65 protein-coding genes and 1 pseudogene (1 of these 66 only partly in view) are annotated in these 55,356 nt (G+C 64.0%); 12 read left to right on the forward strand and 54 right to left on the reverse strand.

Annotated elements, in window-relative coordinates; translation table 11 throughout:
• The 6 genes and pseudogenes from K0S66_RS14235 to K0S66_RS14260 all read right to left on the reverse strand — a co-directional run.
• Positions 1–122, reverse strand: a pseudogene (locus K0S66_RS14235) (Hpt domain-containing protein); the annotation flags it as partial.
• Between the two features lie 102 nt (positions 123–224).
• The gene (der, locus tag K0S66_RS14240) at positions 225–1,577 is read right to left on the reverse strand and encodes a ribosome biogenesis GTPase Der (protein ID WP_301076135.1); all 1,353 of its coding nucleotides are present in this window, start codon (positions 1,575–1,577) and stop codon (positions 225–227) included.
• 83 nt (positions 1,578–1,660) lie between these two features.
• Positions 1,661–2,983, reverse strand: coding sequence for a PQQ-like beta-propeller repeat protein (locus tag K0S66_RS14245; protein WP_301076136.1), 1,323 nt, complete (start codon positions 2,981–2,983; stop codon positions 1,661–1,663).
• Positions 2,980–3,693: a tetratricopeptide repeat protein gene (locus K0S66_RS14250; protein WP_301076137.1), complete on the reverse strand. Its 714-nt coding sequence runs from the start codon at positions 3,691–3,693 to the stop codon at positions 2,980–2,982. Before K0S66_RS14250 ends, K0S66_RS14245 begins: the two co-directional genes overlap by 4 nt.
• Before the next feature lie 65 nt (positions 3,694–3,758).
• On the reverse strand, positions 3,759–4,619 hold the full coding sequence (gene panB / locus K0S66_RS14255; protein ID WP_301076138.1) for a 3-methyl-2-oxobutanoate hydroxymethyltransferase: 861 nt from the start codon (positions 4,617–4,619) through the stop codon (positions 3,759–3,761).
• Between the two features lie 44 nt (positions 4,620–4,663).
• On the reverse strand, positions 4,664–5,047 hold the full coding sequence (locus K0S66_RS14260) for an ArsC family reductase (protein ID WP_301076139.1): 384 nt from the start codon (positions 5,045–5,047) through the stop codon (positions 4,664–4,666).
• Between the two features lie 785 nt (positions 5,048–5,832).
• Between K0S66_RS14260 and K0S66_RS14265 the strand changes: the two genes are divergently transcribed.
• Positions 5,833–8,355 (forward strand): EAL domain-containing protein, encoded by a 2,523-nt coding sequence (locus tag K0S66_RS14265; RefSeq protein WP_301076140.1) that lies wholly within the window; start codon positions 5,833–5,835, stop codon positions 8,353–8,355.
• 87 nt (positions 8,356–8,442) lie between these two features.
• Here K0S66_RS14265 and guaA read toward each other — a convergent pair whose 3' ends face one another.
• The 37 genes from guaA to eno all read right to left on the reverse strand — a co-directional run bounded on the left by guaA (position 8,443) and on the right by eno (position 34,914).
• Complete coding sequence (gene guaA, locus K0S66_RS14270; protein ID WP_301076141.1) at positions 8,443–9,996, reverse strand: glutamine-hydrolyzing GMP synthase; 1,554 nt, start codon at positions 9,994–9,996, stop codon at positions 8,443–8,445.
• A gap of 204 nt (positions 9,997–10,200) precedes the next feature.
• Positions 10,201–10,623 (reverse strand): 50S ribosomal protein L17, encoded by a 423-nt coding sequence (gene rplQ, locus K0S66_RS14275; RefSeq protein ID WP_301076142.1) that lies wholly within the window; start codon positions 10,621–10,623, stop codon positions 10,201–10,203.
• 193 nt (positions 10,624–10,816) lie between these two features.
• Positions 10,817–11,878 carry a DNA-directed RNA polymerase subunit alpha gene (locus tag K0S66_RS14280; protein WP_301076143.1) on the reverse strand — a complete coding sequence of 354 codons (1,062 nt, stop codon included), beginning with the start codon at positions 11,876–11,878 and terminating at the stop codon, positions 10,817–10,819.
• 92 nt (positions 11,879–11,970) lie between these two features.
• Positions 11,971–12,360, reverse strand: a complete 390-nt coding sequence (rpsK, locus tag K0S66_RS14285) for a 30S ribosomal protein S11 (protein WP_019516037.1) — start codon at positions 12,358–12,360, stop codon at positions 11,971–11,973.
• 104 nt (positions 12,361–12,464) lie between these two features.
• Positions 12,465–12,833, reverse strand: a complete 369-nt coding sequence (rpsM, locus tag K0S66_RS14290; RefSeq protein ID WP_301076144.1) for a 30S ribosomal protein S13 — start codon at positions 12,831–12,833, stop codon at positions 12,465–12,467.
• 266 nt (positions 12,834–13,099) lie between these two features.
• On the reverse strand, positions 13,100–13,750 hold the full coding sequence (locus K0S66_RS14295) for an adenylate kinase (RefSeq protein WP_301076145.1): 651 nt from the start codon (positions 13,748–13,750) through the stop codon (positions 13,100–13,102).
• Positions 13,751–13,787: 37 nt separating this feature from the next.
• Positions 13,788–15,134 carry a preprotein translocase subunit SecY gene (gene secY, locus K0S66_RS14300; RefSeq protein ID WP_301076146.1) on the reverse strand — a complete coding sequence of 449 codons (1,347 nt, stop codon included), beginning with the start codon at positions 15,132–15,134 and terminating at the stop codon, positions 13,788–13,790.
• Positions 15,135–15,323: 189 nt separating this feature from the next.
• Positions 15,324–15,866, reverse strand: coding sequence for a 50S ribosomal protein L15 (rplO, locus tag K0S66_RS14305; RefSeq protein ID WP_301076147.1), 543 nt, complete (start codon positions 15,864–15,866; stop codon positions 15,324–15,326).
• Positions 15,867–15,960: 94 nt separating this feature from the next.
• Positions 15,961–16,137 carry a 50S ribosomal protein L30 gene (gene rpmD, locus K0S66_RS14310; protein WP_046408576.1) on the reverse strand — a complete coding sequence of 59 codons (177 nt, stop codon included), beginning with the start codon at positions 16,135–16,137 and terminating at the stop codon, positions 15,961–15,963.
• Between the two features lie 6 nt (positions 16,138–16,143).
• Positions 16,144–16,890 (reverse strand): 30S ribosomal protein S5, encoded by a 747-nt coding sequence (gene rpsE, locus K0S66_RS14315; protein ID WP_301076148.1) that lies wholly within the window; start codon positions 16,888–16,890, stop codon positions 16,144–16,146.
• A 3-nt stretch (positions 16,891–16,893) separates the two neighbouring features.
• Positions 16,894–17,244, reverse strand: coding sequence for a 50S ribosomal protein L18 (gene rplR, locus K0S66_RS14320; protein ID WP_301076149.1), 351 nt, complete (start codon positions 17,242–17,244; stop codon positions 16,894–16,896).
• The gene (gene rplF, locus K0S66_RS14325; RefSeq protein WP_301076150.1) at positions 17,241–17,774 is read right to left on the reverse strand and encodes a 50S ribosomal protein L6; all 534 of its coding nucleotides are present in this window, start codon (positions 17,772–17,774) and stop codon (positions 17,241–17,243) included. The genes rplR and rplF overlap by 4 nt, the downstream gene beginning before the upstream one ends.
• A complete protein-coding gene (gene rpsH / locus K0S66_RS14330) occupies positions 17,774–18,169 on the reverse strand; it encodes a 30S ribosomal protein S8 (protein ID WP_231021866.1) in 396 nt (131 codons plus the stop codon). Before rpsH ends, rplF begins: the two co-directional genes overlap by 1 nt.
• Before the next feature lie 10 nt (positions 18,170–18,179).
• Entirely contained in the window at positions 18,180–18,485 is a 306-nt protein-coding gene (rpsN, locus tag K0S66_RS14335; RefSeq protein WP_231021864.1) for a 30S ribosomal protein S14, read from the reverse strand.
• Between the two features lie 38 nt (positions 18,486–18,523).
• A complete protein-coding gene (gene rplE / locus K0S66_RS14340) occupies positions 18,524–19,108 on the reverse strand; it encodes a 50S ribosomal protein L5 (protein WP_301076151.1) in 585 nt (194 codons plus the stop codon).
• Complete coding sequence (rplX, locus tag K0S66_RS14345) at positions 19,101–19,418, reverse strand: 50S ribosomal protein L24 (protein ID WP_301076152.1); 318 nt, start codon at positions 19,416–19,418, stop codon at positions 19,101–19,103. The genes rplE and rplX overlap by 8 nt, the downstream gene beginning before the upstream one ends.
• The gene (gene rplN / locus K0S66_RS14350) at positions 19,418–19,786 is read right to left on the reverse strand and encodes a 50S ribosomal protein L14 (protein WP_017979484.1); all 369 of its coding nucleotides are present in this window, start codon (positions 19,784–19,786) and stop codon (positions 19,418–19,420) included. The genes rplX and rplN overlap by 1 nt, the downstream gene beginning before the upstream one ends.
• A 248-nt stretch (positions 19,787–20,034) precedes the next feature.
• The gene (gene rpsQ, locus K0S66_RS14355) at positions 20,035–20,319 is read right to left on the reverse strand and encodes a 30S ribosomal protein S17 (RefSeq protein ID WP_301076153.1); all 285 of its coding nucleotides are present in this window, start codon (positions 20,317–20,319) and stop codon (positions 20,035–20,037) included.
• Positions 20,320–20,332: 13 nt separating this feature from the next.
• Positions 20,333–20,536 carry a 50S ribosomal protein L29 gene (rpmC, locus tag K0S66_RS14360; protein WP_301076154.1) on the reverse strand — a complete coding sequence of 68 codons (204 nt, stop codon included), beginning with the start codon at positions 20,534–20,536 and terminating at the stop codon, positions 20,333–20,335.
• A 1-nt stretch (position 20,537) separates the two neighbouring features.
• Positions 20,538–20,972 carry a 50S ribosomal protein L16 gene (gene rplP / locus K0S66_RS14365; RefSeq protein ID WP_046408559.1) on the reverse strand — a complete coding sequence of 145 codons (435 nt, stop codon included), beginning with the start codon at positions 20,970–20,972 and terminating at the stop codon, positions 20,538–20,540.
• 12 nt (positions 20,973–20,984) lie between these two features.
• The gene (rpsC, locus tag K0S66_RS14370) at positions 20,985–21,692 is read right to left on the reverse strand and encodes a 30S ribosomal protein S3 (protein ID WP_301076155.1); all 708 of its coding nucleotides are present in this window, start codon (positions 21,690–21,692) and stop codon (positions 20,985–20,987) included.
• A complete protein-coding gene (gene rplV / locus K0S66_RS14375; protein ID WP_301076156.1) occupies positions 21,692–22,069 on the reverse strand; it encodes a 50S ribosomal protein L22 in 378 nt (125 codons plus the stop codon). The genes rpsC and rplV overlap by 1 nt, the downstream gene beginning before the upstream one ends.
• A complete protein-coding gene (rpsS, locus tag K0S66_RS14380) occupies positions 22,069–22,347 on the reverse strand; it encodes a 30S ribosomal protein S19 (protein WP_301076157.1) in 279 nt (92 codons plus the stop codon). Before rpsS ends, rplV begins: the two co-directional genes overlap by 1 nt.
• On the reverse strand, positions 22,347–23,180 hold the full coding sequence (rplB, locus tag K0S66_RS14385; protein ID WP_301076158.1) for a 50S ribosomal protein L2: 834 nt from the start codon (positions 23,178–23,180) through the stop codon (positions 22,347–22,349). Before rplB ends, rpsS begins: the two co-directional genes overlap by 1 nt.
• A gap of 1 nt (position 23,181) precedes the next feature.
• Complete coding sequence (locus K0S66_RS14390) at positions 23,182–23,496, reverse strand: 50S ribosomal protein L23 (protein WP_046408551.1); 315 nt, start codon at positions 23,494–23,496, stop codon at positions 23,182–23,184.
• Complete coding sequence (rplD, locus tag K0S66_RS14395; protein WP_301076159.1) at positions 23,489–24,103, reverse strand: 50S ribosomal protein L4; 615 nt, start codon at positions 24,101–24,103, stop codon at positions 23,489–23,491. Before rplD ends, K0S66_RS14390 begins: the two co-directional genes overlap by 8 nt.
• A 2-nt stretch (positions 24,104–24,105) precedes the next feature.
• On the reverse strand, positions 24,106–24,840 hold the full coding sequence (gene rplC, locus K0S66_RS14400; protein WP_301076206.1) for a 50S ribosomal protein L3: 735 nt from the start codon (positions 24,838–24,840) through the stop codon (positions 24,106–24,108).
• Between the two features lie 282 nt (positions 24,841–25,122).
• Positions 25,123–25,431, reverse strand: a complete 309-nt coding sequence (gene rpsJ, locus K0S66_RS14405; protein WP_066776796.1) for a 30S ribosomal protein S10 — start codon at positions 25,429–25,431, stop codon at positions 25,123–25,125.
• A gap of 171 nt (positions 25,432–25,602) precedes the next feature.
• Positions 25,603–26,799 carry an elongation factor Tu gene (gene tuf / locus K0S66_RS14410; RefSeq protein WP_301076160.1) on the reverse strand — a complete coding sequence of 399 codons (1,197 nt, stop codon included), beginning with the start codon at positions 26,797–26,799 and terminating at the stop codon, positions 25,603–25,605.
• A gap of 132 nt (positions 26,800–26,931) precedes the next feature.
• Positions 26,932–29,025, reverse strand: coding sequence for an elongation factor G (gene fusA / locus K0S66_RS14415; RefSeq protein WP_301076161.1), 2,094 nt, complete (start codon positions 29,023–29,025; stop codon positions 26,932–26,934).
• A 98-nt stretch (positions 29,026–29,123) separates the two neighbouring features.
• On the reverse strand, positions 29,124–29,594 hold the full coding sequence (rpsG, locus tag K0S66_RS14420) for a 30S ribosomal protein S7 (protein ID WP_301076162.1): 471 nt from the start codon (positions 29,592–29,594) through the stop codon (positions 29,124–29,126).
• Between the two features lie 51 nt (positions 29,595–29,645).
• On the reverse strand, positions 29,646–30,017 hold the full coding sequence (gene rpsL / locus K0S66_RS14425) for a 30S ribosomal protein S12 (protein ID WP_029936467.1): 372 nt from the start codon (positions 30,015–30,017) through the stop codon (positions 29,646–29,648).
• Between the two features lie 250 nt (positions 30,018–30,267).
• Positions 30,268–31,236 (reverse strand): alpha/beta hydrolase, encoded by a 969-nt coding sequence (locus tag K0S66_RS14430; RefSeq protein ID WP_301076163.1) that lies wholly within the window; start codon positions 31,234–31,236, stop codon positions 30,268–30,270.
• A 199-nt stretch (positions 31,237–31,435) separates the two neighbouring features.
• The gene (locus K0S66_RS14435) at positions 31,436–32,677 is read right to left on the reverse strand and encodes an amidohydrolase family protein (RefSeq protein ID WP_301076164.1); all 1,242 of its coding nucleotides are present in this window, start codon (positions 32,675–32,677) and stop codon (positions 31,436–31,438) included.
• A gap of 8 nt (positions 32,678–32,685) precedes the next feature.
• On the reverse strand, positions 32,686–33,156 hold the full coding sequence (locus K0S66_RS14440) for an MAPEG family protein (protein ID WP_301076165.1): 471 nt from the start codon (positions 33,154–33,156) through the stop codon (positions 32,686–32,688).
• Between the two features lie 118 nt (positions 33,157–33,274).
• Entirely contained in the window at positions 33,275–33,595 is a 321-nt protein-coding gene (locus tag K0S66_RS14445) for a septum formation initiator family protein (RefSeq protein WP_301076166.1), read from the reverse strand.
• A 38-nt stretch (positions 33,596–33,633) separates the two neighbouring features.
• Positions 33,634–34,914: a phosphopyruvate hydratase gene (gene eno, locus K0S66_RS14450; protein WP_301076167.1), complete on the reverse strand. Its 1,281-nt coding sequence runs from the start codon at positions 34,912–34,914 to the stop codon at positions 33,634–33,636.
• Positions 34,915–35,046: 132 nt separating this feature from the next.
• On the opposite strand from eno, the gene K0S66_RS14455 reads away from it, so the two are divergent.
• Genes K0S66_RS14455 through K0S66_RS14475 form a run of 5 tightly spaced genes read left to right on the forward strand, consistent with a single transcriptional unit; the run spans position 35,047 to position 37,052 of the window.
• Positions 35,047–35,589, forward strand: a complete 543-nt coding sequence (locus K0S66_RS14455; protein ID WP_301076168.1) for a hypothetical protein — start codon at positions 35,047–35,049, stop codon at positions 35,587–35,589.
• 5 nt (positions 35,590–35,594) lie between these two features.
• Positions 35,595–35,933: a phage holin family protein gene (locus tag K0S66_RS14460; protein ID WP_301076207.1), complete on the forward strand. Its 339-nt coding sequence runs from the start codon at positions 35,595–35,597 to the stop codon at positions 35,931–35,933.
• Complete coding sequence (locus tag K0S66_RS14465) at positions 35,930–36,304, forward strand: DUF3618 domain-containing protein (RefSeq protein ID WP_301076169.1); 375 nt, start codon at positions 35,930–35,932, stop codon at positions 36,302–36,304. Before K0S66_RS14460 ends, K0S66_RS14465 begins: the two co-directional genes overlap by 4 nt.
• Positions 36,301–36,783 carry a hypothetical protein gene (locus K0S66_RS14470; protein ID WP_301076170.1) on the forward strand — a complete coding sequence of 161 codons (483 nt, stop codon included), beginning with the start codon at positions 36,301–36,303 and terminating at the stop codon, positions 36,781–36,783. The genes K0S66_RS14465 and K0S66_RS14470 overlap by 4 nt, the downstream gene beginning before the upstream one ends.
• 41 nt (positions 36,784–36,824) lie before the next feature.
• Positions 36,825–37,052 (forward strand): DUF4170 domain-containing protein, encoded by a 228-nt coding sequence (locus tag K0S66_RS14475; RefSeq protein ID WP_301076171.1) that lies wholly within the window; start codon positions 36,825–36,827, stop codon positions 37,050–37,052.
• A 183-nt stretch (positions 37,053–37,235) separates the two neighbouring features.
• Here K0S66_RS14475 and greA read toward each other — a convergent pair whose 3' ends face one another.
• From greA to carA, 4 genes are all read right to left on the reverse strand, one after another.
• A complete protein-coding gene (gene greA, locus K0S66_RS14480; protein ID WP_301076172.1) occupies positions 37,236–37,712 on the reverse strand; it encodes a transcription elongation factor GreA in 477 nt (158 codons plus the stop codon).
• A 79-nt stretch (positions 37,713–37,791) separates the two neighbouring features.
• On the reverse strand, positions 37,792–41,121 hold the full coding sequence (carB, locus tag K0S66_RS14485; RefSeq protein ID WP_301076173.1) for a carbamoyl-phosphate synthase large subunit: 3,330 nt from the start codon (positions 41,119–41,121) through the stop codon (positions 37,792–37,794).
• A 16-nt stretch (positions 41,122–41,137) separates the two neighbouring features.
• Positions 41,138–41,437 carry a hypothetical protein gene (locus K0S66_RS14490; protein ID WP_301076174.1) on the reverse strand — a complete coding sequence of 100 codons (300 nt, stop codon included), beginning with the start codon at positions 41,435–41,437 and terminating at the stop codon, positions 41,138–41,140.
• Positions 41,434–42,612 (reverse strand): glutamine-hydrolyzing carbamoyl-phosphate synthase small subunit, encoded by a 1,179-nt coding sequence (gene carA, locus K0S66_RS14495; protein WP_301076175.1) that lies wholly within the window; start codon positions 42,610–42,612, stop codon positions 41,434–41,436. The genes K0S66_RS14490 and carA overlap by 4 nt, the downstream gene beginning before the upstream one ends.
• 95 nt (positions 42,613–42,707) lie before the next feature.
• Here carA and K0S66_RS14500 point away from each other — a divergent pair, with 95 nt between their 5' ends.
• The 6 genes from K0S66_RS14500 (at position 42,708) to K0S66_RS14525 (ending at position 50,345) form a co-directional block, all read left to right on the forward strand.
• Positions 42,708–43,160 (forward strand): GatB/YqeY domain-containing protein, encoded by a 453-nt coding sequence (locus tag K0S66_RS14500; RefSeq protein WP_301076176.1) that lies wholly within the window; start codon positions 42,708–42,710, stop codon positions 43,158–43,160.
• A 62-nt stretch (positions 43,161–43,222) separates the two neighbouring features.
• Complete coding sequence (dnaG, locus tag K0S66_RS14505) at positions 43,223–45,115, forward strand: DNA primase (RefSeq protein ID WP_301076177.1); 1,893 nt, start codon at positions 43,223–43,225, stop codon at positions 45,113–45,115.
• The gene (gene rpoD / locus K0S66_RS14510) at positions 45,115–47,136 is read left to right on the forward strand and encodes an RNA polymerase sigma factor RpoD (protein ID WP_301076178.1); all 2,022 of its coding nucleotides are present in this window, start codon (positions 45,115–45,117) and stop codon (positions 47,134–47,136) included. The genes dnaG and rpoD overlap by 1 nt, the downstream gene beginning before the upstream one ends.
• 285 nt (positions 47,137–47,421) lie before the next feature.
• The gene (locus K0S66_RS14515; protein WP_301076179.1) at positions 47,422–48,075 is read left to right on the forward strand and encodes a hypothetical protein; all 654 of its coding nucleotides are present in this window, start codon (positions 47,422–47,424) and stop codon (positions 48,073–48,075) included.
• 84 nt (positions 48,076–48,159) lie between these two features.
• The gene (locus tag K0S66_RS14520; protein WP_301076180.1) at positions 48,160–49,014 is read left to right on the forward strand and encodes a MoxR family ATPase; all 855 of its coding nucleotides are present in this window, start codon (positions 48,160–48,162) and stop codon (positions 49,012–49,014) included.
• A gap of 167 nt (positions 49,015–49,181) precedes the next feature.
• On the forward strand, positions 49,182–50,345 hold the full coding sequence (locus tag K0S66_RS14525) for an aspartyl protease family protein (RefSeq protein WP_301076181.1): 1,164 nt from the start codon (positions 49,182–49,184) through the stop codon (positions 50,343–50,345).
• 10 nt (positions 50,346–50,355) lie between these two features.
• On the opposite strand, the gene K0S66_RS14530 is transcribed toward K0S66_RS14525, so the two are convergent.
• The 7 genes from K0S66_RS14530 to K0S66_RS14560 all read right to left on the reverse strand — a co-directional run.
• The gene (locus tag K0S66_RS14530) at positions 50,356–50,694 is read right to left on the reverse strand and encodes an HlyD family secretion protein (RefSeq protein WP_301076182.1); all 339 of its coding nucleotides are present in this window, start codon (positions 50,692–50,694) and stop codon (positions 50,356–50,358) included.
• A gap of 84 nt (positions 50,695–50,778) precedes the next feature.
• Positions 50,779–51,462, reverse strand: a complete 684-nt coding sequence (locus K0S66_RS14535) for a DJ-1/PfpI family protein (protein ID WP_301076183.1) — start codon at positions 51,460–51,462, stop codon at positions 50,779–50,781.
• Between the two features lie 160 nt (positions 51,463–51,622).
• The gene (locus K0S66_RS14540; protein ID WP_301076184.1) at positions 51,623–52,147 is read right to left on the reverse strand and encodes a hypothetical protein; all 525 of its coding nucleotides are present in this window, start codon (positions 52,145–52,147) and stop codon (positions 51,623–51,625) included.
• A gap of 15 nt (positions 52,148–52,162) precedes the next feature.
• Entirely contained in the window at positions 52,163–52,696 is a 534-nt protein-coding gene (locus tag K0S66_RS14545; RefSeq protein WP_301076185.1) for a demethoxyubiquinone hydroxylase family protein, read from the reverse strand.
• Entirely contained in the window at positions 52,693–53,175 is a 483-nt protein-coding gene (locus K0S66_RS14550) for a disulfide bond formation protein B (protein WP_301076186.1), read from the reverse strand. Before K0S66_RS14550 ends, K0S66_RS14545 begins: the two co-directional genes overlap by 4 nt.
• Positions 53,172–54,521 carry a S41 family peptidase gene (locus tag K0S66_RS14555; RefSeq protein ID WP_301076187.1) on the reverse strand — a complete coding sequence of 450 codons (1,350 nt, stop codon included), beginning with the start codon at positions 54,519–54,521 and terminating at the stop codon, positions 53,172–53,174. The genes K0S66_RS14550 and K0S66_RS14555 overlap by 4 nt, the downstream gene beginning before the upstream one ends.
• Before the next feature lie 133 nt (positions 54,522–54,654).
• Positions 54,655–55,356: the 3' portion of a peptidoglycan DD-metalloendopeptidase family protein gene (locus K0S66_RS14560; protein ID WP_301076188.1), read on the reverse strand. It continues 432 nt past the right edge of the window; 702 of the gene's 1,134 nt are visible here — the last part of the coding sequence; the start codon falls outside the window, past its right edge — the gene reads right to left on this strand; its stop codon occupies positions 54,655–54,657.

Here is a 55,356-nt window from a genome sequence, read left to right on the forward strand (position 1 = left end):
CGCATCGCCGCTTCGATCGCCGCCACCGATTTGATCCCGTCTTCGCGGAAATAGCCCAGGATGCGCTGGAATCCGGACCCAAGCTCCGCCTTCGCCTTGGCAAAGGCGTCCCCGTCCACCAGGATCCCAGGCTCGACTGACACTGCTTATTCCCCTTTGCCGCATCGGCTGCGATCGTTCTTCGCAACCGCAGCTACGGCTTCAGGGTAAACACTAGGTAAGCGTCACTTTCCGAACGGGTTTTTGGGCGCGCGAAGCGTCAGTCGGATCGGCACCGCGCCAAAGTTCAGGTCGCGCCGAAGCGAGTTTACCAGATATCGTTCGTAGCTGGCGGGCAACTGATCCACGCGGGTGCCAAAAATGACGAAGCTCGGCGGGCGGCTCTTCACCTGGGTGACGTACCGCATCTTGATCCGCTTGCCGCCCGGCGCTGGGGGCGGGTTGGCCTCGATCGCCCGTTCGAACCAGCGGTTGAGCTCACCCGTGGGCACGCGCCGCGACCACGCCTCACGCGTCTCGAACGCTGCGGCCAGCAGTTGGTCGATCCCTCGCCCGGTCATGGCGGACACGGTGATCAACGGCACGCCCTTCACCTGGCTGAGGCCATCGCCCAGCGCCGCCTTCACGCCATTGAACAGCGATGAGGGATTGTCCGCCACGTCCCATTTGTTCAGCGCGATGATCAGCGCGCGCCCTTCCTCGAGCACGCGGTCAGCGATCCGCAGATCCTGCGACTCCAGTCCCAGCGTCGCATCGAGCAGCAGGACGACCACTTCGGCAAAGTCCACCGCGTGCAGCGCGTCGGCGACCGACAGCTTCTCCAGCTTGTCCTGCACCTTGGCGCGCTTGCGCATGCCCGCAGTGTCGATCAGCCGCACCGGGCGGCCCTGCCACTCCCAGTCGATCGCGATCGAATCGCGTGTGATCCCGGCCTCCGGGCCAGTAATCATGCGATCCTCGCCCAGCATCCGATTGACCAATGTCGATTTGCCGGCGTTCGGCCGCCCGACAATCGCCAGCTTCAGCGGCGCGGCGGGATCGTCCTCATCTTCCTCGACGGCAATCTCGTCCTCATCGCGCTCCAGATGGGGAAGCAGCGCCTCGAAAAGGTCAGCGATGCCCTCGCCATGTTCGGCGGACAATTGCACCGGGTCGCCAAAGCCAAGCGCCATGGCTTCCAGCACGCCCTGATCGCCCGACCGGCCCTCAGCCTTGTTCGCGACCAGCACGATCGGGGTTGTCGATCCGCGCAGCCAGCGACCGATCTCTTCGTCGAGCGGTACGATGCCGGCACGCGAATCGACCATGAACAACGCCACGTCGGCCTGAGCGACCGCCGCTTCGGTCTGGAGCCGCATCCGCCCCGGCAGCGATTGGGCGTCATGATCTTCATAGCCGGCGGTATCGACGACGCGAAAATCCAGCCCCAGCAGATGGGCTTCGCCTTCGCGCCGATCCCGCGTCACGCCGGGCCGGTCATCGACCAGCGCCAATTTCTTGCCAACCAGCCGGTTGAACAGGGTCGACTTGCCGACGTTAGGTCGGCCAACAATCGCAACAGTGGGAAGACGTGCCATCACGTGCCCCTACAGCGCCCCGCATCACAGCGGAAGCCGCAGCGTGTCGCAATAGATGTGCCGGCCTCGCAGCCGGCACATGATCACCGATAGGCGGACAGCCGCCCCTTCTGGTCGAGCACGTAAAGCGTCTGGTTCGCGACGACCGGCGCCAGCGTGAACGGCGTGCCGTTGTCGATCGTCACCTGCACGCTGCCATCAGCGGGAGAGGTACCGACCAATTGCCCGCGCGAATTGCTCAGCCACAACCGGTCGCCGGCCAGCACCGGGCCGAACCAGGTATAAGCGTTCTTGCGCTTCTCGACGCTGCGATAGGCTTGGAGCTGGCTGATCCAGCGAACCTTGCCATTGGCGCGTGACAGGCAGACGAGCCGCGCATCATCGGTGATGATGAACAGCCATTCGCCCGCCAGCCAGGGCGTCGCGATGCTCGCGAAGTTCTGCTCCCACAAACGCTGGCCGGTCGCGATCTCCACCGCCACCATGCGGCCGCCCTGCCCAACCGCGTAAACGCGGCCGTCGGCAATTACCGGGTCGGCATCGATGTCCGCCAGGCTCGACACGGAGGTCGAGGCGCTGGTCCGCGACAGAGCGTCCTGCCACAGCGTGCGGCCGTTCTCGTAGCGATAGGCGTTGAGCTCACCCGACGAGAAGCCGGCAACTACCGTACCAGCGGCGGCAGCCGGCGCCGCGACGCCGAACACGCCCTGCGTCTCGACGCTGGCGGTCGCCGTCCAGACAACCTTGCCGTCGTTCTGGTCGAGCGCGAACAGCTGATTGTCCTGGCTCAGGACATAGACCTGGCCGTTGGCGACCGTCGGGGCGCCGCGCAGCGGGCCGCCCGGCTTGGAACGCCATACCACCGTGCCGTCGGTCGCATTCAGCGCGACGACATCGCCCAGCCCATCGGTCGCGTACACCCGGCCGCTGTCGAAGCTCGCGCCGCCGCCGAACAATGCCGACTTGTTGGCGTCGCCATTCGACAGATCGGTCGACCACTGGCTCGCGCCCGTATCGGCGGCGAAGGAATGCACCCGCGCCTCGACGTCGACGACGAACACGCGCCCCTCGGCGATCACCGGCGCCGCGCCCAGCCGCTGCCGGTTCGATCCGCCATTGATGGAGGCGCTCCACAGCCGCGATGGCGATCCGCTCAGCGCCAGATGGCCCATCGACTTGGAGGCATTGCCGCCGGACTGCGCCCATTCGGTATTGACCACCGCAGGGGGCAACAGCACCTGAACCCCGGCCAGCGACGGATCGACCTCCGCGGCGCTTTCCGACACCAGGATCGGAACGCGGTTACCGACGGTAGGCGTCTTCTTGGGTCCGCCCTTGAACACGCCGCAGGCGCTCAGCCCCATCAGCGCCGCGAGGGCGATGGGCGCGGCAATCGATCTTTTCATTGCTTCGTCACGTCCTCTTTCGTGCCTGCCTCGGCCGGCACGGCATCGACGCCCAATACGCCCGCCATCTGAACTGCGCGTTGACGGATGGAGGCCGGCACCTGCTCTGCCTGCGCGATCTGCCCGAACAATCGTCCCGCCAGGTCACGCCGGTTCTGCTTCAGATACGCCATGGCCACCAGTTCGCCGGCGCTTCCGAAATACGGATTTTCCGGCACCGCGATCGCGCGCAACCGCTCGACCACCTGTTCCGGTTTGATCGAATCATATTCCGCGCTCGTCTGGCGGATCAGCGCCAGCTGGCGGAACGGCTCCGCCAGCGAGGTGTCGGCGGCAATTGCCCCGAACTTCGCCGCAGCGCCCTTCAGGTCTTCCTTCTGCAGCAGCAGGTCGGCCTCGGTGAACAGCGCCACCGCGCGGTAGCCCGGCGCGCCGGATCCAGCCAGCTTGGCCAGTTCAGGCGACGCCTTTGCGGCGTTGTTCGCCGCCAGCTCATCCCAGACCAGCTGAAGCTGTTCGCCCTCGCGACCGGCAGCTTCATTCTGCTGGTGGCGCCAGAACAAATAGCCGGCAAAGACCGCCAAGCCCACGACCAGGAGAATGGCAATGGCCAGCCCCCAGCGCTTCGCCAGAGCGGCCGCCTGCTCCTTGCGGAGTTCCTCGTCTACTTCACGCAGAAAGGCTTCGTTATTTTGCGGCGTCAGCGCCACGGCTTACTCCAACTTGTCGGGAAGGCGGCGGACGATACGCTCGCCGCTGAAAAAACAAAAGCGGCTCAGGATTTCGGAACGTAGATCTGATCGGCGCCCGGAAATGTCCGTTGCCGCACCTCATCGGCGTAGCTGGCGGCGCGCTCACCGATGTAGCCCGCCATGTCGCCATAACGCTTCACGAACTTGGGTACGCGGTCGAACATGCCCAGCATGTCCTCGGTGACAAGAACCTGTCCGTCGCAAATGGCAGAGGCGCCGATGCCGATGGTAGGGACCGCGACCGATTGCGTGATCTCCACGGCGATCGGCTCCATCACGCCCTCGATGACGATCGAAAAGGCGCCGGCGTCCGCGACTGCCTGCGCATCGCCCACGATCTTGCGGGCTTCGGCTTCGGAACGGCCGCGCGCGCCATAGCCGCCCAGCGCATTCACCGCCTGCGGCGTCAGCCCGACATGCGCCATCACCGGGATGCCGCGCTCCGACAGGAACGCGATGGTCGATGCCATGGCTGCCCCGCCCTCCAGCTTCACCGCCGCCGCGCCAGTCTGCTTCAGCAGCCAGGCCGCGCTTTCGAATGCCTTTTCGGGGCTCGCCTCATAGCTGCCGAACGGCATGTCCACGATGACCATCGCATGATAGCTGCCGCGCACCACGGCCGCGCCATGCGCCGCCATCATGTCCAGCGTGACCGGCACGGTCGATGGCAGGCCGTAGATCACCTGCCCCAGGCTGTCGCCGACCAGCAGCATGTCGCAATGCGGATCCAGGATCTGGGCCGTGCGCACGGTGTACGCGGTCAGCATGACCAGCGGCTCCTTGCCCTTGCGCTGGCGAACGGCAGGCACGGTCACCCGCTTCATCGGTGCCGCCACCGGGGTAGCCCGGCTGGTGGAACTATCGATCGTGAAGGTCGTGGACATAGGGGCCGCTTAGCCGGTTCGCGTGGGGCAATCCAGCCGAGACCTCAGGCTGGTGAAACAGCGCTGTCCCGCCCCGATGCGTTGTTCAACACTTGCGCGTACGCCTCGGGGGAAAAGCCAACCTCGATCGTGTCGCCTGCGACCAGGATCGGCCGTTTGATCGTCGATGGATGGTCATGCATGATCCGCATCGCGCGCGCTGCGTCCAGCGACTCCCGCTCCGCCTCGGGCAATTTGCGGAACGTCGTTCCCTGGCGATTGAGCACCCGCTCCCAGCCGTGCCGCGCAATCGCGCGCTGAAGCACCTCCCCGTCGACCCCGGCCTTCTTCCAGTCGTGGAAGCGATAGGCGACGTCGTGGCTCTCCAACCAGCCGCGCGCCTTCTTCACCGTGTCACAGTTGGGGATGCCATATACAGTAATCGTCATCATCGCCCTCGTCGTGTTCCGGACCCCCGATAGCGGATGGAGGACGCGAAAACAGGCCGTCTGCTTTCGTCCCAACTGCTGCCATTACGAACCGCTCGGAAACTTAAACACGCCGCAGTCGCGGTCTTCGCGTCGTCGCCGACGAGGTTACCTGATACACACCAGCTTTGGGATCATGGTCATGCTGCCGTCACTGGACATTGGCCGCATTTCTGTGCGCGTCTTAGTGCAGGGGCGTCCATTCTTATCGACAGGTGGCGCAGCATGTCTGGCACGTATCGCGGCCCTCGCTTGCGGACATGCGCTTGTCCGGATCCATTCTTCGGCGACGGCTTTGCCCTTAGTACGGACGCGAAACCTGTAGCGCGACCCGTATCGCTTCTGGTCCGCTGCCGATAACATCGCGAAGGAAGAGCATTGGGGCTGATCGGGTAAAAAAGCCGACGTCGCAAGTAGCACGGCTGCGAGGTTGATAATCATCGTCGCTCCCCAGGATCATGTTTATGCCAGGGTAGAACGCTTGGAAGATGAAGCGGCTGCTCACCACCCCGAAGCGGACAGGAGCGAACCGCACCGCATTGCGCCGCGCGCCACAACGGGTCGAAGTGCAGGATGTCGTATAAAGCCACCGTCATGGCGGTTTTTCGATGTAACAGACGTTAGCGGCATACGCCGGTTCGTCAGTTGCCTCTTGTTAGGAACTCGCCGCTAGAGGATGTGTGGGGTCAAGGGCGAGAACGGGGCAATAGGGGCAGGTGGCAGACGTCAGGGCAATCTGGTGCGCGATGCTGCTGCTCTTCGCCTGTGCGTTCCCACAGGGCGCCAATGCGACCAAGATCGACCTTCTGCACAACGCCTGCGTCGCCAACGTACCCGATGGCGCCTCCCCTTCGGCCATCGCCAACGCCGCCTACGCCTGCGGCGACGCCACCCCCGAGCGTCATCACGAATGGCTGTGGCTACGCCTCGATCATGATCGACTGAATGGCCTGGCTCCCGGCTGGCATCTCCTCGTTGATCAGACCCGTTTCGACAAAATCTCGGTCCTGGTGGTCGACGGCCAGGGCACGCACCGGTCAACTTGGTCGGCCAATGACCTCGGCGACAATTGGGCGCCGGGCGGGTTGCTCAGCTTCCCCGTGGCAAGCGCCGGCTCCGACACGCGCGCCCTCTACCTCGGCTTTCGCAAGCTCGATACGCTGTCGCTGATGCGCAAGGTCCTGGCGGTCTCGCCGGCGACCGCCGTTCGCGACGACTCGCGCTGGCTGATCCTGATGGGCCTGTTCACCGGCGCGCTGCTGTCGGCGCTACTATACAATGCCGTCATCCACGCCGGACAGCGCTATGCCTTCCAGCGCTGGTACCTTTTGTGGATCACGGCAGCGCTCGCTTATGGCCTGACGTGGACCAACATGGCGGCCTTCGTCATCCCCGGGATGGTCGGCCCGACGGCGGTCAGGCTCGACTTCACTCTCGTCGGGCTGATGGTGGCGGCCGGTAACATGTTCTTCTTCGCGGTGATCGAACGCGGCATGTTGCCGCGGCCGATGATCATCGCCGGACGAATGCTGGCGCTGACCGGTGCCATCCTTGGCCCGATGGCAGCGGCTGAAATGTGGTTCCCGCCGCTCCTTACCGACCGCATGCTGAATTATTCGATCGCTGCAACCGGCGTTACCGTCGCTTTGTCCTGCTGGATCGCGGTGCGCCGCGGCAGCCGCGTTGTCTGGTTCTACATGATCGGCTGGGGGCCGGTCATTTGCGTGTTCCTGGCCCGCCTCGCGCGTAATCTGGGTTTTGCGCCGCAGAACGACTTTGTCGACATGGCTACCTTCGCCGCGCTCGCGTTCGAAGGGCTCATCCTATCGCTCGCCATCGCTGACCGCTTCCGGCTGCTGCGGCAGGAACTGGAGCTTTCCCGCCAGCGGCGCGAGATCGTTCAGGCAGAGGCGAACGCCTTGCGGGTCGCCGCGCGGACGGATTTCCTGACCGGCCTCAGCAATCGTGCCGCCTTCAAGGACGAGGCGCAGGAACTGATCTTTGCCCGCACCCCCTTCACGCTGTTCCTGGTCGATGTCGATTATCTGAAGCACACCAACGATCGCGTCGGTCACGCCGGCGGTGACCGGCTGCTGAGCGAGATCGCCCGGCTGCTCTCCGCCATCATCGCGCGCATTCCCAGAGGCCACGTGGCGCGTATCGGCGGCGACGAATTCGTGATCCTCTGCCCCGGCGGCGAGGCGTGCGAGACCGTGCTCGCGCGGGAGATCGCGCAGATGCAGGGCGCGTCTTGGCAGTTCCTGGGGCAGGAACGCACCATCTCGCTCAGCGTCGGTTCAGCGCGCTTCCCGGAAGATGCGACGACGCTCGACCTCCTCTACCAGAACGCCGATCTCGCGCTTTACAATGCCAAGCGGCTCGGCCGGATGCGCTATTATCGTTACGATCCGCTGCAGCGTGCGCTGCGCGATCTGCAGGTCGAATTCAGCAACGACGCGCGCGTCGCGCTGGATCGCGGCGAATTCGCGCTCCACATGCAGCCGCTGGTGACGCTCTCCTCCGGCGCGATCTGCGGCTATGAGGCGCTGCTGCGATGGGACCACCCCGAGCACGGCATGATCACGCCCGAGCGGTTCGGCGATGTCCTGGTGGCCGAGAAGATCGGGCTTCAGATCCAGGAGCGCGTGCTCGACCTCGCGCTCGCGTGGATCAACCGGCATGGCCCCGCGATCGGCACGTTGAGCGTCAATTTCACCGCGGCGCAACTCGTCGGGCGTCAGGCGGCAGACCGCGTGATCGAACGCCTGCGTCACCACAAGGTGCCCCCCTCGTTGCTCTGTATCGAGGTGACCGAGGGCGTGATGCTGGATCGCGGCGCCGATTCGATCCTGGCCAACCTGCGCACGCTTCACGACGCCGGCATTGCCATCGCGCTGGATGATTTCGGGACCGGCTATGCCTCGCTGGTCCATTTGCGCCGCATGCCGGTGGATCGGATCAAGATCGACCGCTCCTTCATCGCCAGCATCGATGAACGCGATGGCGGGACGCTCGCGATCGTCCGCGCGATCATCGGAATGGGTCGCGGCCTGGGCAAGGTCGTGGTGGCGGAGGGGATCGAGACCGAGGCACAGGCGCATCGGCTTCGCCTGCTCGGCTGCCACGTCGGCCAGGGCTTTTATTACGCCCGCCCCGCGCCCGATCCGGTGGTTCAGCAGGAACCAGCACCGGCCCCGGCAGCCCCGAAGCTGATCGCGGAGCCCGCCGACGCGCGGCAGCTACGTCGTATGATCATCGCTGACCGCTAAGCGGCGAACGGCCCGCTACGCTGCCCTGCCCGCCCGTACACTCCCGACATGGCACAGGCGCCTGTCAGCGCGTCGATCAGCGGCCGATCACTCCCATTCGATCGTGCCCGGCGGCTTCGACGTATAATCGTACGTCACCCGGTTGATGCCCTTCACCTCATTGACGATCCGGGTCGCGACTCGCGGCAGGAACCCACCCGGGAACTCGAACGCCTGCGCAGTCATCCCATCGGTCGAGGTCACAGCGCGCAGTGCAAGAACGCTTTCGTACGTCCGCCCGTCGCCCATCACCCCAACCGACCGAACCGGCAAGAGCACCGCGAACGCCTGCCAGATCGCATCATAGAGCCCCGCGTTGCGGATCTCTTCCAGATAGATCGCATCCGCCTTGCGCAGGATGTCGCACCGCTCCTTGCTCACTTCGCCGGGGATGCGGATCGCAAGGCCGGGCCCGGGGAACGGGTGGCGACCCACAAAGATGTCGGGCAGGCCCAGCTCTCGGCCAAGCTCGCGCACTTCGTCCTTGAACAGCTCACGAAGCGGCTCGACCAGCTTCATGTTCATCCGCTCGGGCAGACCGCCGACATTGTGGTGGCTCTTGATCGTGACCGACGGCCCACCAGTGAAGCTGACGCTTTCGATCACGTCGGGGTACAGCGTTCCCTGCGCCAGGAACTCCGCCCCGCCGATCTTCTTCGCCTCGCTTTCAAACACTTCGATGAAGGTCTTGCCGATGAACTTGCGCTTGGCCTCGGGGTCGGTCACCCCGGCCAGCCCGTTCATGAACAGCGCCTCGGCGTTCACATGGACCAGCGGAATATTGTAATGCCCGCGGAACAGGCTGACGACCTGATCCGCCTCGCCGGCGCGCAGCAATCCATGGTCAACGAACACGCAGGTCAGCTGCTCACCGATCGCCTCATGGATCAGCACCGCCGCAACCGCGGAATCGACGCCGCCCGACAGGCCGCAGATCACCTTCTTCTGGCCGACCTGCGCGCGGATCTCGGCGATCTTGGTCTCGCGGAACTCAGCCATCGTCCAGTCGCCGGCCATGCCGCACACGTGCCGGGCGAAATTCTTGATCAGCCGCGCGCCGTCGGGCGTGTGCACCACTTCGGGGTGGAACTGCATGCCGTAGAATTGACGCTTTTCGTCGGCGATGATCGCAAACGGCGCGCCAGGCGACGTCGCGACGGGAACGAAGCCGGGTGCCAGCTCGCTCACATGGTCGCCGTGGCTCATCCACACCTGATGGCGCTCGCCTTCACGCCACAGCCCGTCGAACAGGCCGCAACCGCTCTCCACCTCGACGAATGCCTCGCCGAACTCGCCAGCGTATCCCTTCTCGACTCGCCCGCCGAGCTGGATATTCATCACCTGCTGGCCGTAACAGATGCCCAGCACCGGCACCCCGCTGTCGAACACCGCCTGCGGTGCACGGGGGCTCGCCTCGTCGACGACAGACGCCGGGCCGCCCGACAGGATCACGCCGCGCGGCTTCATCCGGGCAAAGGCTTCGGCGGCTGACTGGAACGGGGCGATCTCGCTGTACACACCCGCCTCGCGGACGCGGCGCGCGATGAGCTGCGTCACTTGGCTGCCGAAGTCGATGATGAGTATGCTGTCGAGCTGTTCCATGGCGGGCCTGTAGCGATCCCGCGCGCCCGACGAAAGAGGGGCAGCACCACAAGGCGTGGAACCAGCGGCTATGTCCTTTCCGCAGTTCAGGCGCCCCAACCGCTTGCGGCTTCATCAGTCCGCTCGCGCCCCCAGCGGCGCAACGAAAAAGGGGCGCTCTGGAAACCAGAACGCCCCTCTTTAGGGATCAGTCGATCGGCGCGATTAAGCGGCCTGATCGAAATCCTCGTCGGTCATCACGGGACCCGAATCCTGGCCCTTGGCCGAGACGTCGCGGTCGACGAACTCGATGATCGCCATCGGCGATGCGTCCGACGCGCGGATGCCGGCCTTGATGACGCGGGTGTAACCGCCGTTACGATCGGCGTAGCGCGGGGCCAGCACGTCGAACAGCTTCACCAGCTGCGCGTCATCGAGCAACCGGGCGTGGGCCAGACGACGGTTCGACAGGCCGCCCTTCTTGCCCAGCGTGATCAGCTTTTCGATGTACGGGCGAAGCTCCTTCGCCTTGGCGAGCGTGGTGGTGATCTGCTCGTGCTTGATCAGCGCTGCCGACATGTTGCGGAACAGGGCAATGCGGTGGGCCGAGGTCCGCTGAAGCTTACGACCGCCTACACGATGGCGCATGGTATATCCTTCTCGTTCGTCAGGGGGCCGTTTGACGGAACCCCGGGACAGGTGGGACGACAGGGCCACCCGATGTACGTCACCCCGGCATCATGCCGGGGTCCCGGTAACTTTGTGCCAGCAGCGGCGTGGCTGGGCCACGCCGTCCGGGCTTGCCCTTGCTCCGACGCAGCCAGGCTGCGCCGGTGCAGGATCAGCCCATGATTTCCTGCTCGAGCTTCTTGGCCATCTCTTCGATGTTCTCAGGCGGCCAGCCCGGGATTTCCATGCCGAGGCGCAGGCCCATCGACGACAGCACTTCCTTGATCTCGTTCAAGGACTTGCGGCCGAAGTTCGGCGTGCGCAGCATTTCCGCCTCGGTCTTGCCGACCAGATCACCGATATAGATGATGTTGTCGTTCTTGAGGCAGTTGGCCGAGCGAACCGACAGTTCGAGCTCGTCGACCTTCTTGAGCAGGTACCGGTTGATCTGCTGCGTGTCGCTGACCGGCTCCGCACCAGCGGCCGGTGCCGCGACGCCGACCGGTGCCGAACGGGTAACCGCCGAATCGTCGAAGTGAACGAACAGCGCCAGCTGGTCCTGGAGAATACGGCCGGCATAGCCCAGCGCATCTTCCGGGGTGACCGTGCCGTCAGTCTCGACGCTCAGCGTCAGCTTGTCATAGTCTAGGTCCTGACCGACGCGGGTCGGGTCGACCTTGTAGCTGACCTGGCGGACGGGCGAATACAGCGCGTCGACCGGGATCAGGCCGATCGGGGCATCAGCCGGACGATTGACGGTGGCAGGCACATAGCCCTTACCGGTGTCGGCGGTCAGCTCCATGTTGAAGGTCGCGCCTTCGTCCAGGTGACAGATCACCAGTTCCGGGTTCATCACTTCGATGTCGCCGGACACTGCGATGTCGCCAGCCTTCACCTCGGCCGGGCCAGTCGCGGACAGCTGCAGACGCTTCGGGCCTTCACCCTGCATCTTCAGTGCGATCTGCTTCACGTTGAGGACGATGTCGGTAACGTCCTCGCGCACGCCAGCCAGGCTCGAGAATTCGTGCAGAACGTTCTCGATCTTGATCGACGTGACGGCGGCGCCCTGCAGGCTCGACAGCAATACGCGCCGCAGCGCGTTGCCGAGCGTCAGGCCAAAGCCACGCTCCAGCGGCTCGGCCACGAAGGTCGCCTTGCGCTTGCCATCGCCGCCCTTCTTCTCGAGCGCGTTGGGCTTCTTAAGTTCCTGCCAGTTCTTTGCGTTGACGGACAAGGCTCGTGTCCCCTGATGTTGGGCCAGTCGTGGGGCGCGACCAGCCTGGAAATAAAAGGGCACCCCGACTCGTCAGCCGGGGGCCAGAACCATCAGACGCGGCGACGCTTCGACGGACGCACACCATTGTGCGGGATCGAGGTCACGTCACGAATCGACGTGATCTGAAAACCGACCGCCTGCAGCGCGCGAAGCGCCGACTCGCGGCCCGAACCCGGACCCTTCACCTCAACCTCGAGCGTGCGCACGCCGTGCTCGGCGGCCTTCTTGCCCGCGTCTTCGGCAGCAACCTGTGCGGCATAGGGGGTCGACTTACGCGAACCCTTGAAGCCCATCATACCGGCCGAAGACCAGCTGATCGCATTGCCCTGCGCATCGGTGATGGTGATCATGGTGTTGTTGAAGCTGGCGTTGACGTGCGCCACGCCGGCGGTGATGTTCTTGCGCTCGCGACGGCGAATACGCTGCGGTGCCTGTGCCATTTGGTAACCCTGACCTTACTTTGCAATGCGGTGGCGGGAGGCACGCGCCTCAGACCAGCCACCGACGGAGAAGAAATGTGATGCTGTTCTTTCGAACAGCGCCCTTACTTCTTCTTGCCTGCGATCGGCTTCGCCTTGCCCTTGCGCGTACGCGCATTGGTGTGCGTGCGCTGGCCGCGGACCGGAAGGCCCTTACGGTGACGCAGGCCGCGATAGCAGGCCAGGTCCATCAGACGCTTGATGTTCATGGCGGTCTCGCGACGCAGATCGCCTTCCACGGTGTAACCGGCGTCAATCGCTTCGCGGATCTGGAGAACCTCCTGATCGCTCAGGTCCTGCACACGGCGCTCCGGTGCGATCTCGAGCTTCTGGGTGATTTCCTTGGCCTTCGAGGGGCCAATGCCGTGGATGTACTGGAGCGCGATCAGAACGCGCTTGTTGGTCGGGATGTTAACACCCGCGATACGTGCCATGAAATTCTATCTCCTCATGCTCCACGGGACGCGGCATGGATCACGCGCCCCATCTCTTCGCAGGACCTTCCGCCACGCAGAAATGCGGCAAGCGCGTTTCGCACTGCCGGAAATCAGGTGTTGGAAGGGCGGTGAATTAGGCGCGCGCAAACGCCATGTCAAGCAATGGGTTCCGCTGCCGGCCGGTGGGGCCCGTTACGAGGCCGAAACCAGGCCGGCGGCAGGCCGGCAGATGACTACGCAAGGCCAAATGCCGCCAGCGGCGATTACCCGCGGTCGAGGATTTCCTCGATCGAGCGCGTGACATCGGCAATGTCAGCCATGCCGTCCACTCGCCGCACCAGCCCGCGCCCATCGTAGATCGGCAGGATCGGCGCGGTCTTCGCCCGGTATTCCGCCATCCGCGTGCGGACCGTTTCCTCATTGTCGTCCGGGCGCCGCTTGAACTCATGCGCCCCGCAAACATCGCAGGTATCCGCCACTTTCGGCTGCTTGAACCGGTCGTGATAGCCCGCGCCACAGTTGGAACAGGTGAAGCGCCCGACGATGCGCTCGACCAGCGCGTCCTCGTTCACCTCAAGCTCAATCACATGATCGAGTGTACGCCCACGCTCTTCAAGCAGCAGATCAAGTGCATCCGCCTGTGCGGCCGTCCGGGGATACCCGTCAAAGATCGCGCCTTGACCGTCCGACAGCCGATCAAGGTTCTCCCCGATCAGCGCCGACACGATCGCGTCGGAGACGAGCTCGCCCGCGTCCATCACCGCCTTGGCCTGGAGCCCGACCGGCGTGCCGGCCTTCACCGCAGCCCGCAGCATGTCCCCGGTGGACAGCTGCACCATGCCGCGCTCCGCGACGAGTCGCTCCGACTGCGTGCCCTTGCCCGCGCCCGGAGGCCCAAGAAGAATGATGTTCACGAAAAAACGTCCTCCCCTTTCGATCCGCCCGCGCGTGTCAGCGCAGACGACCGCCCTTCAGCTTCGCCTTCTTGATGAGGTCGCCATATTGATGCGCCAGCAAGTGTGACTGGATCTGCGTCACCGTGTCCATCGTTACGTTCACGACGATCAACAGGCTCGTTCCCCCGAGATAGAAGGGGATCGACAAAGCAGATACCAGGTATTCCGGCACCAGGCAGATGAACGCCAGATAGGCGGCACCGATCACGGTGATACGCGTCAGCACATAGTCGAAATACTGCTCGGTGTTCTTGCCCGGGCGGATGCCGGGAATGAAGCCGCCGTAGCGCTTCAGGTTCTCCGCCGTCTCCTCGGGGTTGAACACAACCGCGGTGTAGAAGAACGAGAAGAAGATGATGCCGGCCCCGTACAGCAGCATGTACAACGGGCTGCCGTGCTGCAGATACTGGTTCAGGCTGATGATCACATCGCCCCACCAGCTTTCACCCGAGACGCTCTGGCCGGCAAACTGCGTGACCGTCAGCGGCAGCAGCAGAAGCGACGAAGCGAAGATCGGAGGGATCACGCCTGCCGTGTTGATCTTCAGCGGCAAGTGGCTGCGATCAGCCTGCACGCCGCGCGCAGTCTGACGCTTGGGATACTGGATCAGGATGCGGCGCTGAGCACGCTCCATGAAGCAGATGAAGAGCACAAGGCCAGCGACCGCGAGAATGATCGCAATGACGATCGCCGGGCTCATCGAACCCGTGCGGCCGCCCTCGAGCAGGTTGACGATCGTCGTCGGCAGATGGGCAACAATGCCCGCCATGATGATCAGCGAAATACCATTGCCGATGCCGCGGCTGGTGATCTGCTCACCGATCCACATCAGGAACATAGTTCCGCCGATCAGCGAGATCACTGCGGCAACTCGGAACAGCATGCCCGGCTCCACGACGGCACCACCAGCCTCCAGGCCAGTCGCGATGACATATCCCTGGATCGCGGTGAGCAGGACCGTGCCGTAGCGCGTATACTGGTTGAGTTTCTTGCGACCGCTCTCACCTTCCTTCTTGATCGCTGCGAGCTGCGGCGAAAGCGAAGTGGCAAGCTGAACGACGATCGACGCCGTGATGTACGGCATCACGCCGAGCGCGATCAGCGAGGCGCGCTCGAGAGCGCCGCCAGAGAAAGTGTTGAAGAAATCCAGCACGCCGCCCTTGGTCTGCTGAGCGAGTGCAGCGAGACCCGTCGGATCGATGCCCGGCAGGGGCACGTAACTGAGCAGGCGGAAAACGATCAGCGCACCGATCGTGAACCACAACCTCTTCTTGAGGTCGGTCGCCTGCGCGAACTTCGCCAGGCTGATGCTTTGCGCCATTTGGTCGGCTGCGGATGCCATCGTACGTCGGTGCCTTCGGAAACGAAAAACGGCGGAGCGGGTGATAATGCCCTGCCCCGCCGCTCATATAGGCCTGCTCGAAGGCTTGTCTAACCTAGCGAGCAGATTCTGCCCCGGCGAATACCGGAAATCAGATCGCAAAGCGGATCCAGGCGGTGCTCTGACTGTACTTCAGAGCACCGGGCCTAGTCAGTTGCCGGACTTTGCCGCCTTGCTGGCGAGACGCGCCTCGCGTGCCTTGCCCTTCTTGGCAGCAGCCTTGTCAGCCGCAGCGACAACGTCGATCACGTTGACCGAACCGCCGGCCTTCTCGATCGCTTCGCGCGCGGACGCCGAAACGCCTGCAACGGTGAAGTTCAGCTTTGCGCTGATCTCGCCCTTGGCCAGCAGACGCACACCGTCCTTGCCGCCACGCGCCAGGCCAGCGGCCTTGAGAGCCGCGTGATCGACGTCGGTGCCGGTCAGCTTGCCTGCGTCGACCGCCTTCTGGACCGCGCCAAGGTTCACCTCAGCATAATCCTTGGCGAAGATGTTGTTGAAGCCACGCTTCGGCAGACGCATGTGGAGCGGCATCTGACCGCCCTCGAAGCCGGCGATCGAAACGCCTTCACGGCTTTTCTGGCCCTTCTGGCCACGACCGCCGGTCTTGCCCTTGCCCGAGCCGATACCGCGACCAACCCGCATCCTGCGGTGACGGGCGCCTTCGTTGTCGCGCAGTTCGTTCAGTTTCATGTGTGCACTCGCTTTCGCTTTTGTCGCGCTGATAAAAAGGAAGGGGGCCGCTTAGCCCCCTTCCCGGTATTTGTCACTAGTCAGGTCGGAAGGGTCAGTCCTGAACCTCGACCATGTGCTGCACCTTGCGGATCATGCCGCGGACCTCGGGGCTGTCCTCCAGCTCCGAGACACGGTGCATCTTGTTGAGGCCAAGACCGATCAGCGTCGCGCGCTGATCCTTGGTGCGACGGATCGGCGATCCGGTCTGCTTCACCTTGATGGTTGCCATGTCGGCTTACTCCGTGATGGCCGCAGCGTCCGCCTCGGCGGTCTGCGAACCACCGCGGCCGAGCAGATCGGCGATCTTCTTGCCACGACGCTGGGCAACCGCCTTCGGCGAGGTCTGGTTGTTCAGCGCCTCGAACGTGGCGCGGATCATGTTGTACGGGTTCGACGTACCGACCGACTTGGTCACCACGTCAGCAACGCCGAGCGACTCGAAGATGGCGCGCATCGGACCACCGGCGATGATGCCGGTACCCTGCGGGGCCGAGCGGACCGTGACGCGGCCGGCACCAAAGTGACCGTTCACGTCGTGGTGCAGCGTGCGGCCTTCCTTCAGCGGAACGCGAACCATTGCCTTCTTGGCAGCGGCAGTAGCCTTCGAGATTGCCTCCGGCACCTCGCGAGCCTTGCCGTGGCCGAAGCCGACGCGGCCCTTGCCGTCACCAACGACGACCAGTGCAGCGAAGCCGAAGCGCTTACCGCCCTTAACCGTCTTGGACACGCGGTTGATGTGGACGAGCTTCTCGATCAGCTCCTCGCCACCCTCATCGCGGTTGCGATCGTCGCGACGTCCGCGGTTGCCGTCACGGCCGCCACGATTGCCGCCAGGACCACCGCGGCCACGACCGCCACCCGGGCCGCCGCGTCCACGTCCACCACCGCCGCCACCGGCGTAACCGCCGCTCTGCGGCGCGTCATTGGTGGCGGGAGCTGCGTCCTGCTGCACCGCTTCCGGCGCGTTGTTTTCGTCAGCCATGTCTTAGAACTCCAGTCCGGCTTCGCGCGCAGCTTCCGCCAGCGCCTTCACCCGTCCGTGAAAGAGGAAGCCGCCACGGTCGAACACGACCTGCGTGACGCCGGCAGCCTTGGCCGCCTCAGCGATGCGCTTGCCAACGGCAGTCGCAGCATCGACGTTCGACGTCGCACCTTCGTGGCCCTGGAGCGTCGAAGCAGCAGCGACCGTACGGCCCTGTGCGTCGTCGATTACCTGAGCGTAGATGTGCTTGCCCGAACGATGCACGGACAGGCGCGGACGAGTACCGCTGCGCGCACGAAGCGCCGTACGGTTGCGGCGACGCCGCTTCTCGAAAAGCGAAAGGCCCTTGGTCACTTCTTCTTTCCTTCCTTACGGAAGATGAACTCGCCGTCGTACTTGATGCCCTTGCCCTTGTACGGCTCGGGCTTGCGCCAGCGGCGGATCTCGGCGGCCAGCTGGCCGACCTTCTGCTTGTCAGCGCCCGAGATTTCGACCGTGGTCTGATCGGGAGTTTTCACCTCGATGCCTTCCGGCACGTCAATGTCCACATCATGGCTGTAGCCGAGCTGCAGCTTGAGCTTGCGGCCCTGTGCCGAGGCGCGATAGCCGACGCCGGTGATCAGCAGCTTCTTGGTGAAACCGTCGGTCACGCCAGTGACCAGGTTCTGCACCATCGTCCGCTGCATGCCCCAGAACGCACGCGCTTGCTTGGAGTCGTTGGCCGGCTGCACCGAAATGCCGCCATCCTCAACCGTGTACTTGATCTCGTCGCGCAGTGCGAGGTTCAGAGAGCCCTTGGGCCCCTTCACCGTCATCTGCTTGCCCTCGATCGTGGCAGTAACGCCGGCCGGAACCGTGACTGCCTTCTTGCCGATGCGGCTCATCAGAACACCTCCGCCAGCACTTCGCCACCGACGTTCTGCTCGCGTGCCTCGGCATCCGAGAGTACGCCGCGCGGCGTCGAGACGATCGTGATACCAAGGCCGTTCATCACACGCGGCAGGCTCTGCGAGCCGCTGTAGATGCGACGACCTGGCTTCGAGACCCGGGCGACATGCTTAATCGCCGGCTGGCCCTCGAAATACTTGAGCTCGATGCGGACGCCCTTCACGGGGCCCAGATCTTCCTCGCTATAGCCACGGATATAGCCTTCGCGCTGAAGCACGTCGAGCACGCGGGTCCGCAGCTTCGAGGCCGGCGAAACAACGCTGTCCTTGCGCGCACGCTGGCCGTTGCGGATGCGGGTGAGCAGGTCACCCAGGGGATCGGTCACTGCCATCTTGGTGTCCTTACCAGCTCGACTTCGTCAGACCGGGGATCAGGCCCTTGTTGGCCAGATCGCGCAGCATGACGCGGGCAAGACGGAACTTGCGGTAATAAGCGCGCGGCCGGCCGGTGATCTCGCAGCGGTTGCGGACGCGGGTCGGATTCGAATTGCGCGGCAGTTCGGCCATCTTCAGGCGCGCGATGAGACGCTCGGTCTCGTCGAGCGACTTATCGTTCGCCGTTGCCTTCAGCTTCGCCCACTTCGGGGCATATTGCTTCACGAGCTTCTTGCGACGCTCGTTCTTGTTCACGGAACTCAGTTTCGCCATGGACTTAAGCTCTCTCGTTCAGTTCGTTGCCAAGGGGCTCACGCCGCCTTCTTCTCTTCTTCCGCCTCATCCCGCGGGAACGGGAACCCGAACAGGCGAAGCAGCTCGCGCGCCTCGTCGTCGGTCTTGGCGGTGGTGGTGACGATCACGTCCATGCCGCGCACCTTGTCGATGCGGTCATAGTTGATCTCCGGGAACACGATCTGCTCCTTCAGGCCGCAGGCGTAGTTGCCACGTCCATCGAAGCTCTTCGGGTTCAGACCGCGGAAGTCGCGGACGCGCGGAAGTGCGATCGTGATGAAGCGATCGAGGAATTCGTACATGCGCTCGCGACGCAGCGTGACCTTCACGCCGATCGGCATGCCTTCACGCAGCTTGAACTGCGCGATCGACTTCTTCGCCTTTGTGATCACCGGCTTCTGACCAGCGATCAGCTCCATCTCGGAGGCGGCCTGCTCGACGCGCTTCTTGTCCTGGGTCGCTTCACCGACGCCCATGTTGAGCACGATCTTCTCGATCCGCGGAACTTCGAGTGCGTTCTTGTAGCCGAACTTCTCGATCATCGCCTTTGCGATGGTCTCGTCGTACAGCTTGCGCAGGCGGGGCGTGTAGCCATCAGCCATCGATCTTCTCCCCGGTCTTGACCGCAACACGGACCTTCTTGCCGTCCTGCATTTCGAAACGGACGCGCGTCGGCTTACCCTCTGCGGTCACGTGAGCGACCTTCGAGATGTGCAGCGGCGCTTCGAAGCGGTTCAGGCCACCCTGCGGGTTCGTCTGCGACGGCTTGGTGTGGCGCGTTGCCACGTTCACGCCGGCGACGACAACCTTGCTGTCCTTCGGCATGGAAGCGGTGACGGTACCGGTCTTGCCCTTGTCCTTGCCGGACAGAACGATGACCTGGTCGCCCTTCTTGATCTTGGCGGCGGCCATTACAAAACCTCCGGAGCCAGCGAGATGATCTTCATGTGCTTCTTGCCACGAAGTTCACGCACGACCGGGCCAAAGATACGGGTGCCGATGGGCTCCTCGTTCTTGTTGACCAGCACCGCGGCATTGCCGTCGAAACGGATGGTCGAACCGTCCGCCCGGTGAATGTCCTTGGCGGTGCGCACGATGACGGCGCGATGCACGTCACCCTTCTTCACCTTGCCACGCGGCTGAGCTTCCTTGATCGACACGACAATGATGTCGCCGACGCTGGCCGTGCGGCGCTTGGAACCACCAAGCACCTTGATGCACTGCACCCGCTTCGCGCCGCTGTTGTCAGCGACGTCGAGATTGGACTGCATCTGGATCATTGATCCGCTTCCTTCTCTCTACTGGGGTGGATACCGACCCAACCCCGCCTTAAAAAAACGACCCCGGGCGCGGCGACCGCGTCCAGGGGGAGCGGCCCGGTAGCCGCTCCACAGACAAAAGGCAATGCCCCGCGGGGCCGCACCCTTGCCTGCTCTCGATCGCCCTGCCCCTCGACTGGTCTCCGGAGTGATCCGGACCCTGGCCGATACTGGCAGAAGCGCCCTGGTCTTCGACCCGGGCCTGCGGCTTACGCCGAGGCCGGCTCGTCGATGTCGACCCGCTCGGGCGCCGCGTGGGTGTTCACCCGATCGACGACCTTCCAGGTCTTCAGCTTGGAGATCGGTGCGGTCTCTTCGATCCGCACAGTCTCGCCCTGCTTGTACTCATTCGCCTCATCATGGGCGTGGTACTTCTTCGAACGACGGATGATCTTCCCGTAGAGCGGGTGCTTCACCTTACGCTCTACGTTCACCACCACCGTCTTGTCCCCCTTGTCGGAGACGATCAGCCCGGTCAGCACGCGCTTCGGCATGGCTGTGGTCCTCTTACTTGCCGGCGGCAGCGGTGCGCTGCGCCTGCAGGGTCTTGATGCGGGCGATATCCTTGCGGATCTCGCGCACGCGGCTCGGCTTCTCGAGCTGGTTGGTCGCTGCCTGGAAGCGCAGGTTGAACTGCTCGCGCTTCAGGTTGCCCAACGCCTCGACGAGCTGGTCGTCGCTCTGGCCGTTGAAGTCACTCTTATTCGCCATCTTACTCGCCTCCGAGGTGTGACGTGTCGCCGAGACGCGCCACGACCTTGGTCTTGATGGGGAGCTTCATCGCTGCACGCTCGAAAGCCTCGGCAGCAAGCGGACCGGGAACGCCGTCCAGTTCAAACAGGATACGACCTGGCTTGACGCGGGCTGCCCAATATTCCGGCGAGCCCTTACCCGAGCCCATGCGGACTTCGGCCGGCTTGCCCGACACGGGCACGTCCGGGAACACGCGGATCCAGAGACGACCCTGACGCTTGATGTGACGCGTGATCGCGCGGCGAGCCGCCTCGATCTGGCGTGCGGTGATACGCTCCGGCTCCATTGCCTTCAGGCCATACGACCCGAAGTTGAGCGCGGTACCGCCCTTGGCGTCGCCGCTGATGCGGCCCTTGAACGCCTTGCGGAACTTGGTGCGCTTTGGTTGCAGCACTTCTTCTACTCCTTAGCGGCGGTCATCGCGCGCAGGGCGCACGCCGGAGGTCTGAGCCTCCATCATCAACCGGTCGGTAGCCATCGGATCGTGACCAAGGATTTCGCCCTTGAAGATCCAAACCTTGACGCCGCACACGCCGTAAGCGGTGTGCGCCTGAGCCTCGGCATAGTCCATGTTCGCGCGCAGCGTGTGCAGCGGAACGCGGCCTTCGCGATAGCTCTCCGAACGGGCGATCTCGGCACCGCCGAGACGGCCGCCGCAAGCGACGCGGATGCCGTCGGCACCCAGGCGCATCGCCGACTGAACCGCACGCTTCATGGCGCGGCGGAAAGCGATACGACGCTCGAGCTGATCGGCGATACCCTGTGCGACGAGCTTCGCGTCGACTTCCGGCTTGCGGATCTCGACAATGTTCAGCGACACGTCCGAGCTGGTCATCGCGCCGAGCGTCTTGCGCAGCTTCTCGATGTCCGAGCCCTTCTTGCCGATGATCACGCCGGGACGTGCAGCGAAGATGGAAATGCGGCACAGCTTGGCCGGACGCTCGATCACCACCTTGGAGATCGCCGCCTGCGGCAGCGTCTTCATGATGTACTGGCGGATCTTGAGATCCTCCAGCAGCAGACGACCGTAGTCGGCACCGTCGGCGTACCAGCGGCTGTCCCAGGTGCGGTTGATCTGCAGGCGCAGACCGATCGGGTTGCTCTTATGGCCCATTAGGCTTCTTCCTGCTCGCGCACGACGATCCGCAGCCGCGAGAACGGCTTGAGGATGCGGGTGGACTTGCCGCGGCCGCGAGTTGCGAACCGCTTCATGGTGATCGACTTGCCGACCGAAGCCTCGGCGACAACAAGCGCATCGACATCGAGGTTGTGGTTGTTCTCGGCGTTGGCGATCGCCGAAGCGAGCACCTTGCGCGCGTCAACCGCCATACCCTTCTTGGAGAAGGCCAGGATGTTCATCGCGTCAGCCGCCGAACGGCCACGGATCAGCGCCGCGACCAGGCCCAGCTTCTGCGCCGAACCACGGATCTGCGTGCCGACCGAGAGGGCTTCCTTCTCGCCGACCTTACGCGGGGACTTAGGCTTGCTCATCAGCGCTTGCCCTTCTTATCAGCGGCGTGACCCGGGAAGTAGCGCGTCGGCGCAAACTCACCCAGCTTCATGCCAACCATGTCCTCGTTCACCGACACCGGCACGAACTTGCGGCCATTGTACACGTTGAACGTCAGACCGACGAACTGCGGCAGGATGGTCGAACGACGCGACCAGGTCTTGATCGGACCCGTGCGGCCATTCTGGTCCTGCGCCACCTCTGCCTTCTTCAGCAGGTGAAGGTCCACGAACGGACCCTTCCAGACGGAGCGAGCCATTACTTCTTCCTCGCGTGACGGCTGCGGATGATCATCTTGTCCGTCGCCTTGTTGTGGCGGGTGCGCGCACCCTTCGTCGGCTTGCCCCACGGGGTGACCGGGTGACGGCCGCCCGAGGTGCGGCCTTCACCGCCGCCGTGCGGGTGGTCGACCGGGTTCTTCGCGACGCCACGGGTAAGCGGACGCTTGCCCATCCAGCGGGTACGACCCGCCTTGCCGAAGTTCTGGTTCTGGTTGTCGGGGTTCGACACCGCGCCAACCGTCGCCATGCACTCGCTACGGATGTAGCGCTGCTCGCCCGAGTTCAGGCGAACGATCACCATCCCGCGGTCACGACCCACGACCTGCACATAGGTGCCTGCCGAACGAGCGATCTGACCGCCCTTGCCCGGCTTCATCTCCACGTTGTGGACGATGGTACCAACCGGCACCTGGCCCAGCTCCATGGCGTTGCCCGGCTTCACGTCGGTCTTCTTGGCAGCCACCACCTTGTCACCAGCAGCAAGACGCTGCGGTGCGATGATGTAGGCCTGCTCGCCGTCGGCGTAGCTGACCAGCGCGATGAACGCGGTGCGGTTGGGGTCATACTCGAGCCGCTCAACCGTGCCCTCGGCGTCCCACTTGCGACGCTTGAAGTCGATGTAGCGATACTTCTGCTTGTGGCCGCCCGCGATGCCGCGGCTGGTCACGTGACCCTTGTTGTTGCGGCCGCCACTCTTGCGCTTGCCTTCGGTCAGCGCCTTGACGGGCGCGCCCTTGTGGAGCGTCGAGCGATCGATCAGGACCAGGCCACGGCGAGCCGGGCTGGTCGGGTTATAATGCTTGAGCGCCATCTCAGTTGGCCCCCTCGGTGACGTCGATCGACTGCCCGTCCTTGAGCGTGACGATCGCCTTCTTCATGTCCTGGCGGAAGTACGGAGCGCCCTTCCAGCGCTTCGTCTTGCCCTTCTGGACGATGGTGTTCACGCCAACGACGCTAACGTCGAAGATCGCTTCAACCGCCGCCTTGATCTCCGGCTTGGAGGCCTTCTTGGCCACCTTGAACACCACGGCGTTCTGCTCGGAGAGAAGGGTCGACTTCTCGGTGATGTGCGGCGCGACAATCACGTCATAGTGACGCGGGTCGATCGCCTTCTGCTGCTTAGCCATTGAAGCGCGCCTCCAGCTTCTCGACCGCCGCGCGGGTCAGCACCAGCGTATCGGCCTTGATGATGTCATAGACGTTCGCGCCGACTGCCGGGAGCAGATCCACGCCCGGCAGGTTGTAGCCGGCGCGGAAGCTCTCTGCAGTCTCGCCGTCGATCACAAGCGTACGCTTGCCAACGTTGAGCGTCGCGAAGTGCCCCTTGAGTTCCTTGGTCTTCTCGACCTCGAAACCATCCAGAACGATCAGCGAACCAGCCTTGGCATGGCTCGACAGCGCCATCTTCAGGCCGAGTGCACGGACCTTCTTGTTCAGACCCGGATTGAAGTCACGAACACGGGCACCGTGCGCCTTACCACCGCCGATGAAGACGGGAGCCCGGCGATCGCCGTGACGAGCCACACCGCCGCCCTTTTGGCGACCGAGCTTCTTGCCCGTGCGAGCGACGTCCGAACGCTCGCGCGTTCCGCGGGCGGTGCCGCGACGCTTCTCGAGCTGCCAGGTGACGACGCGGTGCAGGATGTCAGCGCGCGGCTCGAGGCCGAAGACCTCGTCCGACAGCTCGACGTCTGCCACTTCGTTCCCGGCGAAGGAGGAAACCTTGACCTTCACGTTCAGCCCTCCTGGCCGTCGGTCGCTTCGGGTGCCGGAGCATCCGCTGCGTTGTTGCTATTGGCAGCCTTCAGGCCGGCCGGACGCGGTGCGTCGGCGTGCGGCTTCAGCTTGACGGCGTCCTTGACGAACAACCAGCCGCCCTTCGAGCCAGGGACGGAGCCCTTGACGAAGATGAGGCCGCGCTCGACGTCGGTGCCGACGATCTCGAGGTTCTGCTGCGTGCGGTTACGGTCGCCCATGTGGCCCGCCATCTTCTTGTTCTTGAAGACGCGACCCGGATCCTGACGGTTACCGGTCGAACCATGCGAACGGTGCGAGACCGAAACGCCGTGCGTCGCGCGCAGACCGCCGAAGTTCCAGCGCTTCATGGCGCCGGCGAAACCCTTACCCTGGGTACGACCCTGGATATCGACGAACTGACCAGCAACGAAGTGATCAGCCGAGATTTCAGCGCCGACGTCGAGGAGATTGTCCTCGCTGACGCGGAATTCGTGGACGACCGCCTTGGGCTCGACTTCGGCCTTGCCGAAGTGGCCGCGCTGCGGCTTGGCGACATTCTTGGACTTGGCGACACCTGCACCAAGCTGGACAGCCGTATAGCCGTCACGTTCCGTTTCGCGACGAGAGATGACCTGAAGCCCTTCCAGCTGCAGGACGGTGACCGGCACGTGGCGGCCGTCGTCCTGGAACAGGCGGGTCATGCCCATCTTCTTCGCGATCACGCCGGTACGCATGATCCGTAGCTCCTCAACAGAGGCACCCATGGGCCCATCCCACAGGTGCTTGTGACGCCCCCTTGAAGGAGGCATCGCAATTCCAACCCGGTACAAGCGAAGCGCGCCCCCGTCCCGGGCTGGGCGCCCCTCGCAAGCGAGAGGCAGACGGGAGACGCTGTCCCAACCGCATGCGGCTGGCGGTATCTCTAGCTCCAGGTGCCCTTCACGGGTCCCACGCGTTTCCGAATCCGCGGAAACGACAAACCCGCGGGACTCACGTCAACCGCGGGAGGCAGGCCATTACGCCAGCTTGATCTCAACGTCAACGCCTGCAGCCAGGTCGAGCTTCATGAGCGCGTCCACAGTCTGCGGGGTCGGCTGCACGATGTCGAGCATACGCTTGTAGGTGCGCACCTCGAACTGCTCGCGGCTCTTCTTGTCGACGTGAGGGCCACGGTTGACCGTGAACTTCTCGATACGCGTCGGGAGCGGGATCGGACCACGAATAAGGGCACCGGTACGTCGGGCGGTGTCGGCGATGTCGCCGGTCGCCTGGTCGAGCACGCGATGATCGAACGCCTTCAGGCGAATGCGGATGTTGCTGTCCATAATCCCTACCGATGCGAAAGAGCGGGCCACGTGAACGCGGCTCTTGCTGTTCATGAAACTGTTGAAGGCGCGGCCAATAGCCCTGCCCTCATAAAAAGGCAACCGCCCGGCGCACCTTTCGGTACACCGGGCGGCAGCTTTGCGGCGAACCACTAGATCCGGTGAAGGATCTTACTTGGCGATCGCGCTGACGACGCCTGCACCAACGGTGCGGCCGCCTTCACGGATCGTGAAGCGCTGGCCCACGTCCATGGCGATCGGAGCGATCAGCTTGATGCCCAGAGCGACGTTGTCGCCCGGCATCACCATCTCGGTGCCCTCAGGCAGCTCGACGGTGCCGGTCACGTCCGTCGTACGGAAGTAGAACTGCGGACGATAGTTGGCGAAGAACGGCGTGTGACGGCCACCCTCTTCCTTCGACAGCACGTACACTTCCGACGAGAAGTCGGTGTGCGGCTTGATCGAGCCCGGCTTGCAGAGCACCTGGCCACGCTCGACTTCGTCGCGAGCGACGCCACGGATCAGCGCGCCGACGTTGTCGCCAGCCTGGCCCTGATCGAGCAGCTTGCGGAACATTTCCACGCCGGTAACGGTCGTCTTGCGGACTTCCGGGTGGATGCCGACAATCTCGACTTCCTCACCAACCTTGATGATGCCGGTCTCGACGCGGCCGGTCACCACGGTGCCACGACCCGAGATCGAGAACACGTCCTCGATCGGCATCATGAACGGCTTGTCCAGCGGACGCTCCGGCTGCGGGATGTACTCGTCAACAGCCTTCATCAGCTCCATGACGGCGTCGGTGCCGAGCTTCTGGTCCGAACCCGAAAGGGCGCAGGTAGCCGAGCCCTTGATGATCGGAATGTCGTCGCCCGGGAATTCGTACGAGCTAAGCAGCTCGCGAACTTCCAGCTCGACCAGCTCAAGGATTTCCTCGTCGTCGACCAGGTCGACCTTGTTGAGGAACACGACCATTGCCGGCACGCCGACCTGACGAGCGAGCAGGATGTGCTCACGAGTCTGCGGCATCGGGCCGTCGGTGGCCGAGACGACCAGGATCGCGCCGTCCATCTGGGCAGCACCAGTGATCATGTTCTTCACGTAGTCGGCGTGACCCGGGCAGTCGACGTGCGCATAGTGACGGTTGGCCGTCTCATACTCGACGTGCGCGGTCGAGATGGTGATGCCGCGCTCACGCTCTTCCGGAGCCTTGTCGATGTTCGCGAAGTCGACGGCTGCGTTACCAGCGACGTTCTCTGCGAGAACCTTGGTGATCGCTGCGGTCAGCGAGGTCTTGCCATGGTCGACGTGACCGATGGTGCCGATGTTCAGGTGCGGCTTGGTCCGCTCAAACTTAGCCTTAGCCATTGTTATCCTACCTTCTGGATTTCCACTTGAGCCGCACGAGGACTCGCCGTGAAGGCGGCCCCATAGCGGCTGAATTGTCGTTGCGCAAACCCTCTCCCGTCACCCGGGCCGGCCGGATGACGGGAAGAGCGATTACGCGAGCTTCGCCTTGACCTCGTCCGCGACGTTCTGCGGCACTTCGTCATAATGCGAGAACTGCATCGAGTAGCTGGCGCGTCCCTGGGTGAACGAGCGCAGCGAGTTCACGTAGCCGAACATGTTCGCCAGCGGCACCATTGCAGTCACCGCCTGCGCGTTGCCGCGCGTGTCGGTACCCTGAATCTGGCCACGACGCGAGTTCATGTCGCCGATCACGTCGCCGAGGTAATCCTCCGGCGTCACGACCTCAACCTTCATCACCGGCTCGAGCAGCGTAATGCCCGACTTCTGCGCCGCTTCGCGCATCGCGCCACGGGCGGTGATTTCGAACGCCAGAGCCGACGAGTCGACGTCGTGGTACGCGCCGTCATACAGCACGATCTCGAAGTCGATGATCGGGAAGCCAACCAGCGAACCGGTTGCTGCCGTCTCACGGAAGCCCTTTTCGATCGCGGGGATATATTCCTTCGGAATGTTACCGCCCTTGATCTCGTCCTTGAAGATGATGCCAGCGCCACGCTCGCCCGGCGTCAGCTTCACCTTGACGCGACCGAACTGACCCGTGCCGCCCGACTGCTTCTTGTGGGTGTAGTCGATGTCGACCGGCTTCTTCAGGTACTCGCGATACGCCACCTGCGGCGCACCGACGTTCGCCTCGACCTTGAACTCGCGCTTCATGCGGTCGACGAGGATCTCGAGGTGAAGTTCGCCCATCCCCTTGATGATCGTCTGACCCGATTCGTGATCGGTCGACACGCGGAACGAGGGATCCTCGGCTGCCAGGCGGTTGAGGGCGACGCCCATCTTCTCCTGGTCGGCCTTGGTCTTCGGCTCCACGCTGAGCTCGATAACGGGCTCAGGGAATTCCATCCGCTCGAGGATGATCGGGTTCGCCGGATCGCACAACGTGTCGCCGGTCGTCGTTTCCTTCAGACCTGCGATCGCGACGATGTCGCCAGCGCGCGCCTCTTCGATGTCCTCACGCGAGTTCGCGTGCATGAGGAGCATACGACCGATCTTTTCCTTCTTGTCCTTCACCGAGTTCAGGTAGGTGCCCTTGGCCAGCTTACCCGAATAGATGCGCGCGAAGGTGAGCGAGCCGACGAACGGATCGTTCATGATCTTGAAGGCGAGCAGCGACATCGGCGCGTCATCCGACGGCGGACGCGAATCGACCGTCTCGCCGTCAAGCTTCACGCCCTGAACGTCAGGGATGTCGAGCGGGCTGGGGAGATAATCCACCACCGCGTCGAGCAGCGGCTGAACACCCTTGTTCTTGAACGACGAGCCGCACAGCACCGGCACGAAATCGAACGCCAGCGTGCCCTTGCGGATCAGGCGCTTCAGCGTCGCCGTGTCAGGCTCGTTGCCCTCCAGGTACGCGTCCATCGCTGCATCGTCCTGCTCGACGGCGATCTCGATCAGCTCGGAACGGGCAGCAGCAGCCGCGTCCTTCATGTCGTCCGGGATATCGCGATATTCGAACTTCGCGCCCAGCGATTCGTCGAGCCACACGATCGCGCGGTTCTCGACCAGGTCAACCAGACCGACGAACTGGCTCTCGATACCGATCGGCAGGTACAGCACGGCCGTACGGGCGCCCAGGCGATCCTTGATCATCTGAACGCAGCGGTCGAAGCTTGCGCCAGTACGGTCGAGCTTGTTGACGTAGCACAGACGCGGAACGCGATACTTGTCCGCCTGGCGCCACACCGTCTCCGACTGCGGCTCAACGCCGGCAACGCCGTCGAAGCAGGTTACCGCACCGTCCAGCACGCGCAGCGAACGCTCGACCTCGATGGTGAAGTCGACGTGGCCCGGCGTATCGATGATGTTGATCAGGTGCTCATCACCCTTACCTTCCTCAGCGCGCCACTTGCACGTGGTCGCCGCGGAGGTGATGGTGATGCCGCGCTCCTGCTCCTGCTCCATCCAGTCCATCGTCGCGGTGCCTTCGTGCACTTCGCCGATCTTGTAGGACTTACCGGTGTAGTAAAGGATGCGCTCGGTCGTCGTCGTCTTGCCGGCGTCGATGTGCGCCATGATGCCGATGTTACGGTACTTCTCGAGCGGATGGCTGCGGGCCATGGTCGGGCTTTCCTTAGAGATGTGGGGAGCAGGCCCATGGCCAGCTCCCCACGATATAGTTTACGTGCGAGACGCTTCCAAGACGGAAGCCGCAACCATTACCAGCGATAGTGGCTGAAGGCGCGGTTCGCTTCCGCCATGCGGTGCGTGTCTTCGCGCTTCTTCACCGCGTTGCCGCGGTTATTCGCCGCGTCGAGCAGCTCACCCGACAGACGCGCATCCATCGTGTTTTCGCTGCGACCGCGCGCGGCGGTGATCAGCCAGCGGATCGCCAGCGCCTGTGCGCGCTCAGGACGAACCTCGACCGGCACCTGGTACGTGGCACCACCAACGCGGCGCGAACGGACTTCGATGCCCGGCTTGATGTTGTTCAGCGCTTCATGGAACACGCCAAGCGGCTCACGCTTCGCGCGGGCTTCGACGGTGGTCAGCGCGGAATAGACGATGCCCTCCGCGACGGACTTCTTTCCGTCCATCATGACGGAGTTCATGAACTTCGACAGAACCTCATCCCCGTAAACGGGATCAGGCAGGATTTCCCGCTTCTCGGGACGACGACGACGAGCCATCTGGTATCTTCCTTCTAAACTTCAGCCTTGTTGATCGAATACTCGATCGGCTTACTTCGGACGCTTGGCGCCGTACTTGGAACGGGACTGACGGCGGTCCTTGACACCCTGTGTGTCGAGCACGCCGCGCAGCACGTGATAGCGCACGCCCGGAAGGTCGCGCACACGGCCGCCGCGGATGAGCACAACCGAGTGCTCTTGCAGGTTGTGGCCTTCGCCCGGGATGTAGCTGATGACTTCGCGCTGGTTGGTCAGGCGAACCTTGGCCACCTTGCGCAATGCCGAGTTCGGCTTCTTCGGGGTCGTGGTGTACACACGGGTGCAAACGCCGCGCTTCTGCGGGTTCTGCTCCATCGCAGGGACCTTGCTCTTGGCCTTCTGCGGTTCGCGGCCCTTGCGGACCAGCTGGTTGATCGTCGGCATTGAAGCCTTCACCTTTCGTATAGGTTACTTTGCTGGAGCCCTGACAGCACTTGGAATACGAAAAGGACCATGGGGCGGCCGCATACAGCCTCCCGGGTCCTCTAAGCATCCAGCAATGTTCAAGCTTGCCCGGAGCAGGTCAGACCCACCACGAACGGGCGCGGCTATACGCATCAGGGGCGATACGGTCAATGGTAGCGCCGGAGCCCAGCTCGACCCATGCGGGGCGGCACATCACGGCGCCTGCCGTTCAGTCGATCGTTGCTAGCAACGCCTTTTCGAAGCGGGCGGGATTCTCCACCTGCGGCGAATGGCCGAGGCCCTCGAGCGCTAACAGCCGTCCCTTCGGCATTCGGCGCACAGCATCGGCGGCGACTTGCGGAATCGCCTTCAGGAACTGCCGCAGTGATGCCGGTGCCTGAGCACGCCCGAACGCCGTCTTGTCCAGCGTGCCGACCATGACGGTGGTCGGCGCCGTGACGCGATGCAGCTCATGCGCGATCGGTTGGGTGCGTATCATCTCGCTGGTCTTGGCCTGCGCAAGCGCCACGCTGTCGCGCGCGGAACCAGCGTACATGCCGGCCTGCATTCCGACCCACCGATCGTAGGCAGGCTGCCAGCTGCCATGATAATAGTTCGCCAGCTGATAAGCCTTGATCGATGCGTAGCTCGTCTTCTTCTCGGCCGCCCAGAGGGTGTCGAGATCGACATACGGGACGCCATCTTCAGACCGGTCGACCAGCCCAAGCGGATTGACGAGCACCAGGCGCTCGACCGCCTCAGGGAACATGATGGCGTAACGGGTCGCCAGCATGCCGCCCATCGAGTGACCCACGACCGTCGCCTTCGTCACCCCTCGTGACGCGAGCAAGCGATGTGTGTGGTGAGCGAGCATGGCGAAGCTGTATTGCGCGGCGCGCGGCTTGGCCGACTTGCAGAAGCCGATCTGGTCGGGGACGATCACACGATAGCCGGACGCGCTGAGCGCCCTGGCGGTCGACTCCCAGGGCGCTCCGCAGAAATTCTTGCCGTGCATCAGCACGACCGTCCGGCCGTTCGGACGCGCCGGCGCCACATCCATGAACGCCATCGTCGCCGGCTCCCCCACGACGTCGACAGTGATCGTCTGAACGGGCCATGGGTAGGGAAAGCGCTCAAGATTGGGACCATAATCAGGGACCGCAGGTGCCGCCCCCATCAGAATCAAAGCACCTGCCATCACGCCGATCGTCCGCATCACATGTCCCTGAAGCCAGTTATTCAGCTGCCGTGCCCCTTCGCTCTTCCGCACCGCGCATCTACCCGCGCCAATCCTTACCCGAAGCCAAGTAAGGGAGCAGCGAAGAGGAACAGGCCATCTCACGTACAAGGCCCGCACTCTTCCCTGCACCACCGGTAAGCGGCCGGGCAGCCGGAGCTTACTCCACCAGTGTGCCACCCTTAATCACGGCAGCGGGCGTCTCCAGCACCGTCACGTCCTCCAGCGGATTGCCGGTGACTGCCACGATATCGCCAAAGCGCCCGACAGAGATGGCGCCGACGTCTCGGGTGCGCCCCAGGGCTTCGGCAGCGGTCAGCGTCGCCGCGCGGATCGCCTGCAGCGGCGTCATGCCATATTGCACCATGATGCGGAACTGCTTGCCCGCGTCCTTGTGTGGCATCACGCCGGCGTCGGTCCCGAACACGATCTTTGCGCCTGCCGCATTGGCCTTGCGGAAATTGTCGCGCTGGATCTGCGCAATCTCGCGGTCCTTGCGCAGGTTATCCTCAAGGACGCCGTTCTTCTTGCCTTCGGCCTGGGTATATTCGGTGTTGTAGATATCCATCGACAGATAGGTGCCGCGTTCCTTCGCAAGCCGAATGCCCTCGTCGTCGATCAGGCTGGCATGTTCGATCGTATCGATCCCAGCGCGGATCGCGGCCTTGATACCGGCAGCGCCATGCGCGTGCGCTGCGGTCTTCAGCCCCCATTGATGCGCCTCGTCGGCGATCGCGCGGAGTTCGCCTTCCGACAATTGCTGCTGCCCCGGTTCGGTATTGCGGCTGAAGACGCCTCCCGTCGCGCACACCTTGATCACCTCGGCACCATATTTGCGCTGTTCGCGAACCCGGGTGCGCAACTCGTCCGGCGTATCTCCCACTGCCTTGCCGCGCTGGTTGAAGCTGGGCGGGAAAAAGGTGCTGTCGCAATGGCCCCCGGTTGCGCCGAGCGCATAGGCGGCCGGCACGATCCGTGGGCCGACCATCAGCCCCTCGTCTATCGCCTGCTTATAGGCGACGTCGTTGTAATTCTCGGAGCCCACATTGCGCACGGTTGTAAATCCCGCGCGCAGCATGGTGCCTGCATTGCCGACGCCCTGAACGCCCCAGAAGCTGTCGGTGAATTGGAGGCCGTTGTAGCCCCCATATAGCGGCGTGCTGTCGAGATGGACGTGCATGTCGATCAAGCCGGGCACGAGCGTCACGTCGCCCAGGTCAATCCGCTTCGCACCGGCGGGCCCCGCCCCGCCAATCGCCACGATCCGCCCATCCGTGATCGTGATCACTGGGCGCGCAACGAGCGTACCTTTTTCGACATCAAGCATCCGCGCCGCCGTCACCACCACCGTGTCAGCGGCGGCAGGAGAAGCAGCGGCTACCAGAACGGCAGCCGCGATCATCACTGACTTCAAGAAACACCCCCCATTGCTTGCACAGCGCGATGGTAAGCCCCCGCCACGGAGGCGATATCGACAAAGAAACCGACCCACATGGCAAGCAGGATCGCTACCGAGACGAGATAGGCCAGGAAGCGTGCGGACACCTTCTTCGGGCCGATATGAATGTAGCTGTGCACCGCCCGCGCGATAACGAACAGCCACGCCAGTGTCACTTGGATGCTGTTCGCCTGCCCCGACATGATCAGCAGCGGGACCAGTGCAAAAAACAGCACCGGCATCTCGAACAGATTAGCCAGATTGTTGGCCGGCATCTCGACTGGCCGGAAGTAGCGCAACGCCGCTTCGCCATTGGCGAAATCCTCCTGCCGGGGCGGCGTGTTCTTCATGTGGCGAATGCGACGGAAGAACAGAGTGAACCAGACGATGAAGATCAATGCGACCAGCGCAAAGGTCGGCCACAGGATGTTCAATGCCGGCATTCGGGGCCCCCACCGCAAAAAAGCGCAGCATGGGACCAATCGAGGGAAGTGAAAAGAGGCGTCGCCGCGACCTTCAGTTCAACGCCGCGCTGCGATGGCAAGGACGGCAGGCCAGCAATCAATTGAGCGGTACGATAACCTCGTCAGGATGCGCGACGTTCAATTCCCGCCGCACCAGTTCGTCCACCATGTCGGGATTGGCATGGCGCGGATCGAGCAGCGCAACTCGGTTGCGCAGCACTTCGCGTCGATGGTCGAGCGCGACATAATAGCGTTCGCGCTTGGCCACCTGACGCTTGTATTCGCCAAAGGCGAAGATGCCGTTCGAACCAAGAACGGCATAGCCGCCAAAGAACGCCATCACCATCACCGCAGCAGCGGGCCAGGCGGCACGCTTGAGCACAGCGCGAAAGGTGGAGGGCTTACGGCGTTTCACCATCGGATTTTCGCCGAAAGCCCCCCTTTATTCAAGCTGTTTCAGCGGGTGCGAAGCACGTCCCGGCCAGCATAAGCTGCAACGGTGCCCAGCTCCTCCTCAATGCGGATCAGCTGGTTGTACTTGGCGAGCCGGTCCGATCGCGCGAGGCTGCCAGTCTTGATCTGGCCGCAGTTGGTGGCGACCGCCAGATCCGCGATCGTCGAATCCTCGGTTTCGCCGGACCGATGGCTCATCACCGCGGTGTAGCCGGCGCGCTCGGCAATACGGATCGCCTCCAGCGTTTCGGACAGCGTCCCGATCTGATTGACCTTCACCAGCAGCGAATTCGCAAGCCCACGACCAATTCCGTCACGCAGCCGCGCCGGGTTCGTCACGAACAGGTCGTCACCGACCAGCTGAACCTTGTTGCCGATCTTGTCCGTCAGCGCCTTCCACCCGTCGAAATCGTCCTCTGCCATGCCGTCCTCGATCGACAGGATCGGATAGCGCGCGACCAGATCAGCGAGATAATCGGCCATCGCCCCCGGCTCGAGCGTAAGCCCCTCGCCGGAGATGACGTACTTGCCATCCTTGAAGAATTCGGTCGCCGCACAGTCAAGTGCCAGCATCACGTCCTCACCGGGCGTGTATCCAGCCTTTTCGATCGACTGCATGATGAAGTCGAGCGCGTCAGTCGTGCTGGCGAGGTTGGGCGCAAAGCCGCCCTCGTCGCCAACAGCGGTTGCCATACCTTTGTCGTGCAGGCCCTTCTTCAGCGTGTGGAAGATCTCCGAGCCGCAGCGCACCGCCTCCAGGATATTTTCCGCCCCCACCGGCATGATCATGAATTCCTGGAAATCGATCGGGTTGTCAGCGTGTTCGCCGCCGTTGATGATGTTCATCATCGGCACCGGCAGGACGTGAGCGCCCACGCCACCCACATACCGATAAAGCGGCAGGCCACGGGAATCCGCCGCCGCCTTCGCCACCGCCAGGCTGACGCCCAGAATAGCGTTCGCACCGAGGCGCCCCTTGTTCTCGGTACCGTCGAGTTCGATCAGCGCGGTGTCGATCTCCAGCTGATCCTCAGCCTCCAGACCGCGGATCGTATCTGCGATTTCGCCATTGACGGCCTCCACCGCGCCCTCGACGCCCTTGCCAAGCCAGCGCGCCTTGTCGCCATCGCGCCGCTCGACGGCCTCGTGCGCGCCCGTTGACGCCCCCGACGGCACCGCCGCCCTTCCGAAACTGCCATCTTCGAGGAACACGTCGACCTCCACCGTGGGATTGCCACGGCTGTCGATAATCTGGCGGCCCTGCAGGTCGATGATTGCGGTCACGTAACGATCCTTCTACGGTGGCGAGGACGGGTTTGCGGCGTCCGATACCGTGACGCGCGCCCTGCGGCAATTCGCGATGGAACCACCCTCGCCGCGGCGGGGTTGTCAGTTCCGATCAAGGAAGGATTCCCCATGGCCGACGACACCTTAAAGCCGATGACCGATCAAGATGTCGCGCCCGCGATCGCTAATCCGGCCGGCGCGACCGACGATTTCCAGCCCAGCGATCCGTTGAAGAGCACCGATCAGGGCGCATCCGACTTTTCGTCGGGAGGCGAGACGAACAATGGCGCGTCGGCGAGCCCGCGACAGCTCATCAATGACAATGTAGTCAAGCTGAAGAGCGAAGCGGGAGACCGCGCTCGTACCCTCGCCGATCAGGGCAAGGTAAAGGCGACCGACGCGCTTGAGCAGTTGGTCACCATGCTGAACGATGCTGCCCAGCAGGTCGATGAGAAGCTGGGTTCGCAATATGGTCAATATGCGCGCTCAGCGGCCGATCAGGTGCAAGGCCTGTCATCCAAGCTGAACGACCGCAGCGTCGACGAATTGCTCGATGACGCGCGCGACCTCGTACGCAAGAGCCCGGCCGCCGCAATCGGCGTGGCCGCTGCAGTAGGCTTCGTCGCTGCACGCCTTCTGTCCGCGGGGCTAGACCAGCGCGACCAGGCGTGACCTTGATGATGGGGGAACGGACGGACGAGGATGCCGGCATCGGTCAGCTGATGTCTCAGCTGGCAGCGGATGCCAAGGAGGCTGCACAGGCCGAGGTCGCGCTGGCGAAAGCCCGCGCGGCCTTTGCCGCGACCCGGTACAAATGGGCGGCGGTCTACTTCAGCATCGCCGGCGTGCTCGCCCTTGCCGCGCTGATTGCCCTGCTGGTGGGGCTGATCCTCACCCTGGCGACGGTGATTGGCCCCGGCTGGGCCACGGCAGCGGTAGTTGTCGGCGTGTTGGCCATCGCCACGATCCTGGGGCTGATGGGCAAGGCGCAGCTGTCGAAGAAGGTGGTCTCTTGAGCTCCGATCCCCAAGCGTTGACGGTAACGCTCGCCGAGGAGCGAGCCGCCGCTGCGCGCCAGCGCCTGACCCAAACGGCGGGTACCCTTCAGGCGCGTCTGAACCCTAAGGTGGTGGCGCGCGACGCCGTCGAGAATTTGCAGGTCTCGGGCGAGCGCGCGCTGCGCAGCGGCGTTGCGTCAGCACGGGCCAATCCGGAGGCGCTGGTGTGGGCGGTTACGCTTGCCACAGCGTGGCTGGCACGACGGCAGATTGCAGCGGCGCTCTTTGGCCGCAAACGCAAGCTCCCGCACGATCGCGAAACTCCCGCGCAACTAGCGCGTTCGATCCCCGGTGACTGGCCGGAGACGGCCGAGAGGAAAAACATATGACCGACGCCAACACGCAGACCAACAAGCAGGGCAACAGCGCCGATCACAGCGACTCGCTGCGCGACCGCGCGACTCACGCTTATGAAAGCGCCGTAACACGCGCTGGCGAGACGGTAGAGACGTCGAAGGAAAGCGCCCGCGACGCGGCCCACAAGGCCAATGACTTCATCGAGGGCAATCCACTCGGCGCGCTCGCCGGGGGTCTCGCCCTGGGCGCGGTGGTAGGCGCACTGCTACCGCGTAGCGAGCGCGAGAAGAAGGTGCTGGCGCCCGTCGGCAAGACCGTCAGCGCAGCGGCACTGGCCGCGGTCGCGGCCGCCAAGGAAGCCGGGCGCAGCGAGCTTGAAGAGCTGGGCCTGACCAAGGATGCCGCGCGGGTGCAGGCTAAGTCGCTGTTCCAAGGCGTCGTGAAAGCAGCCTCCCACGCGGGCACCGCCGCCGCCGAGGCGGGGCGCGAACAGATCAAGCCGGCGCACTGAAAGGGTTCAAACCTGGCCGTCTAGGGGGTAAGGGAGCCGCCATGAGCAAGCTTCACCTCGTTTTCGGCGGCCGGGTTTCCGACCCGCGCACGCTGGACTTCGCCGACCTCAAGTCCATCGACATCGTCGGCGTGTTCCCCGACTACGCTTCGGCGGAAAAGGCCTGGCGGGCCGCCGCGCAGCGGACGGTCGATGATGCCGAAATGAAGTATGTGGTGGTGCACCTGCACCGGCTGCTGGAACCTGAGCTGCTCAAGCCTGCAGGCTGATCGCAGCTTAGGGACCTCGCCCCTCTTCAACCTCATAGGCTGCGCACGCTTCGGCGTTCGCAGCCTTTTTATTGATGATGGTTGGAGAGGGGAGTTTTCGCGGGTGCTGGCGCGCCGTCGGGCGCCGATGCCGCTCCTGAGCGCCGAGTCGTCAGCGTGCGCTCAGGGCAGCGATCGCACGGGTCAGATGAATTCGATCTTCGACACGACGTAGTAACGGTCGCCGGCGGGAACTGACACCTCGACCTCATCGTCGACACTGCGCCCGATCAACGCGCGTCCGATTGGCGAATTGTAGCTGATCCGCCCAGACTTCGCGTCCGCCTCGGTCTGGCCGACGATCTGGTATTTGATCGGCTTGTCATCCTCATCGAGGAGCGTGACCGTCGCGCCAAAAACCACCTTGTCGCCCGACAGGTCGCGCGGATCGATGATCTGCGCGCGCGACAGCTTGTCCTCGATGTCAGCGATCGTCGCCTCGATCTGGCCCTGCCGCTCCTTTGCAGCATGATATTCGGCGTTTTCCGACAGATCGCCATGGGCACGCGCTTCCTCGATCGCATCCACGATCTGCGGCCGTTCGATCTTCAACCGTTTCAGCTCCGAAGTCAGCTTGTCGTAGCCTTCCTGGAGCATCGGCATCTTCTCGACGGTCGCCATTTGCGCGTCACCCTTCAATAAACACGTCCCCGAGCGACTTCCTCTTAGCCGCTTCGCACCTCAAACAAATTGTCGGGGATTAGTTGTGCGACTGCGAATAATAGGCCTGCAGCGGACGTACTTCAAGGTTCTGTGACACCGTCGTGATCGCCTTCGCCGCCTGGATGCTTGCCTGGGCAGTGGTGAAGTAGGGGATTTTCTGATTCACCGCCGAGGCGCGGATCGGCTGCGAATCCTTCAGGCTCTGCCAGCCTTCGGTCGTGTTGAAGATCAGCGCGATGTCGCCATCCTTGATCCGATCCACGATATGCGGACGGCCCTGCGCAACCTTGTTCACGAGTTCGATCGGCAGGCCAGCACGCTGCAAGTGATCGGCGGTGCCTCCGGTTGCAACGATGGTGAAGCCAGCCTCAACAAGCTCGCGGATCGCCGGGACGATCGCCGCCTTGTCACTGTCCTTCACGCTGACGAACACCCTGCCCCCACTCGGCAGCACGTTGCCCGCGGCGAGCTGCGACTTGGCGAAGGCAGTGGTGAAATCGCGATCGATCCCCATCACTTCGCCGGTGGACTTCATCTCGGGTGACAGGACGGGGTCGATCCCAGGGAAGCGGTTGAACGGGAAGACCGCCTCCTTCACCGCGACATAATCGATGTCGCGATCGATCTTCGGCAAGTCCTTCAGCTTCTCACCCGCCATCACGCGCGCAGCGATCTTGGCGATCGGCGCACCGATCGCCTTGGCGACGAACGGCACGGTGCGGCTGGCGCGAGGGTTCACCTCGATGAGGTAAACCTTGCCGTCCTTCACGGCGAACTGGATGTTCATCAGACCGCGAACACCCAGACCGCAAGCCAACGCCTCGGTCTGCCGTTCGATCTCTGCGATGATTTCGGGCGGAAGCGAGTATGGCGGGATCGAGCAGGCGCTGTCGCCCGAGTGGACGCCAGCCTCCTCGATATGCTGCAGCACACCCGCAACGACGACATCGTCGCCGTCGCAGATCGCGTCCACGTCCACCTCGACGGCGTCGCGCAGATACTGATCGATCAGGACCGGGGCGTCGCCAGACACCTGGACCGCGGTCTGGATATAATCCTCCAGCTGCTGCGGCCCGTCCACGATCTCCATCGCGCGGCCGCCCAGTACGAAGCTGGGGCGCATCAACACGGGATAGCCAACGCGCTCAGCGACGATCAGCGCTTCGTCACGACTCCTAGCGATGCCGTTGTTGGGCTGAAGCAGGCGCAGCTTGTCGACCAGCGCCGCGAACTGCTCGCGGTCCTCGGCCAGATCAATCGCCGATGGCGAGGTGCCGAGGATGGGAATACCCGCCGCCTCGATCGCACGAGCGAGGTTCAGCGGAGTCTGGCCCCCGAACTGGACGATCACACCGACGAGTTCGCCCTTCGACTGCTCGACATGCAGAATTTCCAGCACGTCCTCCGCGGTGAGCGGCTCGAAATACAGACGGTCGGACGTGTCATAGTCGGTCGACACCGTCTCCGGGTTGCAATTGACCATGATCGTCTCGAATCCGGCATCCGCCAGCGCGAAACATGCGTGGCAGCAGCAGTAATCGAACTCGATGCCCTGCCCGATCCGGTTAGGTCCGCCCCCCAGGATCACGATCTTGCGACGGTCCGACGGCATGGCCTCATTCTCGGGCTCACCAAAGGTCGGCGCCTCATAGGTCGAGTACATGTATGGCGTCTTGGCGTCGAACTCGGCCGCGCAGGTGTCGATGCGCTTGAACACCGGGCGAACGCGAAGCTTGTGGCGATGCTCGCGCACTTCCTGCTCGGTAACGCCGCCAGTCATCGCCTTGACAGCCTCATGGATCAGGCCCGAGCCCTGCGCGATCCCGCGACGCATGCCGCGGAGGTTGGCGGACTGAAGCGCGAGCCAAGCGAGGCGCTTGTCGCTGAAGCCCATGGCCTTCAGCCGGCGCATGCCGGCAGCATCGATCGGCAGGCCGTTGCGGCACACTTCCTCTTCGGCGCGGACGATCTCCTCGATCCGCGCCAGGAACCACGGGTCGTACTTGGCGATCGCGTTGACCTCGGCGACCGTGAAGCCCTCACGCAGCGCCTGGGCGGCGACGAGGAGCCGATCCGGCGAGGCGACGGCGAGCGCCGCCTCGATCTCCGCGCGTGGCGCACCGACCAGCCGCTCGACCCTGTCGAAGCCGCTGAGGCCAGTCTCGAGGCCGCGCAGCGCCTTCTGCATCGACTCATGGATGTTGCGCCCGATCGCCATGACCTCGCCGACGCTCTTCATCGCAGTCGACAGCACGGCCTCGGCGCCCTTGAACTTTTCAAAGGCGAAGCGCGGGATCTTGGTGACGACGTAATCGATCGTCGGCTCGAAGCTGGCCGGCGTTGCGCCAGTGATGTCGTTCTCGATCTCGTCCAGCGTGTAGCCAACCGCCAGCTTCGCTGCGACCTTGGCGATCGGGAAGCCGGTGGCCTTGGAGGCAAGCGCCGACGAACGCGACACACGCGGGTTCATCTCGATGACAATCAGGCGGCCGTCCTTCGGATTGACTGCGAACTGAACGTTTGAACCGCCTGTTTCCACGCCAATTTCGCGCAGCACCGCAATGCTGGCGTTGCGCATGATCTGATATTCCTTGTCGGTCAGCGTCAGTGCTGGCGCGACGGTGATCGAATCGCCCGTGTGGACGCCCATCGGATCGATATTCTCGATCGAGCAGATGATAATGCAATTGTCCGCACGGTCGCGGACCACCTCCATCTCATATTCCTTCCAGCCGAGCAGCGATTCCTCGATCAGCACCTCGGTGGTCGGCGAGGCATCGAGGCCCTTACGGACGATCTCGAGGAACTCCTCCCGATTGTAGGCAACGCCGCCGCCGGTTCCCCCCAGCGTGAAGCTGGGGCGAATGATTGCCGGCAACCCGGTCGTCTCCAGCGCCTCCAGCGCCTCCGCCTCGGTATGCGCGACGGCCGAGCGGGCGCTTTCGAGTCCGATCTTGTCCATCGCATTGCGGAATTTCTGCCGGTCCTCGGCCTTGTCGATCGCCTCGGCATCGGCACCGATCATGGTGACTCCGTACTTCTCCAGCGTGCCGTCATGGAAAAGCGCCAGCGCGGTGTTGAGCGCGGTCTGCCCACCCATCGTCGGGAGCACTGCGTCGGGCCGCTCCTTCTCGATGATCTTCGCCACGATCTCCGGCGTGATCGGCTCGACATAGGTGGCGTCAGCCAGCTCGGGATCGGTCATGATCGTCGCCGGGTTCGAATTGACCAGGACGATGCGATAGCCCTCTTCCTTGAGCGCCTTGATCGCCTGCGTGCCTGAGTAATCGAACTCGCACGCCTGGCCGATCACGATCGGCCCGGCGCCAATGACGAGGATGGAGGAGATGTCGGTGCGCTTGGGCATTGTGTCTCTCTTGGTCCTATTCGGCGGCGCCAGCTTCGGCGCCGATCGGCGTGAGGCTGGCTCCCGAAATCTTCTTCACTTCGGCGGCGATGCACGCGGTGGCCTGTTCAGCCGCAGCCGCTGGCATGTCGCCCGGCAATTCCATCGTCACGTTCGAGGCCGACGTCGCCTTCAGTCGCGCCTTCGTCGCCCCGCACTTGTTCGGGATCGGGGAAAGTCGCGCCTGCAATTGGTGCTGGTTCGCCGGGGCAGCCTGCGAACAGGCAGCCGCGGCGAGGAGCAGCACAGGGGCGGCAAGCCAGCCCCGTGCGATCACCGCAGCGAGCCTACGAAACGCTCGAACAGGTAGAAGCTGTCCTGCGGCCCGGGGCTTGCCTCGGGATGATATTGCACGCTGAACGCTGGCTTGTCCGTCAGCTCCAACCCGGCATTGCTGCCGTCGAAGAGCGAGACATGGGTCTCGCGCGCGTTCGCCGGCAGGCTTTCGCGCTTCACCGCGAAGCCGTGGTTCATGCTGGTGATCTCGACAGCGCCGTCGGCGAGACGCTTCACCGGATGGTTCGCACCGCGATGACCCTGGAACATCTTGGTTGTTTGCGCACCGACGGCGAGGCCGAGCAGCTGGTGGCCCAGGCAGATGCCGAACAGCGGCTTGCCGGTGTCCAACACCTGCTGGATCACCGGGACGGCATATTCGCCCGTCGCAGCGGGATCGCCGGGGCCGTTCGACAGGAAGATGCCGTCGGGGTTAAGCGACATGATCGTGTCGAAATCAGTCTCCGCCGGCACCACCGACACCTTCGCACCCGCCTGAACAAGATTGCGGAAGATGTTGTGCTTACTGCCGTAATCGATCGCTACGACGTGCGGGCGATCTTGGCCTTCCACACCATCATAGCCGAAGCCAAGCCGCCAGATTCCGCCGGCACGATCCTGACCCCAGGTACCGTGCGTTTCTCGGGTGACTTCTTTAGCGAGGTCCATGCCCTCGAGGCCTGGCCATTCGCGCGCCATCTTCAGCAATAGACCGAGGTCAAATTGGCCATCTGCAGCATGGGCAACGACACCATTCGGGGCCCCCCCGGCCCGAATGCGCCGAGTCAGTGCGCGCGTGTCGATCCCCGCGAGGCCGATGCGCGCGTGGCGTTTCATCCAGCCTTCGAGGTTTTCCACCGCACGGAAGTTCGATGGTGCGGTCGGATCCTCGCGCACGATCATGCCGAGCGCGTGCGGCTCGTCAGCCTCGACGTCGTCCGGGTTCGCGCCGACGTTTCCGATGTGCGGAAAAGTGAAGGTGATGATCTGCCCGGCGAAGCTCGGGTCAGTCATGATCTCCTGATAGCCGGTCATGGCGGTGTGGAAACACACCTCGCCAACGGCCTGTCCTTCCGCGCCGAACCCACGCCCCCACAGCACATCACCCGTTGCCAGAACGAGAACACCTGTGGCTCCATCGGGCCGAGGCGCGTGCGAGGGTATTGCGTCTGCCATGGTGGCGGGCACTCCTGGTAAGCGGCGATGTACGTTAAGTGGGGCGCGCTAAACTCGCCCCTCCGCCGCGTCAATCTGATATGGCCTCACAGATCATGATTCGAGACGATATCAAGCAAGCCCAGCTCGCTGCCATGAAGGCCGGCGACAAGGAGACCCGCGCTGCGATCAGCCTGATTCAGGCGGCGATCAAAAATCGCGACATCGAAGCACGCACCCAGTCCAACGCACCGGAGGACGATGCGCTGGTGGTCGAGGTGCTGCAAAAGATGAAGAAGCAGCGTACCGAGTCGATCCAGATGTTTCGCAGCGGCGGACGCGAGGAACTGGCCAAGGCCGAAGAGGCGGAGGTCGCGGTAATCGATCGGTTTCTGCCCAAGCAGATGGACGAAGCCGAAACCACTGCCGCGATCGAAACGATCAAGGCAGACATCGGCGCTGCCGGGATGAAGGACATGGGCCGGGTGATGGCCGAGCTGAAGGCGCGTCACGCGAGCGTGCTCGACATGTCCAAGGCAAGCGCGCTGGTGAAAGCCGCACTAGCCTGAACCAAACACGCCTCCCGCTTGCGGGAGGCGCTAGGGACGCGAATGTCTTCACGAACACCATCATGTCGCTGACCCCCACCTTTCTCGACGAGCTGCGTGCGCGCACGTCGCTGTCCACGCTGATCAGCAAGACCACCAAGCTCACCAAGGCCGGGCGCGAATATAAGGGCTGCTGCCCGTTCCATAACGAGAAGACGCCCAGCTTCTACGTCAACGACGACAAGGGCTTCTATCACTGCTTCGGCTGCTCGGCGCACGGCGACGCGATTCGCTGGATGACCGATCAGCGTGGCTTGCCCTTCATCGATGCGGTCAAGGAGCTGGCCCAGGCCGCCGGCATGGACATGCCGGCGCCCGACAAACGCGCCGCGGAGCGGGCAGAAAAGGCGAATTCGCTTCATGATGTTATGGCCGCAGCGGCGGAGTGGTTTCGTCAGCAGCTCGACGGCATTGAGGGTGGCCCCGCCCGCGCGCTGCTGGACAAGCGGGGCATCTCGGACGCGACGCGGCGAACCTTCGGCTTTGGCTTCGCCCCCGACGCTCGCGGCAAGCTGCGATCGGCGCTGAAGCAGTTCGGCGATGCCATGCTGATCGAGGCAGGGCTGCTGATCAGCGTCGAGGGCAAGGAGCCCTATGATCGTTTCCGTGGGCGCCTGATGATCCCGATTCGCGACGCACGCGGCCGGGTGATCGCCTTCGGCGGCCGGATCATCGGCGACGGCGAACCGAAGTACCTGAACTCACCCGACACGCCGCTCTTCGACAAGGGACGCACGCTCTACAACCTCGATCGCGCCCTGCCTGCCGCGCGAAAGGCAGACCGCGTGCTGGTGGTCGAGGGGTATATGGATGCGATTGCGCTTGCCCAGGCGGGGATCGGCGAAGTGGTGGCGCCGCTGGGCACCGCGTTGACCGAGCATCAGCTGGAGCGGCTGTGGCGTATTGTCGACGTGCCAACGCTTTGCCTGGACGGGGACAATGCTGGGCAGAAGGCCGCCATCCGCGCCGCGCATCGTGCAATGCCACTGCTCGCGCCCGGCCGCAGCCTCCAGTTCGTCACTCTGCCCGAAGGACAGGATCCGGACGATCTGGTCCGCGCAAAGGGCGCCGGCGCATTCGAAGCGCTTGTGGGCGAGGCCACACCGCTGGTCGACCGGCTTTGGAGCCATGAGGTGGCAGCTGAGCCGCTCACTACGCCGGAACAACGCGCCGGCTTTCGCGCGCGAATGGCGGAGCTCGCCAAGACGATCGGCGATCCGGTGGTGCGATCGGAATATCAGGCCGAATTTCGTCGCCGCTATGACGAGCAGTTTGGCCAGACGCGCCGCCCGTTCGAGCGCGGGCGCAGCTTTGAGCCGCGCCAGCCGTTCACTCCGCGGCGGCCGGGCCAGAAATGGACACCCCCGCCCCTGCCGGTCACCGATGATGCCAAGGCCTTTCGCGCGGCGGGCATCGATAGGGTGTTGGCAAAGGCGGTGCTGGCCGGACTGATCCGCCATCCGGCCGAGATCGCCCGCCATATGGAGGTGCTGGGCTCGCTCCGCATGGCCGATGGTGCGCTCGGACGGCTGTTCGAAGCAGTGGTCGATGTCGCGCTTGAGGATCGGGAGCTTGATAGCGCCCGCCTCGTTACCATATTGCGGAACAGTGGTTTCGAAGCGGTCGCCCGTGACCTGCTGAGAGCAGATACGATGCCTTATTCCTTTACGCAGCCGATGGGGGATGCGTCGCGCGCCCGGGAAGACCTGGACGAGGCGATTGCTATCCTTGTGACGCAGCCGGAAGTGGATGCGGCACTGGCTGATGCGACGTCCGCCATGCAGGCGCGCTTCACTGATGAAGCGTTTCAGCGACAGGTGGCGTTGGTGAAAGAAAAACAGGCGCTGGAGCTTCGGCTTGCAAATCTCGTTCAGTCGAACGAAGACGCCCGCGCTTTTGATTCCGAGGACGATTGATGGCGAAGGTTAACGGTAGCGGTGCAGAAGACGGCGTAGAATTGGCCGATGCCCCGCTGATCGACCTGAACGATGCGGACATCAAAAAGCTGATCGCCCGTGCGAAGAAGCGTGGCTACATCACTTACGACGAACTGAACGCCGCGCTGCCGCAGGACCAGATGTCCAGCGACCAGCTCGAAGACGTCATGTCCGCGCTCAACGAAATGGGCGTTAACATCGTCGAGAACGAAGAAGCCGGCGAAGACGGCGAGGAGCAGGAGCAGCCCGAGGACGAGGTCGAGTCGGTCGACGCGGATCAGGGCACGGCGCCGGCCGTCGAGAAGAAGAAGGAAACGGTCGACCGCACCGATGACCCGGTGCGCATGTACCTGCGCGAGATGGGCGCCGTCGAGCTGCTCAGCCGCGAGGGTGAGATCGCGATCGCCAAGCGCATCGAAGCCGGTCGCGACACGATGATCATGGGCCTGTGCGAATCGCCCATCACCTTCAACGCCATCATCGACTGGTCGACCCAGCTGAACGAAGGCACGATGCAGCTGCGCGAGATCATCGATCTCGACGCAATGCTCTCCAAGGGCCCGTCTGCCGAGCAGGTCGAGGGCGCGGAGGAAGATAACGGCGAGATCAGCGAGAAGACCGCGGGCACGACCTTCAAGGAAGAAGACGAGCCGGAGGAAGCCTCGGCTGACGACGACGATGACATGACCGAGCGCCGCACGCCGCGGCCTTCGGACGAAGAGGAGGAGGACAATACCCTCAGCCTCGCGCAGATGGAGGAGACGCTCAAGCCGATGGCGCTTGAGAAGTTCGCCAACATCACGTCGATCTACAAGAAATTCTCCAAGATGCAGCAGGGTCGGCTCGACGCCATGGGCGGCGGTACCGAGCTGACGGCGGCGGAAGAGCGCAAGTATCAGAAGCTGCGCGAGGAGCTGACGGCCGAGGTCGAGAGCGTCCAGTTCCACAACGCCAAGATCGAGTATCTGGTCGATCAGCTGTACAGCTACAATCGGCGCCTGACCGCGCTGGGCGGGCAGATGCTGCGCCTGGCCGAGCGCCACAAGGTGAGCCGCAAGGACTTCCTTGATCGCTACATGGGCCATGAGCTCGACGATACGTTCCTGGCGACCGTGAATGGCCTCGACAAGAAGTGGACCGCCTTCGCGACGAACGAGTCGGGCGCGGTAGAGCGCATCCGCAGCGAGATCGCCGAGATTTCGCAGCAGACCGGCATGGCGCTCGGCGAGTTCCGCCGCATCGTCAACATGGTGCAGAAGGGCGAGCGCGAGGCGCGTATCGCCAAGAAGGAGATGGTCGAGGCGAACCTGCGGCTCGTGATCTCGATCGCCAAGAAGTACACCAATCGCGGCCTTCAGTTCCTGGATCTCATCCAGGAGGGCAACATCGGCCTGATGAAGGCGGTGGACAAGTTTGAGTATCGCCGTGGCTACAAGTTCTCCACCTACGCCACGTGGTGGATCCGACAGGCGATCACTCGCTCGATTGCGGACCAGGCGCGGACGATCCGTATCCCAGTCCACATGATCGAGACGATCAACAAGCTGGTCCGCACCAGTCGCCAGTTCCTGCACGAGCAGGGCCGCGAGCCGACGCCGGAGGAGATGGCCGAGCGCCTTTCCATGCCGCTGGAGAAGGTGCGCAAGGTGATGAAGATCGCCAAGGAGCCGATCAGCCTCGAAACGCCGATCGGCGACGAGGAAGACAGCCACCTGGGTGATTTCATCGAGGACAAGAACGCGGTCATCCCGGTGGACGCCGCAATCCAGGCGAACCTCAAGGAAACGGTCACCCGCGTCCTTGCCAGCCTTACCCCGCGCGAGGAGCGCGTGCTGCGCATGCGCTTCGGGATCGGCATGAACACCGATCACACGCTGGAGGAAGTCGGCCAGCAGTTCAGCGTGACGCGTGAGCGCATCCGCCAGATCGAGGCGAAGGCGCTCCGCAAGCTGAAGCACCCGAGCCGCAGTCGAAAGATGCGCAGCTTCCTCGACCAGTGAGGGTCAAAACGGGCGGGAGGAGCGATCCTCCCGCCCGTTTTGTTTTGGCACGTGGCGCATTCCCGGCGCTTTCCCTTCACGTCCGCCGACCAGCCTTCGCGCCAGCCTGGCGACACTCTGCCGCATAGTTGTGGCCAACTTTCCGCCGCCTCTTCGAACGGTGAACAGCGCCAACCACGGGCGACCCCCCTCACCGTGCTTCCGCACCGCCTGATCCCGCGCGCTTAACCGCCCCTTTACCTTGTTTGCCTATGTACGGACGCGATCTGTCGGAAGGTAGCCTTGGTGACCCCCACCGCGGGACATGCATCGATCCGTCACTCCTTCGACACAATTGTCGTCGCTGAGGGTACGATCGGCTGCGCCCATGCAGCGGCGTTAATCGGCGGAGATGGCGCCGTTCGTGACCTGGCCGATGCGGTACATGCCTTCTGCGCCTTGCACGGTAGCACACCGAACATCGTCGAACGCGCGATCGCAGCCAATGGCGCGGCGCCGATCCAGGGCTGGCTGCGTGACGCAGCGATGGGCTTCGACGAGGAACGGCAGCTTCTTGCGACCTTGACTGCGGCGATTGGACCGCGCCCTTCTACCCCGCGCGCCGCCCAGGCCGAAGCCGCGATGACGGCGCAGCAGCATGCGCTGGCCACGCTCGCCTCCTCCGAACGTGCCGGTTGCGCCGTCGGCGCGGCGCTGGCGCTCCTGCTGGATTGGCATGTCGTTCGGGACGTGCTCGGCGTTGCGGCTTATTGTGCGGGAGTGGTCCTGTTGCCGCCCAGCATACCCTTGCGCGAAGAGATCATCTCGGTCGCCTCCACAATTTCGGCCAACCCGGCGCATGCCCGCGCGCTGAGCTTTGGCGCGCAGCAACTGGCGCTTCAACATCGCGGGCTCTGGCAGCTACTTGCCTCACGGATGGATGCGCGCAACGCGCTTTGAACCAGCCGAACGCCAAGCGTCTTGCACCCGTCCGAAAATTCCCGCATCGCCATACCCGATAGTCGAACAAGACGGGATGAGGGCATGAAGCGCTTCGAGGGCACGCAGAGCTACGTCGCAACCGATGATTTGAAGGTTGCGGTCAACGCCGCAGTGGCGCTTCGCCGGCCGTTGCTCGTCAAGGGCGAGCCTGGCACAGGCAAGACTGTCCTCGCCTATGAGATCGCGAAAGCAACCGGCGCCCCGCTCATCGAATGGAACGTGAAATCCACGACCAAGGCGCAGCAGGGCCTGTACGAATATGATGCCGTCGCCCGCCTGCGCGATGGCCAGCTCGGCGACGAGCGCGTCCACGACATCTCCAACTACATCCGCAAGGGCAAGCTGTGGGAAGCGTTCACCGCACCGGAGCTGCCCGTGCTGCTGATCGACGAGATCGACAAGGCCGACATCGAGTTTCCGAACGACCTTCTGCAAGAACTCGATCGCATGGAGTTCCACGTCTATGAGACGAAGGAGACGGTCCGCGCGGTCGAACGGCCGATCGTCGTAATCACGTCGAACAACGAGAAGGAACTGCCCGACGCGTTCCTGCGCCGTTGCTTCTTCCACTACATCAAATTCCCCGACCGCGAGACGATGCAGGCGATCATCGATGTCCACTTCCCCGGCATCCAGCGGATGCTGGTGTCGAAGGCGCTCGACATCTTCTACGACGTTCGTGACGTCCCCGGCTTGAAGAAGAAGCCGTCGACCAGCGAATTGCTCGACTGGCTGAAGCTGCTGCTGCACGAAGACATGCCGCTTGAGGTTCTTCAGAACCGCGACCCGACGAAAGCGATCCCGCCGCTGCACGGCGCGCTGCTGAAGAACGAGCAGGATGTCATGTTGTTCGAACGCCTTGCCTTCATGGCGAAGCGTCAGGCGAACAAGGGCTGATCGCGTCAGCCCCGCCGCGGCGGGGCTCACCCCCGCCCCCCGGTTCGTCGTCTGCAGTTCGAGATAGGCACCCGCTAAGCGTGTCGCTAAGCCAGCCTGTGTCCCTGATCCTTTCGATCGCCTCCATCGCCACCGCATCCGCCCTTTCCGCGGGGCCTACCGCGGCTATGTCGGCGCCTTCCACATATTCCTCGGCCGTATCCCCGTCCGCGAAGCCGCCCGGCATCTCGGTGCTGGCGCCTGATGCCGAAAGCCGCTGGATCTCCTTTGATCTGACGCCCGGTAATCAGCTGCGCTTCGCGCTGACGATCGACGGGCGCCCCGCGACGGCAATCCTCGATACCGGTGTCAGCTATTCTGTCTTGTCGCGTCGCTTTGCAGACGCTGCCGGGCTCAAAGTAGCGCCCGGAGGTAACGCCACTGCGATCGGCGGGATCGTGCCGATCGGATGGGTAGCAACCGGCTCAGTCAGCTTTGGCGCGATGACCCGGCGCGGCGGCGGGCTAACGGTCGCGACATTGCCTGCGCTGGCGACGGGAAGTGCGGAACCGGTCGACTTGCTGGTCGGACGTGACCTCACCGGAAAATACGCACTCGATATCGACTTCGAAGCCCGCCGATTCAGGCTGCTGCCGAGTGGACGGATGCCGTTTCGTGGTAAAACCGCACCTCTTTCCATCTCGCGAGACAGCCTAGTTTATGTAAGCCAGATCACGCTGGGCGCCGCGCAGCTGCGGCCCATGATTGTCGACACCGGCGATGGTTCATCGGTAACCGTGACGTCGGCAGGATGGCAGGCCGCCGGCGTTGCCAACGTTAGGACCACAACAACGATTTCTTTCGGCCTTGCCGGGACCGTCACCAGCACGATCGGCATTATTCCGAGGCTAAGCACCGGCGAACTGGTGGCGCGCAACGTTGAGGTGCGAATCGAACCGCCAGGGGGGTTCTCGGAATCGATCTCCGCCGCCGGACGTATCGGCACCGGCTTTCTACAGAACTACCGCGTTCTGCTGGATCCGAGCGCCAACCGCATGATCCTAGCGCCAGGTCGTAAGGCGGATACACTACCGCTGCGCTCCACCAGTGGATTGCTGTTCGGGATCGATCGCGACCGCCTCCGCGTGCTCCACGTCATGCGCGGCAGCCCGGCAGAGGCAACGGGATGGAAAGAGGGTGACATGATCTGCGGCATCGACGGTCAGCCAATCCCGCGCGACTATGGCACCCTTCCCCTCGCCACGTGGTCCGCTGGCGAACCCGGACGTACGGTTGCCTTACGGCTGTGCAACGGCGCCGAGCGAAAGCTGACTCTGAGGCAGTTCTACTGAGCCTTGCGGCTCACTGTCGAAACGCGCGGTTGAACTGATCGACCAGCGGTTTGAGGAGATAGGACAGCAATGAGCGTCGCCCCGTCTGCATATAGGCTTCAACCGGCATCCCGACCTTCAGCTTGAGATCACCCAGCTTGCGCACCTCGGCCTCCGGCACGCGCAACCGCGCCTCAAAGAAGGTGGCGCCGGTCCGCTCGTCACTTTTACGATCGGCACCGATGTAGAACAGCTCGCCCGACAATTCCGGCGTCGTCTGCGCGCTGAACGCCGAGAGACGAATGACGGCCGCTTGCCCGAGATGAAGCTGATCGATGTCGGCGGGGCTTACCGCCACGTCGACGATCACGATGAGACGTCAGATCGGTCATCGTGCACACCCTCCCGGCACAGCGGCCGCGCAATACTGGTGAGCTGACGCATAGGCGATTGCTCAGCCAAAGCCGCGCTTTACCGCCAGATTTCGTAGTTCCGCTTCGCGGCCAGGTGCTGCTTTCTCCATGCGTGCATCGAAGGCGGCGACCAGCGTTTCGCCTGCTCCTGCTGGGCTGCCGGCGTCGAAGGGCGGCGCGGGGTTATATTCCAGCCCTAGTTGCACGCCGCGTGCATGATCCTCACCACGCAACAGCGCGGTGAGCGTCAGGCCGAAGTCAATGCCTGCGGTTACGCCGCCACCGGTGACGCGGTTGCGGTCGATGACGACGCGTTCGGCGACGGGAGTGGCGCCGAACAGGGTGAGCATGTCGCGCCAGGCCCAGTGCGACGTGGCGCGGTAGCCGCGGAGCAGCCCGGCGGCGCCGAGGATCAGCGAACCGGTGCAGACACTGGTTACCCATTGCGCGGATGAGCCGAGCTGTTCGACCCAAGCCATCGCCGCATCATCGGCGATCACCTGGTTCACGCCTATCCCCCCGGGAACACACAGAATATCTGCGGCTGGCACCTCATCGAAGGTGGCGGTGGGGAGGATCGAGAAGCCCGCGTCGGTGGGCACCGGATCGCGCGTTTTCCAGACAAGATCGAGCGTGGCATCGCCGCCGAGACGCGAGAGGACCTGGGCGGGGCCGGTCAGGTCGAGCTGGGTGATTTTCGGGAACAGCAGAAATGCGACGCGCATTGGCCCTCTCCTCTTAATCGACCCCTTATTTTAGCCGGAGATCATCGGCGTGATGCTGCGGACCCCGGCCGCGAACGACCTGCTACCGGCCTCCAAACCGACGCCGCCGGAGACAATCGGCCATTTTCAGTCAGCGGCGGCCAGCATGCCTGCCGCGCGATCAGAAAGGGCTGAGATCCGGGTTGGCACCCTTGTCGCGCGCCTGAGCCTCACGCTTCGACCGGCGCGCGTTCTGAACGAAACAGCCCGTCGCGCCGCCTGCGCCAACCGTGCTGCACGATCCGACACCGACCGCGCCGACATCCTGATTGCTCTTTTCACGCGCCGCCCAGCTTTCGTTCTCCGGCGTCACTTCGAGCGTCCGTACTTCCTGCGGAATGCGGAACTGTTCCTGCGCGCTGCGCCGCTGGCAGACGACGATTTCCTCGCCATTGCTGTTCGTCGGGCAGCGTTCGTTGCCGTATAGGACCAGCACCCCGTTCACCGGCGCGCCGCGCGCGGTTTCCGTTGAGACGGTCTGTCGGCTGGCGCGGGGTGCGCCGGGAGCGGCCACCGGCTTTGACGGCGGCGGCAGGATCACGACCTTGGGCGGGGAGGCCGGCGCGCCCTCAACCGGCGCCGTCTGCGCCGCCGCCAACGGGCTGGCGATCAGCAGGGCCAGCACAGACGTTCCGATCAATCGCATCGCTCAAACTCTCCTTCAGATCCGCTTGGCGGTGGCAATTGCGGCGCGGCAGCCGAGCCGGATCACGGCGGACAGCAACGGATAGGCGGGTGCATTCTCCGCCCCGCTCGCGAGAGCGGTGTCACGATGCTCCAGCTCCTCGGCCTGAAACTCCGCGATCGCGTCGCTCAGTTCCGGGTCGTCATTGCCCAGTTCGACCAGCTGTTCGGCGTAATGTTTGTCGATCTCGGTCTCGACCGCGGCGGTGCAGGCCATCGCGGCCTCCGGCCCGATCGTGGCGGTGACGGCACCAAGCGCGAAGCCAGCGACGTCCCAGAACGGCTGGAACAGCGTGGGCCGCACGCCGCGTTCGGCGATCAGCCGATCGAAGAACTGCCGATGCCGTTCCTCCTGCAGCGCCATGCCGGCGATCTGCCGCGCCGCGGGCGACCGATGCCCCATGATGGCGAGCTGCCCCGCGTAGATGCGGGTCGCGCCGAATTCACCGGCCTGATCGACACGGATCATCGCTTTGGTGTCGCGCCGGCGATCGCCCGGTTTCCAGTTCATCGTGCCTTTCCAATCAACAGGCCGATCACCGCCGCCCCACCGAGCGACAGGATCGCATTGTACCCCGCGAGAGAAACGCCGAACAACGTCCATTGTGCCGCGTCACAGCGCACCACCGGAGCCGCAAGGATCCGGCGAAGCATCTCGTCAGTGGAAACCCCATCGCCCGCCACCATGGTGGAGCAGGCGGTGATTCCCGGCCACCAATGATATTCGACGCCCGCGTGGAACACCCCGATCAGGCCCGACAGCGCGATGAGCAGTGCCGCCACGGCAGTCATCGTGATCTTGCTGGACCGGCCCGGCACGATGAAGGCGAAGGCGGCCACCACGACGGCGGCATAGTGCGGCCAGCGCTGCCAATGGCACATCTCGCACGGGACCAGCCCGCCGATCAGTTGCGAGGCCCACGCACCGGCCAGCAGCAGCAACGGCAATAGCAGCGCGATCAGGCGCGCACGTGACTGCGATTCGGTCACTTGGCGGCAACGTCCTTCTTCATCGATGCCGTGACAGCCGCGACCTGGGTCGGGCCGCCGAGCCGCGCAATCGTCTTCAGCGCATACCAGAGCTGGAAGTCCTCCACGCCCTGCTTCTTCAGATCCTCGGGCGTCGCGGCAAAGCGCGGATCGTCCTTGGTATCCTCCTCAAGGATCTTGTCGTCGGCCTTCACCTCATTGATCAGGTGGCGGCGCAAATCGGCCTCACGGAACACCGGGCGGGACTTGTAATCCGGATCGCTGATCTGCGGCACGGCGATGTCGGGTTCGATCCCGCCTTCCTGCACCGAACGACCCGACGGCGTGTAGTAACGCGCGGTGGTGAGGCGAAGCGCGGTCGTCGGCCCGATCTGCAACAGCGTCTGCACCGAGCCCTTGCCGAACGTCCGTTCGCCCATGACCAGGCCGCGGTGATGATCCTGAAGCGCGCCGGCGACGATTTCGGACGCGGAGGCGGTCCCGCTGTCGGTCAGCACGATAATCGGCAGGCCGTGCGCCAGATCGCCGGGCTTCGCGTAATAGCGTTCGATATCGCCCTTCTCACGGCCACGCTGCGACACCACTTCGCCGCCCTCGAGGAAGACATCGGCGACCTCGATCGCCTGGGTCAGCAGCCCGCCGCCGTTGGAGCGGAGGTCGACGACATAGCCGAGCGGCTTGCGACCCAACGCCTTCTCGATCGCCACCATCGCGGCGCGCGTGTCGGCGCCGGTGGTTTCGGAGAAGGTATTGATGTTGAGGTAGCCGACGTCGCCCTTCACTTCCCATTTCACCGGGCGCTGCACGATCAGTTCGCGCGTCAGGGTAAGCTCCATCGGCTTGTCACGGCCCGGGCGGACGATGGTGATCGCCAGTTTCGAGCCGGGCTTGCCGCGCATCTGTGCCACCGCCTCATCCAGCGAGCCGCCGTAGATCAGCTTGCCGTCGATGTGGGTGATATAGTCGCCGGCCTTGACCCCGGCGCGCCACGCGGGCGAATCCTCCTGCGGCGCGATGACCTTTACCGCCCCATCCTCCATCGAGACGGTGAGGCCGAGGCCGCCGTAATTGCCCTCCGTCGCGATGCGCAGATTTTCGAAATCGCCCGCATCGACATAGCCCGAATGCGGATCGAGCGACGCGAGCATGCCGTCGATCGCGCCCTTGATCAGCTGCGCGTCGGTGACCTTGTCGACATAGTCCGCCTTGACGCGATTATACACGTCCATGAAGCGTTCCATTTCGCGGTAGGCACTGGCATCCACCGCCGCCATCGCCCCCGTCGTCAGCGGCGCGAGCGCAAGCGTCGCGACCAGGGCAGTGGCAGAAAGCAGCGGGAACTTCATAGGTGTACGTCCTAGGGCGAACCGGATCGACCGGCTTTAGCGGCTTTCATGCCGGCGAGCAAAGCGCCCGGCGAGCTTAATGGAGGCTGAGCATCACGCCGCATGGCGGGGCTGACAGAGGGTGCGCAGGCGATCAATCGAGCAGCGCCGCAATGTCCATCGGCTGACCACGGCGGCGCAGCTCAACGGTGATCTCCGGCGTGTCGCTTTGCCGCGGAGCGCGGCCGATCGCCTGCCCTGCGGCGACGGCGCTGCCGCGCTTCACCGTAGCCGTCCCCAGCCCCGTCACCAGCGTATTCCAGTCCGCGCCATGATCGATCACGACGATCGTGCCGAAGCCGCGAAAGGGCCGCGCGAACACCACCTGCCCGGCGGCCGGCGCCACCACCGTTGCACCGCGCGGCACCGCCAGCGTCAGCCCGCGCGCGCGCACGCCGTTCGCCGACACCTCACCCAGCCCGGTAACGAGCGTACCCCGGACGGGCAGGCGATAGGCGGGAGGCGTCGCTGCCCCCGGGGCCGTGACGGGAGACGACCCCGGGCGTGCGGGCGGGCCCGGCAGGGCAGCCAGTTCGCTGAGCGTCGCGCGGGTGGCGCCGATCGCGGCCATGCGATCAATGATGTCGCGCGCCTCCTCACCCATCGCGATGGCGCGATCGGACGCCAACAGCGCATCGCGATTGAACTGAAGCGCCGCGGCGGCGTGACGTGCCTGCAATGCCGCGAGCTTCTGCCGCTCATCGACCAATGCGGCACGACTGTCGTCGAGCGCAGTGGCGGCAAGTGCCACATCGGCGCGCAATTGGCGTGTATCGGAAAGCGCGGTGCGCAGGGC

This window comes from Sphingomonas sp. (genome assembly GCF_029239295.1).
Lineage (GTDB): Bacteria > Pseudomonadota > Alphaproteobacteria > Sphingomonadales > Sphingomonadaceae > Sphingomonas.

Coding starts and splice junctions, on each gene's coding strand:
- rpsK (WP_019516037.1), bottom strand. CDS start 12,360: ATGGCACAGGCACCGCAGCGTATTCGCCGTCGCGAGCGCAAGAACATC.
- K0S66_RS14265 (WP_301076140.1), top strand. CDS start 5,833: ATGCTGCTGCTCTTCGCCTGTGCGTTCCCACAGGGCGCCAATGCGACC.
- K0S66_RS14260 (WP_301076139.1), bottom strand. CDS start 5,047: ATGACGATTACTGTATATGGCATCCCCAACTGTGACACGGTGAAGAAG.
- K0S66_RS14535 (WP_301076183.1), bottom strand. CDS start 51,462: ATGCGCGTCGCATTTCTGCTGTTCCCGAAAATCACCCAGCTCGACCTG.
- K0S66_RS14460 (WP_301076207.1), top strand. CDS start 35,595: ATGATGGGGGAACGGACGGACGAGGATGCCGGCATCGGTCAGCTGATG.
- rpsG (WP_301076162.1), bottom strand. CDS start 29,594: ATGGCTCGTCGTCGTCGTCCCGAGAAGCGGGAAATCCTGCCTGATCCC.
- carA (WP_301076175.1), bottom strand. CDS start 42,612: ATGGCAGACGCAATACCCTCGCACGCGCCTCGGCCCGATGGAGCCACA.
- rpmD (WP_046408576.1), bottom strand. CDS start 16,137: ATGGCAACCATCAAGGTGAAGCAGACCGGATCGCCGATCCGTCGCACC.
- K0S66_RS14430 (WP_301076163.1), bottom strand. CDS start 31,236: ATGGCAGGTGCTTTGATTCTGATGGGGGCGGCACCTGCGGTCCCTGAT.
- K0S66_RS14555 (WP_301076187.1), bottom strand. CDS start 54,521: ATGAAGTTCCCGCTGCTTTCTGCCACTGCCCTGGTCGCGACGCTTGCG.
- rpsE (WP_301076148.1), bottom strand. CDS start 16,890: ATGGCTGACGAAAACAACGCGCCGGAAGCGGTGCAGCAGGACGCAGCT.
- rplO (WP_301076147.1), bottom strand. CDS start 15,866: ATGAAACTGAACGAACTGCGCGACAACGAAGGCGCCCGTCACCGCAGG.
- secY (WP_301076146.1), bottom strand. CDS start 15,134: ATGGCATCCGCAGCCGACCAAATGGCGCAAAGCATCAGCCTGGCGAAG.
- carB (WP_301076173.1), bottom strand. CDS start 41,121: ATGCCCAAGCGCACCGACATCTCCTCCATCCTCGTCATTGGCGCCGGG.
- K0S66_RS14245 (WP_301076136.1), bottom strand. CDS start 2,983: ATGAAAAGATCGATTGCCGCGCCCATCGCCCTCGCGGCGCTGATGGGG.
- rpsN (WP_231021864.1), bottom strand. CDS start 18,485: ATGGCGAAACTGAGTTCCGTGAACAAGAACGAGCGTCGCAAGAAGCTC.
- rplV (WP_301076156.1), bottom strand. CDS start 22,069: ATGAGCAAGCCTAAGTCCCCGCGTAAGGTCGGCGAGAAGGAAGCCCTC.
- K0S66_RS14470 (WP_301076170.1), top strand. CDS start 36,301: ATGACCGACGCCAACACGCAGACCAACAAGCAGGGCAACAGCGCCGAT.
- K0S66_RS14435 (WP_301076164.1), bottom strand. CDS start 32,677: ATGATCGCGGCTGCCGTTCTGGTAGCCGCTGCTTCTCCTGCCGCCGCT.
- rpsS (WP_301076157.1), bottom strand. CDS start 22,347: ATGGCTCGCTCCGTCTGGAAGGGTCCGTTCGTGGACCTTCACCTGCTG.
- K0S66_RS14540 (WP_301076184.1), bottom strand. CDS start 52,147: ATGCGATTGATCGGAACGTCTGTGCTGGCCCTGCTGATCGCCAGCCCG.
- dnaG (WP_301076177.1), top strand. CDS start 43,223: ATGTCGCTGACCCCCACCTTTCTCGACGAGCTGCGTGCGCGCACGTCG.
- tuf (WP_301076160.1), bottom strand. CDS start 26,799: ATGGCTAAGGCTAAGTTTGAGCGGACCAAGCCGCACCTGAACATCGGC.
- rplB (WP_301076158.1), bottom strand. CDS start 23,180: ATGGCGCTCAAGCATTATAACCCGACCAGCCCGGCTCGCCGTGGCCTG.
- K0S66_RS14440 (WP_301076165.1), bottom strand. CDS start 33,156: ATGCCGGCATTGAACATCCTGTGGCCGACCTTTGCGCTGGTCGCATTG.
- rplN (WP_017979484.1), bottom strand. CDS start 19,786: ATGATCCAGATGCAGTCCAATCTCGACGTCGCTGACAACAGCGGCGCG.
- rpoD (WP_301076178.1), top strand. CDS start 45,115: ATGGCGAAGGTTAACGGTAGCGGTGCAGAAGACGGCGTAGAATTGGCC.
- rplX (WP_301076152.1), bottom strand. CDS start 19,418: ATGGCCGCCGCCAAGATCAAGAAGGGCGACCAGGTCATCGTTCTGTCC.
- rplE (WP_301076151.1), bottom strand. CDS start 19,108: ATGGCTGATGGCTACACGCCCCGCCTGCGCAAGCTGTACGACGAGACC.
- rplF (WP_301076150.1), bottom strand. CDS start 17,774: ATGAGCCGCATCGGCAAGAAGGCAGTCACGGTTCCGGCCGGCGTTACT.
- K0S66_RS14445 (WP_301076166.1), bottom strand. CDS start 33,595: ATGGTGAAACGCCGTAAGCCCTCCACCTTTCGCGCTGTGCTCAAGCGT.
- rplC (WP_301076206.1), bottom strand. CDS start 24,840: ATGCGTACCGGCGTGATCGCGAAGAAGATGGGCATGACCCGCCTGTTC.
- K0S66_RS14520 (WP_301076180.1), top strand. CDS start 48,160: ATGAAGCGCTTCGAGGGCACGCAGAGCTACGTCGCAACCGATGATTTG.
- rpsL (WP_029936467.1), bottom strand. CDS start 30,017: ATGCCGACGATCAACCAGCTGGTCCGCAAGGGCCGCGAACCGCAGAAG.
- K0S66_RS14475 (WP_301076171.1), top strand. CDS start 36,825: ATGAGCAAGCTTCACCTCGTTTTCGGCGGCCGGGTTTCCGACCCGCGC.
- rpsQ (WP_301076153.1), bottom strand. CDS start 20,319: ATGCCGAAGCGCGTGCTGACCGGGCTGATCGTCTCCGACAAGGGGGAC.
- rpmC (WP_301076154.1), bottom strand. CDS start 20,536: ATGGCGAATAAGAGTGACTTCAACGGCCAGAGCGACGACCAGCTCGTC.
- rpsM (WP_301076144.1), bottom strand. CDS start 12,833: ATGGCACGTATCGCGGGTGTTAACATCCCGACCAACAAGCGCGTTCTG.
- rpsJ (WP_066776796.1), bottom strand. CDS start 25,431: ATGGACAGCAACATCCGCATTCGCCTGAAGGCGTTCGATCATCGCGTG.
- fusA (WP_301076161.1), bottom strand. CDS start 29,025: ATGGCCCGCAGCCATCCGCTCGAGAAGTACCGTAACATCGGCATCATG.
- rpsH (WP_231021866.1), bottom strand. CDS start 18,169: ATGGCAGTGACCGATCCCCTGGGTGACCTGCTCACCCGCATCCGCAAC.
- K0S66_RS14455 (WP_301076168.1), top strand. CDS start 35,047: ATGGCCGACGACACCTTAAAGCCGATGACCGATCAAGATGTCGCGCCC.
- K0S66_RS14545 (WP_301076185.1), bottom strand. CDS start 52,696: ATGAACTGGAAACCGGGCGATCGCCGGCGCGACACCAAAGCGATGATC.
- rplQ (WP_301076142.1), bottom strand. CDS start 10,623: ATGCGCCATCGTGTAGGCGGTCGTAAGCTTCAGCGGACCTCGGCCCAC.
- der (WP_301076135.1), bottom strand. CDS start 1,577: ATGGCACGTCTTCCCACTGTTGCGATTGTTGGCCGACCTAACGTCGGC.
- guaA (WP_301076141.1), bottom strand. CDS start 9,996: ATGGAACAGCTCGACAGCATACTCATCATCGACTTCGGCAGCCAAGTG.
- K0S66_RS14525 (WP_301076181.1), top strand. CDS start 49,182: ATGTCGGCGCCTTCCACATATTCCTCGGCCGTATCCCCGTCCGCGAAG.
- rpsC (WP_301076155.1), bottom strand. CDS start 21,692: ATGGGCCATAAGAGCAACCCGATCGGTCTGCGCCTGCAGATCAACCGC.
- K0S66_RS14390 (WP_046408551.1), bottom strand. CDS start 23,496: ATGGCTAAGCAGCAGAAGGCGATCGACCCGCGTCACTATGACGTGATT.
- K0S66_RS14500 (WP_301076176.1), top strand. CDS start 42,708: ATGATTCGAGACGATATCAAGCAAGCCCAGCTCGCTGCCATGAAGGCC.
- greA (WP_301076172.1), bottom strand. CDS start 37,712: ATGGCGACCGTCGAGAAGATGCCGATGCTCCAGGAAGGCTACGACAAG.
- panB (WP_301076138.1), bottom strand. CDS start 4,619: ATGTCCACGACCTTCACGATCGATAGTTCCACCAGCCGGGCTACCCCG.